General features: G+C 60.3%; 53 protein-coding genes and 4 tRNA genes (2 of these 57 running past the window's edge). 21 read left to right on the top strand and 36 right to left on the bottom strand.

Going from position 1 to position 56,291, the window contains the following annotated elements:
- Positions 1–180: the final stretch of a glutathione peroxidase gene (locus DWF74_RS07325; protein ID WP_115580682.1), read on the top strand. It extends 372 nt beyond the left edge of the window; the window shows 180 of its 552 coding nt (coding positions 373–552); the start codon falls outside the window, past its left edge; its stop codon occupies positions 178–180.
- A gap of 88 nt (positions 181–268) precedes the next feature.
- Here the strand turns inward: DWF74_RS07325 and DWF74_RS07320 are convergent, their stop codons facing one another.
- From DWF74_RS07320 to DWF74_RS07310, 3 genes are all read right to left on the bottom strand, one after another.
- Positions 269–1,555, bottom strand: a complete 1,287-nt coding sequence (locus DWF74_RS07320; protein WP_115580681.1) for an OmpP1/FadL family transporter — start codon at positions 1,553–1,555, stop codon at positions 269–271.
- A gap of 144 nt (positions 1,556–1,699) precedes the next feature.
- Positions 1,700–2,182: a hypothetical protein gene (locus DWF74_RS07315; protein WP_102860764.1), complete on the bottom strand. Its 483-nt coding sequence runs from the start codon at positions 2,180–2,182 to the stop codon at positions 1,700–1,702.
- A 272-nt stretch (positions 2,183–2,454) separates the two neighbouring features.
- Positions 2,455–2,679 carry a hypothetical protein gene (locus tag DWF74_RS07310; RefSeq protein ID WP_102860765.1) on the bottom strand — a complete coding sequence of 75 codons (225 nt, stop codon included), beginning with the start codon at positions 2,677–2,679 and terminating at the stop codon, positions 2,455–2,457.
- 880 nt (positions 2,680–3,559) lie between these two features.
- Here DWF74_RS07310 and DWF74_RS07305 point away from each other — a divergent pair.
- Positions 3,560–3,883, top strand: coding sequence for a sel1 repeat family protein (locus DWF74_RS07305; RefSeq protein WP_102880537.1), 324 nt, complete (start codon positions 3,560–3,562; stop codon positions 3,881–3,883).
- Between the two features lie 176 nt (positions 3,884–4,059).
- On the top strand, positions 4,060–5,427 hold the full coding sequence (gene rmuC, locus DWF74_RS07300) for a DNA recombination protein RmuC (protein WP_162884153.1): 1,368 nt from the start codon (positions 4,060–4,062) through the stop codon (positions 5,425–5,427).
- Positions 5,428–5,439: 12 nt separating this feature from the next.
- Here rmuC and DWF74_RS07295 read toward each other — a convergent pair whose 3' ends face one another.
- Together DWF74_RS07295 and DWF74_RS30395 are read right to left on the bottom strand one after the other, a co-directional pair.
- Entirely contained in the window at positions 5,440–8,913 is a 3,474-nt protein-coding gene (locus tag DWF74_RS07295; RefSeq protein WP_102860768.1) for a hybrid sensor histidine kinase/response regulator, read from the bottom strand.
- Positions 8,914–9,046: 133 nt separating this feature from the next.
- Positions 9,047–9,196, bottom strand: a complete 150-nt coding sequence (locus tag DWF74_RS30395) for a hypothetical protein (protein WP_162884080.1) — start codon at positions 9,194–9,196, stop codon at positions 9,047–9,049.
- A gap of 272 nt (positions 9,197–9,468) precedes the next feature.
- Between DWF74_RS30395 and DWF74_RS07290 the strand changes: the two genes are divergently transcribed.
- From DWF74_RS07290 to DWF74_RS07280, 3 genes are all read left to right on the top strand, one after another.
- Positions 9,469–9,780 carry a cupin domain-containing protein gene (locus tag DWF74_RS07290; RefSeq protein WP_102860769.1) on the top strand — a complete coding sequence of 104 codons (312 nt, stop codon included), beginning with the start codon at positions 9,469–9,471 and terminating at the stop codon, positions 9,778–9,780.
- 106 nt (positions 9,781–9,886) lie between these two features.
- The gene (locus DWF74_RS07285; RefSeq protein WP_115580679.1) at positions 9,887–11,038 is read left to right on the top strand and encodes a TDT family transporter; all 1,152 of its coding nucleotides are present in this window, start codon (positions 9,887–9,889) and stop codon (positions 11,036–11,038) included.
- Positions 11,039–11,121: 83 nt separating this feature from the next.
- Positions 11,122–12,996: an MFS transporter gene (locus tag DWF74_RS07280; protein ID WP_102860771.1), complete on the top strand. Its 1,875-nt coding sequence runs from the start codon at positions 11,122–11,124 to the stop codon at positions 12,994–12,996.
- A gap of 63 nt (positions 12,997–13,059) precedes the next feature.
- On the opposite strand, the gene sugE is transcribed toward DWF74_RS07280, so the two are convergent.
- From sugE to rdgC, 3 genes are all read right to left on the bottom strand, one after another.
- Positions 13,060–13,377 (bottom strand): quaternary ammonium compound efflux SMR transporter SugE, encoded by a 318-nt coding sequence (gene sugE / locus DWF74_RS07275; RefSeq protein ID WP_016967450.1) that lies wholly within the window; start codon positions 13,375–13,377, stop codon positions 13,060–13,062.
- A gap of 106 nt (positions 13,378–13,483) precedes the next feature.
- On the bottom strand, positions 13,484–14,461 hold the full coding sequence (locus tag DWF74_RS07270; protein ID WP_102860772.1) for a bile acid:sodium symporter family protein: 978 nt from the start codon (positions 14,459–14,461) through the stop codon (positions 13,484–13,486).
- Between the two features lie 75 nt (positions 14,462–14,536).
- Positions 14,537–15,457, bottom strand: coding sequence for a recombination-associated protein RdgC (gene rdgC, locus DWF74_RS07265; RefSeq protein ID WP_016967448.1), 921 nt, complete (start codon positions 15,455–15,457; stop codon positions 14,537–14,539).
- Positions 15,458–15,617: 160 nt separating this feature from the next.
- Between rdgC and DWF74_RS07260 the strand changes: the two genes are divergently transcribed.
- The 4 genes from DWF74_RS07260 to DWF74_RS07245 all read left to right on the top strand — a co-directional run bounded on the left by DWF74_RS07260 (position 15,618) and on the right by DWF74_RS07245 (position 16,148).
- Positions 15,618–15,693 (top strand) — tRNA-Val (locus DWF74_RS07260).
- A 19-nt stretch (positions 15,694–15,712) separates the two neighbouring features.
- A tRNA-Asp gene (locus tag DWF74_RS07255) sits at positions 15,713–15,789 on the top strand.
- Between the two features lie 187 nt (positions 15,790–15,976).
- A tRNA-Val gene (locus tag DWF74_RS07250) sits at positions 15,977–16,052 on the top strand.
- A gap of 19 nt (positions 16,053–16,071) precedes the next feature.
- Positions 16,072–16,148, top strand: a tRNA-Asp gene (locus DWF74_RS07245).
- A gap of 140 nt (positions 16,149–16,288) precedes the next feature.
- Here the strand turns inward: DWF74_RS07245 and DWF74_RS07240 are convergent.
- Both DWF74_RS07240 and DWF74_RS07235 read right to left on the bottom strand, forming a co-directional pair.
- Complete coding sequence (locus DWF74_RS07240) at positions 16,289–17,458, bottom strand: catalase family protein (RefSeq protein WP_102860773.1); 1,170 nt, start codon at positions 17,456–17,458, stop codon at positions 16,289–16,291.
- Complete coding sequence (locus tag DWF74_RS07235; protein ID WP_102860774.1) at positions 17,455–19,263, bottom strand: di-heme-cytochrome C peroxidase; 1,809 nt, start codon at positions 19,261–19,263, stop codon at positions 17,455–17,457. Before DWF74_RS07235 ends, DWF74_RS07240 begins: the two co-directional genes overlap by 4 nt.
- 267 nt (positions 19,264–19,530) lie before the next feature.
- Between DWF74_RS07235 and DWF74_RS07230 the strand changes: the two genes are divergently transcribed.
- From DWF74_RS07230 to DWF74_RS07210, 5 genes are all read left to right on the top strand, one after another.
- Positions 19,531–20,244 carry an FKBP-type peptidyl-prolyl cis-trans isomerase gene (locus DWF74_RS07230; protein WP_102860775.1) on the top strand — a complete coding sequence of 238 codons (714 nt, stop codon included), beginning with the start codon at positions 19,531–19,533 and terminating at the stop codon, positions 20,242–20,244.
- A 291-nt stretch (positions 20,245–20,535) separates the two neighbouring features.
- Positions 20,536–20,991 carry a YkvA family protein gene (locus tag DWF74_RS07225; protein ID WP_102880528.1) on the top strand — a complete coding sequence of 152 codons (456 nt, stop codon included), beginning with the start codon at positions 20,536–20,538 and terminating at the stop codon, positions 20,989–20,991.
- A 114-nt stretch (positions 20,992–21,105) separates the two neighbouring features.
- Complete coding sequence (locus DWF74_RS07220) at positions 21,106–21,447, top strand: helix-turn-helix domain-containing protein (protein ID WP_115580678.1); 342 nt, start codon at positions 21,106–21,108, stop codon at positions 21,445–21,447.
- Positions 21,444–21,815, top strand: a complete 372-nt coding sequence (locus tag DWF74_RS07215) for a hypothetical protein (RefSeq protein ID WP_003179080.1) — start codon at positions 21,444–21,446, stop codon at positions 21,813–21,815. The genes DWF74_RS07220 and DWF74_RS07215 overlap by 4 nt, the downstream gene beginning before the upstream one ends.
- On the top strand, positions 21,816–22,238 hold the full coding sequence (locus DWF74_RS07210; protein WP_115580677.1) for a sel1 repeat family protein: 423 nt from the start codon (positions 21,816–21,818) through the stop codon (positions 22,236–22,238). It begins immediately after the preceding gene.
- Here DWF74_RS07210 and DWF74_RS07205 read toward each other — a convergent pair.
- Together DWF74_RS07205 and DWF74_RS07200 are read right to left on the bottom strand one after the other, a co-directional pair.
- Positions 22,183–24,015 (bottom strand): bifunctional diguanylate cyclase/phosphodiesterase, encoded by a 1,833-nt coding sequence (locus DWF74_RS07205; protein ID WP_115580676.1) that lies wholly within the window; start codon positions 24,013–24,015, stop codon positions 22,183–22,185. The two genes, DWF74_RS07210 and DWF74_RS07205, sit on opposite strands and share 56 nt — an antisense overlap.
- Positions 24,016–24,150: 135 nt before the next feature.
- Positions 24,151–26,235: a carboxy terminal-processing peptidase gene (locus DWF74_RS07200; RefSeq protein WP_162884079.1), complete on the bottom strand. Its 2,085-nt coding sequence runs from the start codon at positions 26,233–26,235 to the stop codon at positions 24,151–24,153.
- Positions 26,236–26,373: 138 nt separating this feature from the next.
- On the opposite strand from DWF74_RS07200, the gene DWF74_RS07195 reads away from it, so the two are divergent.
- Positions 26,374–27,336, top strand: a complete 963-nt coding sequence (locus tag DWF74_RS07195; RefSeq protein ID WP_115580674.1) for a zinc-binding dehydrogenase — start codon at positions 26,374–26,376, stop codon at positions 27,334–27,336.
- Between the two features lie 122 nt (positions 27,337–27,458).
- Here DWF74_RS07195 and DWF74_RS07190 read toward each other — a convergent pair whose 3' ends face one another.
- The 6 genes from DWF74_RS07190 to DWF74_RS07165 all read right to left on the bottom strand — a co-directional run bounded on the left by DWF74_RS07190 (position 27,459) and on the right by DWF74_RS07165 (position 32,778).
- Positions 27,459–28,112, bottom strand: a complete 654-nt coding sequence (locus DWF74_RS07190; protein ID WP_102860782.1) for an HAD family hydrolase — start codon at positions 28,110–28,112, stop codon at positions 27,459–27,461.
- A 40-nt stretch (positions 28,113–28,152) separates the two neighbouring features.
- Complete coding sequence (locus DWF74_RS07185) at positions 28,153–29,142, bottom strand: ABC transporter ATP-binding protein (RefSeq protein WP_115580673.1); 990 nt, start codon at positions 29,140–29,142, stop codon at positions 28,153–28,155.
- A complete protein-coding gene (locus DWF74_RS07180; protein WP_102860784.1) occupies positions 29,139–29,939 on the bottom strand; it encodes an ABC transporter permease in 801 nt (266 codons plus the stop codon). Before DWF74_RS07180 ends, DWF74_RS07185 begins: the two co-directional genes overlap by 4 nt.
- On the bottom strand, positions 29,926–30,771 hold the full coding sequence (locus DWF74_RS07175) for an ABC transporter permease (protein ID WP_110594666.1): 846 nt from the start codon (positions 30,769–30,771) through the stop codon (positions 29,926–29,928). The genes DWF74_RS07180 and DWF74_RS07175 overlap by 14 nt, the downstream gene beginning before the upstream one ends.
- On the bottom strand, positions 30,768–31,574 hold the full coding sequence (locus DWF74_RS07170; RefSeq protein ID WP_115580672.1) for an alkaline phosphatase family protein: 807 nt from the start codon (positions 31,572–31,574) through the stop codon (positions 30,768–30,770). Before DWF74_RS07170 ends, DWF74_RS07175 begins: the two co-directional genes overlap by 4 nt.
- A gap of 136 nt (positions 31,575–31,710) precedes the next feature.
- Positions 31,711–32,778, bottom strand: coding sequence for an ABC transporter substrate-binding protein (locus DWF74_RS07165; protein WP_102860787.1), 1,068 nt, complete (start codon positions 32,776–32,778; stop codon positions 31,711–31,713).
- 363 nt (positions 32,779–33,141) lie between these two features.
- On the opposite strand from DWF74_RS07165, the gene DWF74_RS07160 reads away from it, so the two are divergent.
- A complete protein-coding gene (locus tag DWF74_RS07160) occupies positions 33,142–33,855 on the top strand; it encodes a UTRA domain-containing protein (protein WP_102860788.1) in 714 nt (237 codons plus the stop codon).
- 39 nt (positions 33,856–33,894) lie between these two features.
- On the opposite strand, the gene DWF74_RS07155 is transcribed toward DWF74_RS07160, so the two are convergent.
- The 7 genes from DWF74_RS07155 to minC form a co-directional block, all read right to left on the bottom strand.
- The gene (locus DWF74_RS07155; protein WP_102860789.1) at positions 33,895–36,051 is read right to left on the bottom strand and encodes a mechanosensitive ion channel family protein; all 2,157 of its coding nucleotides are present in this window, start codon (positions 36,049–36,051) and stop codon (positions 33,895–33,897) included.
- A 79-nt stretch (positions 36,052–36,130) separates the two neighbouring features.
- Entirely contained in the window at positions 36,131–36,337 is a 207-nt protein-coding gene (locus DWF74_RS07150) for a hypothetical protein (protein WP_102860790.1), read from the bottom strand.
- Between the two features lie 83 nt (positions 36,338–36,420).
- A complete protein-coding gene (locus DWF74_RS07145; protein WP_077934615.1) occupies positions 36,421–37,710 on the bottom strand; it encodes a M18 family aminopeptidase in 1,290 nt (429 codons plus the stop codon).
- A gap of 140 nt (positions 37,711–37,850) precedes the next feature.
- Positions 37,851–38,486, bottom strand: coding sequence for an RluA family pseudouridine synthase (locus tag DWF74_RS07140; protein WP_102860792.1), 636 nt, complete (start codon positions 38,484–38,486; stop codon positions 37,851–37,853).
- Positions 38,487–38,578: 92 nt separating this feature from the next.
- Positions 38,579–38,833, bottom strand: coding sequence for a cell division topological specificity factor MinE (gene minE / locus DWF74_RS07135; protein WP_007898843.1), 255 nt, complete (start codon positions 38,831–38,833; stop codon positions 38,579–38,581).
- Positions 38,833–39,645: a septum site-determining protein MinD gene (gene minD / locus DWF74_RS07130; protein ID WP_011062650.1), complete on the bottom strand. Its 813-nt coding sequence runs from the start codon at positions 39,643–39,645 to the stop codon at positions 38,833–38,835. The genes minE and minD overlap by 1 nt, the downstream gene beginning before the upstream one ends.
- A gap of 200 nt (positions 39,646–39,845) precedes the next feature.
- Positions 39,846–40,583: a septum site-determining protein MinC gene (gene minC / locus DWF74_RS07125; protein WP_102860793.1), complete on the bottom strand. Its 738-nt coding sequence runs from the start codon at positions 40,581–40,583 to the stop codon at positions 39,846–39,848.
- 122 nt (positions 40,584–40,705) lie between these two features.
- On the opposite strand from minC, the gene DWF74_RS07120 reads away from it, so the two are divergent.
- Positions 40,706–41,638, top strand: coding sequence for a lipid A biosynthesis lauroyl acyltransferase (locus tag DWF74_RS07120; protein WP_102860794.1), 933 nt, complete (start codon positions 40,706–40,708; stop codon positions 41,636–41,638).
- A gap of 50 nt (positions 41,639–41,688) precedes the next feature.
- Complete coding sequence (locus tag DWF74_RS07115; RefSeq protein ID WP_102860795.1) at positions 41,689–42,846, top strand: patatin-like phospholipase family protein; 1,158 nt, start codon at positions 41,689–41,691, stop codon at positions 42,844–42,846.
- A gap of 44 nt (positions 42,847–42,890) precedes the next feature.
- Here DWF74_RS07115 and denD read toward each other — a convergent pair whose 3' ends face one another.
- Both denD and DWF74_RS07105 read right to left on the bottom strand, forming a co-directional pair.
- Positions 42,891–43,865 carry a D-erythronate dehydrogenase gene (gene denD / locus DWF74_RS07110; protein ID WP_102860796.1) on the bottom strand — a complete coding sequence of 325 codons (975 nt, stop codon included), beginning with the start codon at positions 43,863–43,865 and terminating at the stop codon, positions 42,891–42,893.
- 16 nt (positions 43,866–43,881) lie between these two features.
- Entirely contained in the window at positions 43,882–45,192 is a 1,311-nt protein-coding gene (locus DWF74_RS07105) for an MFS transporter (RefSeq protein WP_115580671.1), read from the bottom strand.
- Positions 45,193–45,359: 167 nt separating this feature from the next.
- Between DWF74_RS07105 and DWF74_RS07100 the strand changes: the two genes are divergently transcribed.
- Positions 45,360–46,139 (top strand): FadR/GntR family transcriptional regulator, encoded by a 780-nt coding sequence (locus DWF74_RS07100; protein ID WP_240322034.1) that lies wholly within the window; start codon positions 45,360–45,362, stop codon positions 46,137–46,139.
- A gap of 78 nt (positions 46,140–46,217) precedes the next feature.
- Here the strand turns inward: DWF74_RS07100 and DWF74_RS07095 are convergent, their stop codons facing one another.
- The 7 genes from DWF74_RS07095 to puuE form a co-directional block, all read right to left on the bottom strand.
- A complete protein-coding gene (locus tag DWF74_RS07095) occupies positions 46,218–47,003 on the bottom strand; it encodes an outer membrane protein OmpK (protein WP_102880513.1) in 786 nt (261 codons plus the stop codon).
- 639 nt (positions 47,004–47,642) lie between these two features.
- Entirely contained in the window at positions 47,643–49,001 is a 1,359-nt protein-coding gene (locus tag DWF74_RS07090; protein WP_102860799.1) for a nucleobase:cation symporter-2 family protein, read from the bottom strand.
- 172 nt (positions 49,002–49,173) lie between these two features.
- Positions 49,174–50,487: a urate hydroxylase PuuD gene (locus tag DWF74_RS07085; protein ID WP_110594654.1), complete on the bottom strand. Its 1,314-nt coding sequence runs from the start codon at positions 50,485–50,487 to the stop codon at positions 49,174–49,176.
- Between the two features lie 51 nt (positions 50,488–50,538).
- Complete coding sequence (locus tag DWF74_RS07080; RefSeq protein ID WP_102860801.1) at positions 50,539–51,042, bottom strand: ureidoglycolate lyase; 504 nt, start codon at positions 51,040–51,042, stop codon at positions 50,539–50,541.
- Positions 51,043–51,138: 96 nt separating this feature from the next.
- Positions 51,139–52,134 (bottom strand): allantoicase, encoded by a 996-nt coding sequence (gene alc, locus DWF74_RS07075; protein ID WP_115580670.1) that lies wholly within the window; start codon positions 52,132–52,134, stop codon positions 51,139–51,141.
- Positions 52,135–52,234: 100 nt separating this feature from the next.
- Complete coding sequence (gene uraD / locus DWF74_RS07070) at positions 52,235–52,750, bottom strand: 2-oxo-4-hydroxy-4-carboxy-5-ureidoimidazoline decarboxylase (protein WP_102860803.1); 516 nt, start codon at positions 52,748–52,750, stop codon at positions 52,235–52,237.
- Entirely contained in the window at positions 52,747–53,673 is a 927-nt protein-coding gene (gene puuE / locus DWF74_RS07065; protein WP_110594650.1) for an allantoinase PuuE, read from the bottom strand. The genes uraD and puuE overlap by 4 nt, the downstream gene beginning before the upstream one ends.
- A gap of 425 nt (positions 53,674–54,098) precedes the next feature.
- On the opposite strand from puuE, the gene uraH reads away from it, so the two are divergent.
- Complete coding sequence (gene uraH / locus DWF74_RS07060) at positions 54,099–54,452, top strand: hydroxyisourate hydrolase (RefSeq protein WP_102860805.1); 354 nt, start codon at positions 54,099–54,101, stop codon at positions 54,450–54,452.
- Positions 54,453–54,598: 146 nt separating this feature from the next.
- On the opposite strand, the gene DWF74_RS07055 is transcribed toward uraH, so the two are convergent.
- On the bottom strand, positions 54,599–55,225 hold the full coding sequence (locus DWF74_RS07055; protein WP_115580669.1) for a LysE family translocator: 627 nt from the start codon (positions 55,223–55,225) through the stop codon (positions 54,599–54,601).
- 63 nt (positions 55,226–55,288) lie between these two features.
- Positions 55,289–56,291 carry the 3' portion of an NCS2 family permease gene (locus DWF74_RS07050; RefSeq protein ID WP_102860807.1) on the bottom strand. It continues 347 nt past the right edge of the window, so 1,003 of the gene's 1,350 nt are visible here — the last part of the coding sequence; the start codon falls outside the window, past its right edge — the gene reads right to left on this strand; it ends in the stop codon at positions 55,289–55,291.

Here is a 56,291-nt window from a genome sequence, read left to right as displayed (position 1 = left end):
GCCGATGCGGTGCATCTGTTCAAGGTCCTGGCGCAGCAGAGCAATGCGCCGAAGTGGAATTTCTACAAGTACGTGGTGGATCGCCAGGGCAATGTGATTGCCAGCTTTTCCAGCCTGACCAAGCCGGATAACCCGGAGTTCATTGAGGCGGTAGAGAAGGCGTTGGCGTCCAAATCCTGAGTTTTGCGGATCAGCACATGAAAAAGCCCCGCCTCTTGAGAGGCGGGGCTTTTTCTTTCGGCTCTAGAGGCACAGGCCTCTTAACGATTTAGAAGCGGTAGGTTGCACCTACGCCGAAACCGTTCGCGCTGTTGTCGTACTGGGCGTTGTAAGTCTGGCCAAGGGCATTGCTGCGGTTGACGTTGACTTTCTCTTCCTTGAGGTAGGAGTAGGCAACGTCGATGGTCAGGTCTTCGGTTGGGCTCCAGCCGGCACCCAGGCTGAAGATGGTCCGGTCGCCGGTAGGGATGCGTGGTGAACGGTCAGTGTTGTTGGTTGGCGCCTGGTCAAAGGTCAGGCCGGTACGCAAGACCCACTGTTTGTTCAACTGGTAGGACGTACCGATGGCGTAAGCCCAGGTGTCATGCCAGTTCTGCTCTTCCTTGATGCTGCCCAGTTTCAGCGTCGGGGCCAGTGCGCCACCTGTTGCAGCAGTGACACCCTCGTTGTTGACGGTGATGTCTTTCAGGCGGCTCCAGCGGGTCCAGGTGGTACCGGCATAGAGTTTCCAGGCATCGTTCAGTTCCTGAGTGACCGAGAGGTCGTAGGACTCTGGAGTGTCGATTTTCAGGGAGGCGTCGTAGCGGTTGCTTTTCAGGAAGCCTGGGTTGGTGCCGGCACCGGCGGTGACATCAGTGTGACCTTCCAGTTTGTATTTCACTTTCGAGTGGTAGGTCAGGCCCACGCGGGTGGTGTCGGTAGCCTGGACCAGCACGCCGATGTTGTAGCCATAACCAACGTCGTCACCCTTGATTTTGACTTTGCCGTCATTGGGCGATAAAGGGGTAGTCAAGGCTGATTCCAATACACCGGAAATACGGTTGATGGTCGGGCCAAAACCGATCGAAACCTTATCGTTGAAGGCGTAGCTTACGGTTGGCTGGAACGTTACGACCTTGACTTCGCTTTTGCTGCCGAAGTTACGTCCCTGGAAGCTGCTTTCATAGTCGGTGACCAAACCAAATGGAGCATAGACCCCCAGGCCGAACGCCCATTGGTCATCGATTGGTTTGACGTAGAAGCCCATAGGCACAGCAGTTAAGGGCACCATATCGCCCTTGTTGGTGCCCTGGCGGCTGCCACTGGTGTTCCTGAGGTCAGTGGACGCATCGATAGCCGCCATACCGCCAGTGACTTGCTGGCGTTTCAGGCGCGACATACCGGCAGGGTTACCAAATACAGTACTTGCATCATCGGCAGCGGAAGAGCGGCCAGCAAAGCCAGTACCCATGCCGCTGATGCTTTGTTCGTTAAGAGCAAAACCGCTGGCGAAGAGTTGGGTAGAGGCAAGTGCAACCGCGAGACTGATGGTGGATTTGAGCATGAATTTTTTCATTATTAGAACTCCTGGTGATCACCGAGGCGAAAACTACCAACATTTCGGCTACGGCGCTATAGGCTGTAACAGTTGATTTAGAGCGGTTTTGTAGGACAATCCGACCAAAATCGGGGTTTTTCTCCGATTTTGTAAAGGTCGGTGTCAGCAGGCGAGCTGGCTCAACGGTGAAACGCAGGTTTGCCAGGCGCAGGCGAAATCTCTCAAACGTCCTTGTGGTTGAAAGGTCTTTCTCCAGATACGGGCCATGCCGAGCAGATCGTCGGCTGCGGGGAGCGGGGTGTGTTGTTGTTCCACCAGCAACCAGGCGATGGCGGTGGCATAACGCAGATTGACGGTCAGTTCCAGGTGCGGTCCGGCGAGGAATGCATGTTGGCTGGCCAGTCCTCTCACCAGGCTGGCCCGTTCCGGGTCCAGCGCCAGGTAGTGATCCCAGAGGTCCTGGTGGCGCACTTCAGTGATGCGGTACAGGCCGTGGCCGCGGCGATCGTGCAGTGCCGAGCCCAGCGCTGACTGACTGGCGGCAATGCCCAGCAACAAGGCTTCAGCGGTTTTGCTATGACTGCCCAGGTACATCAGCGTCGGGCGAATGACATAGCGGCACAACTCGCTGGCGGCGATACCCATAATGCCCTCGAGGGGGGGGAGGTGGCCGGCGAAACCCGAAGGTGCTTGGCAGCAATGAAAGGATCAGGTTTGCCGGAAGCGGCGCGGGCCGCCTGACTTGAAGTGTAGTGTCATATCTATGTTGTAAAGGCCTGTTTTTAAAACATTTCCGAGCTCTTGTTATAAGCCTTATACCTATTGGTACTTTGGTTGGAGGAGTGGATTGGTAAATCACAGGCAATAAAAAGCCCCGCGATCAGGCGAGGCTCTTGGGTTTTCAGCACTCTGGCGTATCAGGCCACCAAGGCCTGGCGTGTACGCTCGATCACTGCCTGCAGCGGTTCGGCGCTGGAGTATTGATCGGGATACAGGCGTTCGCTGTGACGGGCGATGCCGTGTTCATTGACCAGGGTGAAGCTGAAGCAGCCTTTGCGAGTGGCCATGATCAGGCAGTTCAACGGCGCAAAAGCGTGGGTTAGGGTGCGAATGGCATCCTGAGTATGGATTTGAGTAGACATAATTATTAGGTGTTCCTACAAATGACACGGTTAAGAACCGTGCAACGTTAAAACGTTCCAGTAACGTCGACCACTATTGGTCAGACGAAGAACCCGACTGGAACAAAGCAGCCAGTTGCAGCGCTTTAATAAGGTTGCGCTAGGGGCTGGCAGGTAGGTACTTAGGAGGGCAGGCAACACAGCAAGGGCAAAGGTTCTGGGCCCAGGGTGGAGATCCTGATCAATTTGCAGGTTGGTTCGGTCAGAGTAAGTAACTTGGGCACTGCCTTTGATTTCGTTTCAAGGGCGGTGTCAGTTTGAGAATTACCTGGAAACCAGCGAGGTGGTCGGTCCTTGATGTTCGACGTTGTTCTCGTTAGGAGAGGTGTCGGCGGGACTTGTTCGACCAGAATTGACTTTCAGCTTGGTACTAACGGGGCGGAGTCTATCGGGTTGAAGGTAGGAATGCAAGTGTGCTAGGAAAAATGTTCCCTGGGCAACGACGTCACGGGGTGACGATTGTGTCACCTCCGACACGGCGGGGTGTACGAAAGTGGTGCATTGCCGACGTCAGTTTCCGCCCAGTTGTGCACACTTGTTGTGCCACATGTCACCGGGTTGTCACCTTCCCCAAGGCTTGCTCCATAGCCTGTCTCGAGAATTTAAGTCAATGATAAACATCGTCTTTTTTTACTGGTGAAAAAATCGTCAGTTTGACTGCAGAGCCCGTCTCATGGGGCTTTGAGAGGGTTGTAGAGGGGTTGTCCACTGACTTATCCACAGCTTCTGTGGATTGTCCCAAGCGCTTGCTCTAGGACGGGCGTGCTGGCTCTTTTTTGACTTTACCCGAGCGAAAAAAGGAGTAGAGTGGCGCGCCTTCCGATCTGCCCCACAGTGCTTTATGAAGTTTCGCTCAGTATCACCTTCTGTTACCGCCCTCCCTGACAGTGTTACCGAACCCAAGCGTTTCTCCTTGCGTGTGGCTCTGTGGTTGCTGGACAGCCCGCGCCTGGGACACAACCCTAACGTCAAGCACTTTGCCGGACGTTTACTCAAGCAGCCGGCCCGGGAAGGGGTGGTCGCGGCGCAAAGTCGCCTGGGTCAGTTGATGTGCCGCGAGTGTGGCAACGCCCGGGACCGCCGTATCGGTCACGACCTGTTGCGCCAGGCAGCCCGCGCCGGTGACCGTCGTGCTCAACTGGAGCTGGGCCGTATCGAAGACTGAGGCTGTCCAACGCCCGGTGGCTTGGTTAACCTTCGTTCCTTATTTCGCTGACAGGAATTGCTATGGCTATGGACTTGACCAGCCTGCTGCTCGGCCTGGCGGGAGCGGCGCTGCCGTTACTGGTGCTGGCCTGGCAACTGCAGCGTCGCGCCAGTTCCAGCCAGTCCGAGCTATCACTGCTGGAAGAACGTCTGGCTACGGCCCTATTGGCCCAGGAAGGACTCATGGCGCAGCTGGATGCCACTCGTGATGAAGTCAGCGACCTGAGTCAGGCCAATGCTCTGAAGCAGGCGGACCTGGCGGCTGTGCGTCGAGAGGTCGAGTTGCTGCAGATTGAGCGGGACAACGCCCGTGACGCTGCTCACGCCTGGAACCTGGAGCGTGCCGCCAAAGAGAACGAGTTGCGACGTCTGGATGCCCAGGCTGCCTCGTTACAGGCGGAACTACGAGAGCAGCAGGAAAGCCACCAGCAGCGCCTTACCGATCTGCAAGGGTCCAGGGACGAGCTTCGGGCCCAGTTCGCCGAGCTGGCGGGCAAGATCTTCGATGAGCGCGAACAGCGCTTCGCCGAGACCAGCCAGCAGCGGCTTGGGCAGTTGCTGGACCCGCTCAAGGAGCGCATCCAGTCGTTCGAAAAAAGGGTCGAAGAGAGTTATCAGGCCGAGGCCCGCGAGCGTTTTTCCCTGGCCAAGGAGCTGGAGCGTTTGCAGCAACTGAATCTGCGCTTGAGTGATGAAGCCACTAACCTGACCCGCGCCCTCAAGGGGCAGAAGACCCAGGGCAATTGGGGGGAGCTGATTCTTGAGCGGGTGCTGGAGCACGCAGGCCTGGAGAAGGGACGCGAATACCAGACCCAGGTCAGCCTCAAAGGGCCGGACGGTGAGCGCTTCCAGCCCGATGTTCTGATCATGCTGCCGGGTGACAAGCAGGTGGTGGTGGACTCCAAGGTCAGCCTCACGGCCTACCAGCAGTACGTCGGCAGCGACGATCCACAGATTGCCCAGGCGGCCCTGAAGCAACATGTGCTGTCCCTGCGCAATCACGTCAAAGGCTTGGCCGGCAAGGATTACAAACGTCTGGAAGGTTTGCACAGCCTCGACTTCGTACTGCTGTTCGTGCCCATCGAAGCCGCATTCTCGGCGGCCCTGCAAGCCGAGCCCAACCTGTTTCAGGAAGCGTTCGACCGGCATATCGTCATTGTCAGCCCAACCACCTTGCTCGCTACTTTGCGGGTAATCGACAGCCTGTGGAAGCAGGAGCGCCAGAGTCAGAATGCCCGTGAAATCGCCGAACGGGCGGGCTGGCTCTATGACAAGTTCGTGCTGTTTATCCAGGATCTGGATGAAGTCGGCAACCGCCTGCAGCAACTGGACAAGGCATATGCCGCCGCGCGCAACAAGCTCACCGAAGGTCGGGGCAATCTGGTCAGCCGCAGTGAGCAGCTCAAGTTGCTGGGGGCCCGGGCCAGCAAGAGTTTGCCGGCAGATTTGCTGGAGCGGGCCATGACCGATGCCGACGGGCGAGAGTTGGAGTTGCCGGAGTAGCCCGGCACTGGCTCAGCCCAGAGGCAGATGACGACTCAATAGGGCGCGCAAGGCTGCCGGTTTTACGGGCTTGGCCAGATAGTCCAACCCTGCCGCGTGCACCTGGGCGATCATCTCCGGACGCCCATCAGCACTGATCACCACGCCCGGCACCGGCTCCCCCAACTGAGTGCGTAGCCAGGCCATGACGTCGGTGCCGGTTTCGCCATCGTCCAGGTGGTAGTCCACCAGCGCCAATTGCGGGCGGATGCCTTCCTTGAGCAGCGCCGCGCACTCTTCGCGGTTCCGGGCAGTCCAGACTTGGCAACCCCAGCGTGTAAGCAGGCTGTTCATGCCGATCAGGATGCTGTCTTCATTGTCCACACAGAGCACCTGCCCGCCGTTGAGGGACTGCCCGTTGAGTTCCACCGCTTTGCCCGGCGCGACCACGCTACTGCGGGCCAAGGGAACGTTGACACTGAAAACGCTGCCCTTGCCGGGCCAGGAGCGTACCTGCAACGGATGGCCGAGGACCCGGCACAGGCCGTCGGCGATGGCCAGGCCCAGTCCCAGGCCTTTTTCGGCGCGGGTCTGGTGGCTGTCCAGGCGCTTGAACTCTTCGAAGATCACCTGCTGCTTGTCCCGGGGAATGCCCGGTCCCCGATCCCAGACTTCAAGGCTCAATGAGTCGCCCCGACGACGCACTCCCAGCAAGACCGGGCCCTTGGCATAGCGGAAGGCATTAGTCAGGAAATTCTGCAGCACCCGCCGCAGTAACTTGCTGTCACTGTCGACCCGCAGACGGCTACCGCGCACCCGGAATTGCAGGCCCTGCTCATGGGCCAGGGCCTTGAATTCCGCCCCCAGGGTGTCGAACAGCTCGTTGAGGGCAAAGGGTTTGCGATCGGGGGTGATCTTGCCGTTTTCCAGGCGCGAGATATCCAGCAGGTCGCTGATCAGGTCTTCGGCAGAGCGCAGTGAGCTGTCCAGGTGCTGCACCAGTTGCTGGGCTTCGACAGAGAGTCCGTCATTCTGGTGTGAAAGGGCGGCGGAGAACAGCCGTGCAGCGTTCAGGGGCTGCATCAGGTCGTGACTGACGGCCGCCAGGAAGCGCGTCTTGGATTGGTTGGCCGCTTCCGCCGTGCCCTTGGCTTCGGTCAGCGCAGCATTGAGTTGCGACAGTTCATGGGTGCGTTCCGCCACCCGTTGTTCCAGGCCCTCGTTGGCCTCGGTCAGGGCCTGCTCGGCCTCGCGGAACGGGGTGATGTCAGTGAAGCTCATGACGAAGCCGCCGCCGGGCATCGGGTTGCCGATCAGTTCGATGACTCGGCCGTTGGGGAACAGCCGCTCGGAAGTATGGGCTCGTCCCTGGCGCATCCAGTGCAGGCGTCGAGCGACGTGGACCTCCGCTTCGCCGGGGCCGCACAGGCCGCGCTCGGCGTTATGGCGAATGATGTCGGCAATCGGCCGGCCAACGCTGATCAGGCCTTCGGGGTAATTGAACAGCTCCAGATAACGACGGTTCCAGGCCACCAGTTTCAACGACTGGTCCACCACACTGATGCCCTGGGTGATGTTTTCGATTGCGCCTTGCAGCAGTGCGCGGTTGAACTGCAGCACTTCAGAGGCTTCGTCAGCGATGCGCACCACGTCTTCGAGTTGCATCTCCCGGCCTTCGATGGCGGCCTTGACCACGGCACGGGTCGAGGAGGCGCCAAGGACGCCGGCGAGCAGGCGTTCGGTATGGGCGATCCATTCGCCGTCGGCGTTCTGATTCGGGTTGAAGCCTTTGCCCTGACGATAGGCGAAGCGGATGAAGCTCTGGCGGGCGCGCTCTTCACCGACAAAGCGCGCGGCCAGTTTCAGCAGGTCGTCGATCTGCACTGCCAGCATCGAGCGTGAGCTGAGGCGACCGCTGATTTCCTGGCCGATGAAGCGTCCGGCCTGCCAGTGTTCGGAAACCCGGGTGCGCGACAGCACCGAGACCCAGGCGAACAGGGTGAAGTTACCGGCCAGTGACAGCACTACGCCCTGGGTCAGTGGCGTGATGGGCAGGTCCAGCGGGTTACCGTGCAGCCAGGCCAGGCCGGGGAAGCTGCTCAGGGACCAGCCCAGGCTGTGGGCAGCGATGGGCAGGACCAGGGTGTAAAACCAGATAAAGGTGCCGGCGGCGAGTCCGGCAAACACCCCTCGACGGTTGGCCTGTTTCCAGTACAACGCGCCAAGCATGGCCGGCGCCAGTTGAGTCACGGCGGCGAACGCAATCTGGCCGATGGTGGCCAGACTGGCGGTGGAGCCCAGCAGGCGATAGCTGACATAGGCCAGCAACAGGATGACCACGATGCTGACTCGGCGCACCGAAAGCATCCAGTGACGGAACACTTCGAAGGGGCGTTCGGCGTTTTTATGTCGCAGCAGCCAGGGCAGCAACATGTCGTTGGAGACCATGGTCGACAGTGCCACGCTGGCCACGATCACCATGCCGGTGGCGGCCGAGGCGCCACCGATGAACGCAAGCAAGGCCAGGGCGGGATGAGCCTGGGCCAAAGGCAGGCTGATAACGAAGGAGTCCGGCAATACGCTGCTGGGCAGGAGCATCTGTCCGGCCAGGGCGATGGGCACCACGAATAGTGCGGCCAGAGCCAGGTAAGCGGGGAACACCCATTTGGCCAGGCGCAGGTCCTGAGGCTCGATGTTTTCCACCACTGTGACGTGGAACTGTCGTGGCAGGCAGATGATCGCCATCATCGCCACCCCGGTTTGTACCACCATCGACGGCCAGTTGATGGTTTCCTTCCAGTACTGCTCCAGGCGGGGCGCGAGCATGGCCTGGTTGAACAGATCGTCGAAACCGTCATAGAGGCCAAACGTGACGAAGGCGCCGACGGCCAGGAAGGCAAACAGCTTGACCAGGGATTCGAAGGCAATCGCCAGCACCATGCCCCGGTGGTGCTCGGTGGCGTCGAGGTTGCGGGTGCCGAAGACAATGGTAAACAGCGCCAGGATCAGCGACACGATCAGTGCCGTGTCCTGGGCGCGGGTACCCATGGCGTCGGCTCCGGCGCCGATCAGCAGGTTCACTCCGAGCACGATGCCCTTGAGTTGCAGGGCGATGTAGGGCAGCACCCCCACCAGGCAGATCAGGGCTACGACCACCGCCAGGGACTGGGACTTGCCGTAGCGGGCGGCAATGAAGTCGGCAATGGAGGTGATGTTCTCCTGCTTGCTGATCATCACCATCTTCTGCAGCACCCAGGGGGCGAACACCAGCAGCAGGATGGGGCCCAGATAGATCGGCAGGAAAGCCCAGAGTTGTTCGGCCGCCTGGCCCACGGCGCCAAAGAAGGTCCAGCTGGTGCAATAGACAGCCAGCGACAGGCTGTACACCCAGGCCCGCACCCGCGGCGGAAGGGGCGCGCTGCGACGGTCGCCATAGAAGGCGATGGCAAACATGATGGCCATATAGGCCAGGGCAACGGCGGCAATCAGCCCGCTGGACAACGACATGGAAACTCCGAAGCAAAGACGCCGGGCACGTCAGCCCGGCCAGACAGTCTGGCACGATGTTGAGTTGGCGTCAGTGTCGACCAAGGTATCAGCGTGGCCTGATGTCGCAGGGCCGGACGGTCGTTCGGGCGGGCTAGGTTGGCAGGGCAAGCTCGATCATTTCATGGAGTTCCAGCATCACCACCGGCTCCACTTCGAACCTGATTGGCGGTGCCATGGTGGCAGTGCTGACCCTTAGTGGCGCGTTGATGTTCTTTTCCTTGCGCCAGCGTTTGGCCGACAAGGTCCTGCGCTCGGGAGGCTGAGCAGTTGCTTGATTGCGAGGCGCAGCGGTCGACGCTCATGGAAACCAAGGGCAATTCTGTCGGTTGGCGAGAGGGCCGCTCACGTTCACTATGGGCACCTGTTCCCTGCTGCCATGGAGTGCCTTATGTTTCCTGGGTCTGGTCATCGGTTGCTCGACAAGCAGTCGCGTCAGTCGTGTTTCAGCGACCATTCAGCGCTAACGGGCGGCCAGTCGGGCCGCTCAAAACCTTTTGTGTCAGGGAGGGCGGTATGAAGGTCATTCGCAGTGCTGACTTTACCGGCGAGCGGGCCTGGGCAGCCCTGGATATCGCCAACATGAACGGCATCACCACGCGCCTGCACTGGACTGACCAGCCGTACCGATGGCACGTCAATGACGGTCAGGAGGTGTTCGTGGTGCTGGGTGGCCAGGTGCAGATGCGCTATCGCGTTGAGGGGGTGGAGCAGTCGGTGCTGCTGGAAGTGGGCGACATTTTTTACGCCGATCTGGGAACCGAGCATGTGGCTCATCCCCAGGGTGTTGCCAGGGTGTTGGTGATCGAATCCGAAGGTAGTGTCTAGGTTTATATCTGTAAAATAGATAACAGATAGAGAAATTACCCGTTATATAGATATTCGATTAGGTTCTACCATGGGCTCCACCTCATCAGAGGACAGGAGACACGTCATGCCATGCACCCACAGCGTCAAAGCCGGCCGCCGGCCCTTGAGTCATCTACAGCACCCCCGTGAAGCCATTCGCCAATTCACTCCCAACTGGTTCGCCGCCACCATGGGCACCGGTGTTCTGGCCCTGGCGCTGGCCCAATGGCCGGCGCCGGTGCCAGGCCTGCATCAGGTGGCTGAAGGCTTCTGGTGGTTGACCATCGTCCTGTTCCTGCTCTTTACCGCGATGTACACCGCGCGCTGGGTGCTGTTCTTCGATGAGGCGCGGCGAATCTTTGCTCACTCAACGGTATCGATGTTTTTCGGCACCATTCCCATGGGGCTGGCGACCATCATCAACGGCTTGCTGCTGTTCGGCATTCCGCGCTGGGGCGAGGCGGCGGTGCATCTGGCGCAAGTGTTGTGGTGGCTGGACGTGGCCATGTCCCTGGCTTGCGGGGTGTTGATTCCCTACATGATGTTCACCCGGCAGGAGCACAGCATCGATCAGATGACCGCCGTCTGGTTGCTGCCGGTGGTGGCGGCTGAAGTGGCGGCGGCCAGCGGCGGCTTGCTGGCGCCGCATCTGGCGGATGCTCACGCCCAACTGGTGATGCTCAGTACCAGCTATGTGTTGTGGGCTTTTTCGCTGCCGGTGGCTTTCAGCATCCTGACGATCCTGCTGCTGCGCATGGCCTTGCACAAATTGCCCCACGAAAGCATGGCGGCCTCGAGCTGGCTGGCCTTGGGCCCGATCGGTACCGGCGCCCTGGGCATGCTGGTGCTGGGGGGCGATGCACCGGCGGTCTTTGCCGCCAATGGCCTGTCCGGCGTCGGCGAGATTGCCGCCGGCCTGGGGCTGGTGGCGGGCCTGACCTTATGGGGCTTCGGCCTGTGGTGGATGTTGATGGCGGTGCTGATCACCCGCCGTTACTTGCGCGAGGGCATTCCCTTCAACCTCGGTTGGTGGGGCTTTACCTTCCCGCTGGGTGTGTATTCGCTGGCCACCTTGAAGCTGGGTAGCACTTTGCACCTGGGATTCTTCAGCGTATTTGGTGCGGTGTTGGTAGCGGCCCTGGCGTTGATGTGGCTGATCGTGGCCAGGCGTACGGTCCAGGGGGCCTATAAAGGAGAGTTGTTTGTTTCGCCGTGCATTGCGGGCTTACGGAAATAATCGCCAAAGATAGGTAAGGTTGTGGCCTGGATCGATATTCGACATTCCAATAACAGTATCCACGCCACTCAGGGACATGGAAGATGAGTCACCCTTCGCAGTTCACTTTGCTCCGCAAGCGGCGGTTCCTGCCGTTCTTCATCACGCAATCCCTCGGCGCCTTCAACGACAACATCTTCAAGCAGTCGTTGATCCTGGCCATTCTCTACAAGCTGAGCATCGAGGGTGATCGCTCGATCTGGGTCAACCTCTGTGCCTTGCTGTTCATCCTGCCGTTCTTTCTGTTCTCGGCCCTGGCCGGGCAGTTCGGTGAGAAGTTCGCCAAGGATGCGCTGATTCGCCTGATCAAGCTGGGGGAGATCGCGATCATGGCCGTGGGAGCGGTGGGCTTCGTCTTCGACCATCTCTGGCTGATGCTGTTGGCGCTATTTGCCATGGGGACCCATTCGGCGCTGTTCGGTCCGGTGAAATATTCGATCCTGCCCCAGGCCCTGCGTGAAGAGGAACTGGTGGGCGGCAATGGCCTGGTGGAAATGGGGACTTTCCTGGCGATTCTGGCCGGGACCATCGGCGCGGGGATCATGATGTCCTCGGCTCATTACGCCTCTATTGTCTCGGTTGCCATCCTGGGCGTCGCGGTGTCGGGGTACCTGGCAAGTCGGGCCATTCCACGGGCGGCTGCTGCAACCCCGGACATGCGCCTGAACTGGAACATCTTCAGTCAGTCCTGGGCCACCTTGCGTCTGGGCTTGGGGCAGACACCGGCGGTGTCGCGGTCAATTGTCGGCAACTCCTGGTTCTGGTTTGTCGGGGCAATCTACCTGACTCAGATTCCCGCCTATGCCAAGGAGTGGATGCACGGCGACGAGACGGTGGTGACCCTGATCCTCACTGTGTTCTCGGTGGGTATCGCGGTGGGCTCGATGCTGTGCGAGAAGCTTTCGGGGCGCAAGGTTGAGATCGGCCTGGTGCCGTTTGGCTCCTTTGGCCTGACGGTATTCGGCCTGCTGCTGTGGTGGCATTCCGGTGGTATCCCGGAGAGTGTCAATGGTCATGGCTGGCTTGAAGTGCTGGGCTTCGGGCATGCCTGGTGGGTGTTGTTCGACGTGCTGGGACTGGGGGTATTCGGTGGCTTCTATATAGTGCCGCTGTATGCGCTGATCCAGTCGCGTACTCCGGAGAATGAACGGGCCCGGGTAATTGCTGCCAACAATATTCTCAATGCGCTGTTCATGGTGGTATCGGCGATTGTTTCCATCGTCATGCTGAGCATGGTCAAGCTGACCATTCCCCACCTGTTCCTGGTGGTGTCGCTGCTCAACATCGCGGTCAACGTCTATATCTTCAAAGTGGTGCCCGAGTTCAGCATGCGGTTCATGATCTGGCTGCTCAGCCATTCCATGTACCGCGTCGAGCATCGCAATCTGGAGCAGATCCCCGATGAAGGAGCGGCGTTGCTGGTGTGCAATCACGTGTCGTTCGTCGATGCCTTGTTGATTGGCGGCGCGGTGCGCCGGCCGATTCGCTTCGTGATGTACTACAAGATCTACAACCTGCCAGTGCTGAACTTTATCTTCCGCACCGCCGGTACCATTCCTATCGCTGCACGGCATGAAGATCTGGAAATCTACGAAAAGGCCTTTAAGCGTATTGCCCAGTATCTGCGTGACGGTGAGTTGGTGTGCATTTTTCCCGAGGGCAAGCTGACTGCCGATGGTGAGATTAATGAGTTCAAGGGCGGCCTGACACGGATTCTCGAAGAAACCCCGGTGCCGGTGATTCCCCTGGCGCTGCAGGGCTTGTGGGGCAGCTTCTTCAGTCGCGATCCGAACAAAGGGTTCTTCCATCGCTTCTGGTCACGAGTGACTTTGGTGGCCGGGCCAGTCGTAAGTGTGGAGGCCACCGAACCCGCGCAGTTGCAGGCGGTGGTGGGGCAGTTGCGCGGCAGTCGTCGCTAGGATTGCAGTGAATACAAAAACGCCCGCAGCATTGCGGGCGTTTTCATTTCTGTGCGGCGGCGGTCAGCTGGCGCTGACTTTCAAGCCCACCAGGCCGGCGATGATCAGCGCCACGCTGGCCAGGCGCACCAGGGCCATGGATTCGCCGAACAGGATGATCCCTGCGATCACCGTGCCAATAGCACCGACCCCGGTCCAGATGGCGTAGGCCGTGCCCAGGGGCAGCTCCTTCATGGCCAGACCGAGCAGACCCAGGCTGATGGCCATGGCGAGGATGGTCAGGGCGGTGGGCAGCGGACGGCTGAAACCGTCGGTGTACTTCAGGCCGACAGCCCAGCCCACTTCAAACAAACCGGCAAACAACAAAATGATCCAGGACATGCTGACCTCATCGGTTGATGGGGTCGTCCCCACAAATAAGTCACTCGATTGAGTCGCGAGGTCGTCCTCGCGCTGCGCAGTATACTGCTCAATGCGGCTCGGTCGATCAGTTTTCAGCTCGGTTGCCGACTCGTTGTGTTTCCAGTTTTTGCTCGCTTTTGTCCCTCATGCCGCGGAAGTAGGTCGAGAGCAAGGCCCCGGAGATGTTATGCCAGACGCTGAACAGGGCGCTGGGTACTGCCGCCAGTGGAGAGAAGTGGGCGCTGGCCAGGGCGGCCCCCAGGCCGGAGTTCTGCATGCCGACTTCCAGGGCCAGGGATTTGCGTTGTGCCAGTGGCAGTTTGAAGAGCCGGCCGGTGAAATAGCCCAACAGGTAGCCGAAGCTGTTGTGCAGCATCACCACCGCCATGATCAGCAGTCCGGACTCGGCGATTTTTGCCTGGCTGGCCGCCACCACGGCGGTGACGATGATGACGATGCTCACCACCGAAACCAGCGGCAGTACCTCTACCGCATGTTGTACCCGATGGCCCAGCAAGCGCTGGGCCAGCACGCCCAGCACGATCGGTAGCAGCACTACTTGCAGGATCGACCAGAACAGCTCCATGAAAGACACCGGCAGCCAGGCCGAAGCCAGCAGCCAGATCAGCGCAGGGGTCAAGAGTGGCGCGAGCAGGGTGGTGACTGCAGCAATGGCCACCGACAGGGCGAGGTCGCCCCGGGCCAGCCAGGTCATGACGTTGGACGAGGTGCCGCTGGGGCAGCAACCCACGAGAATCACGCCGACGGCAATTTCCGGCGGCAGATGGAAGGCCTGGCAGAGTAGCCAGGCCACCCCGGGCATGATCACGAAGTGCGCGACCACTCCCAGGGCGACGCGCCAAGGATGACGGGCCACTTCGGCGAAGTCTTCGAGTTTCAGGGTCAGGCCCATGCCGAACATCACCAGGCCCAGCAGCGGCACGATGGCGCCCTTGAGGCCGATGAACCAACCAGGTTGGAAGAATGCCAGGACGGCGAAGATCAGTACCCAGTAGGCGAAGGTGTTGCCGACAAAGCGGCTCAGTGCAGCCAGTGCTCGCATGACCTGTTCCTTATTATGTGAAAACGCCACCGAAGGCGGTGGCGTCTATAGCGGGGCGGCTATTGGAGCAAGGCGTCAGATGCCTTGCGGAATCTCCTCGCCACCCAGGGCCTCGAACAGCGCCGGCAGGAAGTCGCCGAAAGTCAGCATCATCAGGGTGAAGCTGGCGTCCTGCTGGCCGAGGGCTTCATCGCCGCCGTCCTGTTCCGCCTGATCCTGCAGCAGGTCTTCGAACTTCAGGCGCTTGACCACCATCTTGTCGTCGAGCATGAAGGACAGTTTGTCCTGCCAGGCCAGGGACAGTTGGGTGACCACCTTGCCGGTGCTCAGGTGCAGCTGGATTTCCTCGCCGGTCAGGTCCTGGCGCTTGCAGCGCACGATGCCGCCGTCTTCGTGGGTGTCGCGCAGTTCGCATTCGTCGAGCACGAAGAAGTCGTCGGCGGCTTTTTGCGTCTTGACCCAGTCGGTCATGATTGCGCTCGGGGCGATCTTCACGGTCAGTGGACGTACTGGCAGGGTGCCGAGGACTTCGCGCAGGGTGGAGAGCAGGTCTTCGGCGCGCTTGGGGCTGGCGGAGTTGACCAGAATCAGCCCTTGTTTCGGGGCGATGGCGGCGAAGGTCGAGGAGCGGCGGATAAAGGCCCGGGGCAGGAACGCCTGGATGATTTCATCCTTGATCTGGTCGCGCTCCTTCTTATAGACCTTGCGCATCTGTTCGGCTTCGATCTCTTCGACCTTTTCCTTCACCGCGTCGCGCACCACGCTGCCAGGCAGGATGCGTTCTTCTTTGCGCGCTGCCACCAGCATGAAGTCCTGGCTGACGTGCACCAGCGGGGCGTCTTCACCTTTGCCGAAAGGGGCGACGAAACCGTAAGTGGTCAACTCCTGGCTTGCACAGGGGCGCGCCAGTTTGGTCGCCAGTGCAGTTTCCAGCGCCTCAGCATCAAAAGGCAGATCTTGGGTCAGGCGATAGATCAGCAGGTTTTTGAACCACATGGGGTGAATCTCTCCTTTATACAAAGGAGGGCATTATTCTCTTCGCTGCTGCTCAGGCCAACCCTTCGCTAAGCCTTTGGAAGGCCTGAAAAAATTATTATAAAAAGTGCTTGCCAGAGTGGGGGCTGCTCCGTAGAATGCGCGCCACACCGAACGTGAAGGGTGATTAGCTCAGCTGGGAGAGCGTCTGCCTTACAAGCAGAATGTCGGCGGTTCGATCCCGTCATCACCCACCATTCGCATTCAGTGTTACGCGCAGCGGTAGTTCAGTCGGTTAGAATACCGGCCTGTCACGCCGGGGGTCGCGGGTTCGAGTCCCGTCCGCTGCGCCATATTCGGTAACCTGGAACACTGAACGCCAGGTCACCACGGAAAGCCCGCTAGCGCGGGCTTTTTGCTGTAAAGAGTTTGTGGGTAGTGCGGAATTTCATGGGAATTCAGATTTTTTTGATAAAATTATCAATTAAATCAACACTTTAAGAATTTCTGTGGCATAATGCGCCCCACAACGAAGGTAAAGGGTGATTAGCTCAGCTGGGAGAGCGTCTGCCTTACAAGCAGAATGTCGGCGGTTCGATCCCGTCATCACCCACCACTTACTTTCAACGCTACGCGCAGCGGTAGTTCAGTCGGTTAGAATACCGGCCTGTCACGCCGGGGGTCGCGGGTTCGAGTCCCGTCCGCTGCGCCATATTCGATAACCTGGAACACTGAACGCCAGGTCATCACGGAAAGCCCGCTAACGCGGGCTTTTTGCTGTCTGGGGTTTGGCTTTAGGCAAATCCGGCACCCCAAAAAGCGGCCCGCAGGCCGCTTTTCTTGTTTCAGGGCTTACTGCTCGGCGTTACGGCTGTGCCGGTAGTCACTGACAGCTTCGTAGACCGCTTTGCGCAAGCGGTTGATACCACCGATAGGGCGATGGGCCTCAATGCCGAACCAGGGATTGAAGGATTGATTGTCGCAGGCGAGGTTTTGCGCAGGAGTGTCGAAGTCCTGGGCGGGGATCGTCAATCGGGCCACGGTTTCAAACGGTGCGTCGCTTTCTTTCCACTCGATGCTGGTGTCTTCGATCGGCATGAACCGGCTCGGATCCTGGCGCTGGATCTGCAGCACGAAGCAGGCTGGCATCCGATCGGTGGAGAGCTGCTGGGTCAGTGCGCTGCGCAAGAAGTTGGGCAGGTCCTGGTTCTGCGCTGGCAAGCTGTAGGCCGGGCAGCTGTCCGGGTCTGGCATGACCCGGAACTTGGCGTTGGCGTTACCGAACTTGTAGGGCGAGACCGAAAAGTAGGTCGTCTGGGTCGGGCTGGCTGGTGCTGGTGACAACGTGGCCAAGGCGATGAACAGATGGCGGATCTGCCAGCTGCGAGGATCCCAGCCAGGGAAGAAGGCGCCGACTTTCTTGCCATCCGCTTGGGCGGCAATGTTTTGTTGATACTCCGCCACATCGCTGACGAAGAAGTTCGGATGATTGAACATCACGAAGTCCTGCTCGCGTCGCGCCGATTCCGCGGGGATCAGCTGTTGCCCAGGAACATCCAGCAGTTTGATCGCCATGCCGCGGGCATCGCGAATGCTGTCGAACTGCGGATAGGCATTGCCGTTGGACAAACGCACGGTCGCTTGCCAGGTCTGGCCGGGGTTGGCGAATACACCCTGGCGCAGTTCCGAATTCAGGTCCTTGAGCACCTGGACCTCGGCTTTCACGCAGCCATGAGCCTTGGCGTGGGCATCGCGCAGGTAGCGCGTGCCTTCGCGGTGTTGATCGACGATGCGTACGGCGGTCTGGATGATGTCCTGGGTGCGTGCGGCTTCATCGGCGGGAATCTGCTCCTGCACTGCCACCGGACCACGGTGCTGCCAGGCGAACCAGGCGCTGCCCAGGGCCCAACCCAGCAGGCCGATGCCAGCCAGCAATAACAGAGTCTTGCCCAGCAATGCACTGAGGCTTAGCCAGAGCCTGGCCAGCAGTGACGGTCGTTTTCTTGCGAGATCGAGTTTCATGGCAGTTGTGACTCCAGCGGTCCGCCTAGCACTTTCAAGTATTCCAGCAGCGCCCAGCGCTCTTCGGGTTGCAGCAGAGGGCCGATGACGCCGTTGCCACGCTGGCCGGCACGGAATTCGTGGCCGCTGTTGTGGTTGCCGCTGATGCGGGTATCGAATTCAAAGCCATTCTTGAAGGCTTCCGGGCGATAGCCCAGGTGCTTGGGATCGTATTCGAAGGTGCCTCGATAGAAGGTGGTGGAGCGTTCGGATTGGGGCGAAAGCAGTTGATACAGGTTGGGCACCGAGCCGTTGTGCAGGTAAGGCGGTGTCGCCCAGACCCCAGCCAGTGGCCGGGCCTTGTAGGCACGCAGCTCCCGTACGCCGATCGGCAGGCCATAGCCATCCAGCCGTGGCCGTTCCTCGGGAGTGACCTTGGCATCTCGGTAGGCACGTTCCTCGACGAAGGCGGTGATATAGGCCAGGCCCTTCGCGGCCGAGAGTTGGCGCAGGTCAAGTGGTTCAGTGGGCGTCGGGTGCAGTTCGACGTTGGACTTGGCCAGTTCGGCGGTGTCCCATTGCAGGGCGCTCAGGTCATAGCGCAAGTCGGCGATGTTGCTGGCGGAGTTCGGGTCGGTACCAATCACCGAAACCGGGAGCATCTTCAGTTGCTGCACTGGGCGGCCGTTGCTCTCGCTCACTGTCGGTAGGTGACAGCCGGCGCAGTGGCTGGCGAACAGGTCGCGGCCCTTGGCAGCCAGAGGTTTATCGACAGTGCCCAGCAGTGCCTCAGGCCATGTGGGAGGCTTCAGGCGCTGCAAGGTTTCTTCTATATGGTTAAGGTCGCGAACCCGCACACTGGACGGGTAGCGGGCATCGCCGGTGAGGGGCTGGCCGTTGCTGTCGAACAGATTGAGGGTGGCACCGACCCCCAGAGCCTCGCCAATGTTGCGGGCCATGGGTTGCTGTGCGGAACCGTTCCACTGCACCCAATCGAAGGTCCAGATGTCCCACAGTTGTGGGTAATCCACCGGGGCGTTGGCGATCCGATAGTTCTGCGCAGAAATGGCATCGCCGAAACTGGCGTTGGCTATGCGGCCGAAGGCATCGGTACGGCCCGGGCCTTCCTCGGTGGGATAGAGGCCACGATGGGTGTCGTTCCAGGCGACTCGGAGGAAGGTGTCCAGCGAGGCCTTGAAATCCTTGCGCAGTTGTTCATGTTGCGCGTCATAGTCTGCGCCCAGCACTTTGCGGGCGAAACGCTCGAATTTCCATGGGTTGTAATAGGTGGTGGCCAGACTGGCTACCAGCGCCTGGCCGAAGCTGCCGCCGCGCAGGGTTGGCACGCTGGAGGGCAGGACGTGTTGCGCCGATCCGCCATCGATTCGCAATGCCTGATGGTTGAAGCGCAGTTCCCCGGTGTGGCAGGCGGCGCAGGTGATGTCCAGGTACTGTTCCGGGCTGCCTGGGTTCTGGTGTCGGGCGAACCCTACTGGCAGGTTGCCGGGATTCTGCGCGGTGGCTTTCTGTCCGGGCTGAACCAGGAACCCGAAGCGTGCCAGGTACTCCGGCGCTGCAAAGGACTGCTTGGAGAAGGGCAGCTCCAGGGCGGTGAACCATTCATAGCGCAGGCCTTTGACTTGAGTGCCTTGGGGGGTGAAATAGTACGTCTGGCGATCGGCAGCGTCCCACTGGTCCAGATAGTGCACCTGCTCGACGGGCACATAGTCGGGAAGCTTGGGGTTGGCGATGTAGTACACAACCACGGCCAGGGCTATGCCGATCAACACGGCAATCAACAGCAATACACGGTAGATGAGGCGCAAGATGTACGTCCTTGTCGAATTTGCTTTCCTTATGCCTGAGCGTCTCTGACGCGGCAAGTAGCCATTACTTGCGCTATGGTTATTCGCGCTCGTTCCAGCGCCTCACCGAGCCGCCTGAGCGGGCGTTCCCCAAAGCATAAAACGTGTTTAAAGACGTGAACTTATCGGACATTTACTACTCTTACGCCGGTAGCCATTGGTCGTGGTCGCCTGATAAGCTCGCGGCTTTATTCGATTGCCCTTTAGGCGCATGAACAAGGAAATAGCATGAAACAGCATCGGTTGGCGGCGGCGGTGGCCCTGGTTAGCCTGGTACTTGCGGGGTGTGACTCGCAGACCAGCGTAGAGCTGAAAACCCCGGCGCAAAAAGCTTCCTACGGTATCGGCCTGAACATGGGCAAGAGTCTCGCCCAAGAAGGCATGGATGACCTGGATTCCAAAGCGGTAGCCCAGGGCATCGAAGATGCCGTCGGCAAGAAAGAACAGAAGCTGAAGGATGAGGAACTGGTTGAAGCCTTTGCCGCGCTGCAAAAGCGTGCCGAAGAGCGCATGGCCAAGATGAGTGAAGAGTCGGCTGCTGCCGGCAAGAAGTTCCTCGAGGAAAACGGTAAGAAAACCGGCGTGACTACCACTGCTTCCGGCCTGCAGTACGAAGTGCTGAAGAAGGCTGATGGTCCTCAGCCCAAGTCGACTGACGTGGTCACGGTTCACTACACCGGTACTTTGACCAACGGTACTGTATTCGACAGCTCGGTAGAGCGTGGCAGCCCGATCGATCTGCCTGTCAGTGGCGTCATCCCGGGTTGGGTTGAAGGTCTGCAACTGATGCACGTGGGTGAGAAGTACAAGCTGTACATCCCTAGCGATCTGGCCTACGGCGCACAAAGCCCAAGCCCGTCGATCCCGGCCAACTCGGTTCTGGTGTTCGAACTGGAGCTGCTGGGTATCAAGGATCCAGCCAAGCAGGACGCCGCCAAGTAACCTGTCTCTGCGCCTGAAGCAACGCCCCGTTTTTACGGGGCGTTGTCGTTTCTGCGGGCCACTGCTGGTAAATATTCCGAACCGGCGCCATCGTAGGTGGTCAGAACTGGGTATCGGCGGTGGGTAGTCTGTGAAGGCCGCCAAGTCAATGAAATTATGGGTTTTTTTATGTGAGTAAAAAACGCCCGATCTGAGCTAAGCCCTTATGAAACGGGGCTTTCAGCTGTGAAAAATAGCTCTGTTCACAAGGTTATCCACAATTTGTGTGGATAACATTTCAGTGGAGTGATGATGAAAGCACCCTGGAGTTTTGCTCGCTTCCTGCCCCTGGCTGGTCGGTTGCTGAGCCGCGGTCGTTTACCGACGCTGTTGTTTGCCGTGGCCAGCAAGGGGGCCAGCCAGGGTGGCCGTCTGGGCAAGGTCAAGGAGGATCTGCGCCTGCTCCAGGCACTGTGTCTGGCTTACTGGCGAGGTGAGTATCGCGCTGTCAGCCCCAAGGCTTTGCTATCGGTAGTGGCAGGGTTGATGTATTTCCTCAGCCCGGTGGACGCGATCCCCGATTTTCTCCCGGTATTCGGCATGCTCGACGACATCGCCGTGCTGGCGTGGTTGATGAAGACCCTGGATGACGAACTTGGTGCCTTCCGCGCCTGGCGCAACCGCCAGATGCCGGAAAAACTGGCAGTGGTTGAACGCCTGCCGGATACACCGGAACAGCTGCAGCTGGAGGGGCCGCGGAAAAACTGAGGCGATTGACTGGCTCTCTCAACAATCATGCTCCCCGCGACCGCCGCCGCTGTTAGGATTACACTTCAAGGGAAAAGTCCGACTCGGTAAGAGTCGTTGTCCTACGGGGTAGTAATGGATATTCAGATTATTGAACGCGATGGCGAGCCCGAATATGCGGTTCTGCCGTGGGCTCAGTATCAAGCTTTATTGATAGCCGCAGGCCTCACCAAACAACAACCACACGCCGCTGCAACCTCTCAGGCGGCACCACCAGCCCAGAGTCTTCCGGGCCTGGATCAACTACGCAATCTGCGCGAAGGGAAGGGCATCGCCATCGAGGCGCTGGCCCGCAAAGTAGGTATCAGTCCGTCTTACCTGGCCCTGATTGAAAGTGGCGAGCGTCAACCCGACGCAGCGATTCGCCGCAGCCTGGCCTGGGAGTTGACGGTGCCGGGGTGGAGGGAGCAATCGTGAGTGTAAGGATCAGTCGTCAGCACTGGGATGGGCTGTTGGGCGAATTGGATCAAGCCCGTCGCCAACGCCATCTTTTAACCTACCGGGCATTGCTGGAGCGATTGCAGCTGCCTAGCCCAGCCATGCAAACCCTGACGGCCGCGCTGGAGCATCTGGCGGCCCTGGATGCCCGGGCCGAACAGCCATTGCGCAGTTCATTGGTGATCAGCCAAGGCGCTAGCCGTTTACCTCGTACCGGGTTCTTTGAGTGTGTGGAGCGCTTGGGACGTTTTTCCGGGCCATCCGATGGCGTGGCCGCTGCGTCATGGCACGCATCGGAAGTGGTGCGCGTGTTCGAGTATGAATACCCCGAATCAGCGGAGGCTTGAATGTTCTGGCGACTCAAGGCACGACTCAGCTATTGGCTGGCGCGCCGGTTGTTTCATTGGCCGTGGTTTATCCGCGAACCTCGCAGTTGGCGGTGGATGGAGGGGCAATTCGCACGCATGGCCAATCTGGGGGATGTCGACGCGCAAAGTTTCTACGGGCACATCCTGACTTTTCGTGGACATGGGCTTGGGGCGCGGGAGGAGGGCATTCGCCTGCTGCGCCTGGCGGCTCTGGCCGGTGACGGTAAAGCCGCCTATCAATTGGGGGTGATCAGCCTCGCCGGCTCCGCCAGCAAGGCTCCTGATGCTGCCGAGGCAAGCCGTTGGTGGACGCTCTCGGCCAAGGCCGGGCATCCACTGGCGGAGCTCAAGCTGATGCAACTGAATCAGGCGGTGGATTCCGATCCCGCATCGGTTCGTTGAGCGCCTCGCTTCCCATGCGGGCTGCAGCGTCCAAACTGTCGATTACGTGGATGCTGTAGCCCTGAACATTCTTGGCATGATGCTTGGCCTGGGATGCCAGCTCTGCCAATTGGCTGGAATCCAGTAGTCCACAAGCCTGTGGATACAAGTGCACGACGCCGATGGACAGTGACAGCAAGGGGAACTCCTGACGCACTCCTTGACGGTTGGGGGCGACAAAGCAACCGGCCTCCAGGTGTTCGCTGCGGTAGAAGCGTCGGCACTGACTGTGAAAGTCGTCCAGCAACTGGTTCAGGCGCCTTTGCCAGTCTTCAGGTCCGAGCACCAGCAAGAAATCATCCCCGCCAATATGCCCGACGAAGTCACGACTCGGGTCGACCCGATCATTCAGGCATTGGGCCAGGCACAGCAGCACTTCATCGCCACGGCCATAGCCGTAGATATCGTTGAAGGGCTTGAAGCTGTCGATGTCCACGTAACAGATCACTGACTCTTGCCCTTGTTGCAGCAGGCGGGTCAGGCATTGCTGGATGGGCACGTTGCCCGGTAACAGGGTCAGGGGATTGGCATAGCGCGCCTGCTGGATTTTCAGTTCGGTGATCAGCTTGAGCACATCTATTACCCGTCCCAGTCCCAGGTAGTGACCGTTGAGGGTGATGATGAAGTCTTCCTCGATGCGTTGCCGGGCGCGACTGGTGATCAGGCGGCTCACCTGCTGCAGGGACTGGCTGAGTTCGACGGCAAGGAAGTCGTCATTCATCAGGCGGCTGATGGGTTTGCGGGCAAAAAGATCGGTAGCGAATGGCTTGAGCAGGGCATCTGAAAGCGAATGCCGGTGGACGATCCCGCAGGGGTGGCCCTGTTCGTCGAGGACTGCCAGAGAGTTGAGGTTGGCTTGCCGGCGAAAGGCTTCCAGCACGTTGGCTGTCGGGGTATTACGGGCCACGGCGGGCTGTTCGTTGAGCAGCGCGCTGAGGTCACTGCCTTCATCGTTGAGTGCCACGCTGGTTTGGTCATGCTTGGGCATCATTGCCCGGGCATCCCGAGGCGGCTGTTCCTGCGGCCGGCACAGCAAGTAGCCCTGGACTAGATCCACTCCCATTTCGCTGAGCACCACCAATTCCTCGAGCATCTCTATCCCTTCGGCTATCACTTGGGCGCGAGACGCCTTGGCGATCTGCAGAATTGAACCGACGAATTCGCGCTTTAGGGCGTCCTGATGGATACCATCGATAAAGTGCCGGTCGATCTTTACATAGTCCGGTCGCAGCTCGGACCACAGGCGCAGGCTGGAGTAACCGGCGCCGAGGTCATCCAGGGCGATGGAAAATCCCATGTCCCGGTAGTGATGCAGGGCATTGTGCAACAGCTGAAAGTCGTCGATGGGGGTCTGTTCGGTGAGTTCGATCACCACCTGGCTTGGAGGAATGCCAACGTCCTGTAGCAGTTGCAGGGTCCGGCCAGGTTGATGGGTCGCTTCCAGCAGGGATTCCGGCGATACGTTGAGGAACAGTTTGCCGGGTAATTGCTGCTCGCTGAAGCGTTTGCAGGCGCTGTGGCGGCAAGCGAACTCCAGTTCGCTCAGGCGCCCGGCCTGGCGGGCCACCGCGAACAGGGCGACCGGGGAGTGCAGGGGGCTGTTGGAAGGGCCACGGCTCAAGGCTTCGTATCCGAGGATACGTCGCTGCGAGAGAGAAATGATCGGCTGGAACAGGCTGTGCAAACCGCTTTGAGCCAGGATTGAACTCAATGCACTCAGCTGTTCGGTCGTGGTCATGGCGATCTCTGTCGTGAAATAAAGGACCGGGCGCCGCTCCTGATTCAAGAGCGGCGCCCGGTCCTTTATTTCACGACAGAATGATGACTGTTTAATGACGCTCCGAGGAGCGATCGAATTAAATTGCCATCATCTTCAGTGCTTGGCTACCGAGGTGTTGAGCTTCAGATAGTCCAGCAGAATGCGCCCTGTTTCGCTCAGGTAGGCGTCGTCTTCCGGCTTGGTCTTGTCTGGCTCGGCAGCTGCTAGTGCATCTTCGTCTTCTTTCTTCAGCTCTTTGAGCGGCTCTTCACCCTTGGCCTTGCGACGAGCATTTTCCAGAGCCAGTTGCTTGGCTTCGATGTCGGCATGCTGTGCCCGACGATCCGCTTCGTTGAGGCTGACGTTTTTTTCCGCCATCAGTTTCTGTGCCAGGGCCAACTTGTCGCGGATGAACACGAACTCCGCATCTTTCGCTGAACGGCTTTCATGTTCGGCCTTGAGCTGGGCCAGGAATGGCTTGAACGGATCCACAGCCGGTTTGATGGCCGGGCGAATGGTGTCCCAGGGCATGGCTTCAGGCAGAGCGCTTTCACCGATTTCCTTGGTGTCGATGATCGACGGGTAACCGATGTCCGGAAGAACGCCCTGATGCTGGGTGCTCTGGCCGGAAACCCGATAGAACTTGGCCAGGGTCAGTTTCAGCTCGCCATGGTTCAGTGGCTGAATGGTTTGCACCGTACCTTTACCGAAGGTCTGTCCACCAATGATCAGCGCTCGGTGGTAGTCCTGCATGGCGCCAGCGAAAATCTCCGAGGCCGAGGCCGAGAGACGGTTTACCAGCAGTGCCATCGGGCCTTTATAGAAGGCGCCGGGGTTTTCATCCTCCAGCACATCCACACGACCGTCGGCGTTGCGTACCAGTACTGTCGGCCCTTTGTCGATGAACAGGCTGGTCAGTTCGGTGGCTTCCTGGAGGGAGCCACCGCCATTGTTGCGCAGGTCGATGACCACGCCATCGACCTTGTCTTTCTGCAGCTCGGTCAGCAGTTTTTTCACATCGCGGGTGGTGCTCTTGTAGTCCGGATCACCAGCGCGGAACGCCTTGAAGTCAAGGTAGAAGGCCGGGATCTCGATCACTCCGAGCTTGTAATCCTTACCATCCTGCTTGAGGTTGAGGATCGACTTCTTCACTGCCTGGTCTTCGAGCTTCACCGCTTCGCGGGTGATAGGCACGATCTTGCTGGTCTGGTCGTTTGGCGCATTGCTGGCCGGAATCACTTCCAGGCGGACCAGGGTGCCTTTCGGACCACGGATTAGCTTGACCACTTCGTCCAGGCGCCAGCCCACTACGTCGACCATTTCCTTGTTGCCTTGGGCGACACCGATGATCTTGTCTGCGGGAGCTATCTGCTTGGTCTTGTCTGCCGGGCCTGCCGGCACCAGGCGCACGACCTTGACCTGGTCGTTGTCGCTCTGCAACACGGCGCCGATGCCTTCCAGCGACAGGCTCATGTTGATGTCGAAGTTTTCCGCGTTATCCGGCGACAGATAATTGGTGTGCGGGTCGTAAGACATGGCGAAGGTGTTGATGTAGGCCTGGAAGATGTCTTCGGCCCGGGTCTGGTCCAGGCGCGCCAGCTGATTCTTGTAGCGCTTGGTCAGCGTCTCCTGAATCTGCTTGGGCTCCTTGCCGGCGATCTTCATGCGCAGCACTTCGTCCTTGACGCGTTTGCGCCACAGGTCGTCAAGCTCTGCAGTGGTCTTGAGCCAAGGGGCATCCTTGCGGTCGATCAGCAAGGTCTCCTTGGCGTTGAAGTCGATCTTGTCGACGCCTTTGTTGAGCTCCGCCAAGGCGAAGTCCAGACGCGCTTTGACCCGGTCCAGATAACGCTTGTAGATGGTGAAGCCGGCATTCAGGTCGCCGCTCTTGAGGAAGTCGTCAAACTGGGTTTTCCATTTGTCGAATTCCGCGATATCGCTGGCCATGAAGTAGCTGCGCGATGGGTCCAACAGCTTCAGGTAGCTGTCATAGATGATCACCGAGCGCGCATCATCCAGCGGCGGTTTGCTGTAGTGGTGGCGTTTGAGCAGTTCTACAACATTGAGGCTGGCAATTACCTCATCGCGATCGGGCTGAAGTTGATCCCAGCTATTGGCTGCGAACGTATTGGTCGACATCGGCAGAAGGCCGAAACCAATGAAAAGGGCGAGGGCGGTGCTGGGGAACAAATGCTTCATGCTGATTCGACGCGGGGGCAATTGATAACGCATATTAGGCCGTCTTTGAAGTCGCCGGTTCCATAAGGACCGGTCGCATAATGCAAAAAGCCCGGTGCTACCGCTCCGGGCTCAGTCCAGACTCACTATGGAGGCACTGTGAAAGCATTGCAAGGCGTTGAAGGTCATGTGGAGTGGGTTGAAGAGCCAAGCCCTGCCTGTGATGTAGGGCAGGTTCGCATTCGGGTGGCGGCTGCGGGTCTCAATCGGGCCGACCTGTTACAGCGTGCAGGGCTCTATCCGCCCCCTCCGGGAGCCAGCCCGATCCTGGGCCTGGAGTGTTCCGGGATTATCAGCGAAGTGGGGCCGGGTTCTTCCTGGCAGATCGGTGACCGGGTGTGCGCGCTGCTGGCCGGTGGCGGCATGGCCGAGGAAGTGGTGGTTGATGCACGTCATGTGCTGCCGGTGCCCGAGGGGTTGTCCCTGGCCGAAGCTGCGGCGTTGCCCGAGGTCTACAGCACGGCCTGGCTCAATCTGTTCCAACTGGCGGCGCTCAAGCCTGGCGAGAAGGTGCTGTTGCACGCGGGAGCCAGTGGTGTCGGTTCGGCCGCGATCCAGCTGTGCAAGGCGTTTGGCAATCCATGCTGGGTGAGTGTCGGCTCCGCCGATCGCCTGGCCTATTGCGAAAGTCTCGGCGCCCAAGGCGGTGTGGTGCGGACTGAGGGGCTGGAAGCGCTGCGGGACTTCGGTCCATTTGACGTGATCCTCGATCCTGTAGGGGCCAATTACGCGGTCAGCAACCTCAAGCTGCTGGCCGTTGATGGGCGCTGGGTGCTGATTGGTCTGATGGGCGGGCGTGAAGCGCAACTGGACCTGGCTCAGGTGCTGGCCAAGCGTATCCAGCTGTTGGGCTCGACCCTGCGTAGCCGCGACGAACAGTTCAAGGCTGACCTTTTCCGTGACCTCGGGCAGAACGTCTGGCCGCTGTTCACTGAAGGACGCCTGAGCCCACAGTTGGCCAAAACCTTTGCGATCAGGGACGCCGAAGCGGCATTTGCCGAGCTGGCGACCAATCAGGTCTCGGGCAAGCTGGTGCTGGTGATCGACTCCAGCCTGACGTGATTGCTGGCGTAGGAGCCGGCTGGCCGGCGAAAGGGTGTTGCAATCCGCTTGGCTGGCAAGTTGGCTCCTACACCAGCCAGCTTCTATAGAAGCTGGCTGTCCGGGCATTTCAGGGCCAAGGGTTACTTCCAGTGGTGGATCGGCCAACCGGACTTCTCTGCATGTTCGCGCAGTATCGGGTCCGGGTTCACCACCTGGGGATGGTCTACCCGCAGTAGCAGCGGCAGGTCATTGCGCGAGTCGGAGTAGAACGTCGCGCCTTCCAGGTTTTCTTCCTCGGCGTCCAGCCATTCCAGCAGGCGGGTGATCTTGCCTTCGCGGTAGGTCAGAGTGCCAAGGGTATTGCCGCTATATACGCCGTGCAGTACTTCCAGCTCAATGCCCAGCACTTCGTCGATGCCCAGGCGGGCGGCAATCGGCTTCACCAGATGGGTGCCCGAGGCGGAAATCACCAGGATCCGGTCGCCGGCCTGGCGGTGAGCGGCGATAGTCTTGCAGGCGTCGCTGAAAATGATCGGCTCGATCACCTCTTCCACCCAAGGCTCCACCAGGTGCGCCACCTCCTCCGGGGTACGCCCTGCCATGGGTTCCAGGCTGAAGCTCATGAACTCTTCCATGGCCAGCTTGCCGTGACTGTAAGCGTCCATCAGTTCGTTGTTGCGACGCATGAACGACTCGCTGTCGACCCAGCCAAGGCGGCCCATCTGTGCGCTCCAGAGGGTGGCGCAGTCGCCGTGGATCAGGGTCTCGTCCAGATCAAAAATTGCCAAGGCCATCAGTACAGCTCTCTCTTCAGGATCAATTGCGTGAAAGCCATCAGGCTACCTCACACAGGGCGGCAGGATCGATGGTCAGCGCCAGACGTTGGCCGTCAGCGTGCAGGTCATCGGCCGAACGGTTGAGAACATCCACCACCAGCTCCACGCCGCGAGCCTCGACCCGGTAGCGAATCACATTGCCCAGCAGGCTGTGGCTGCGGACCAGCGCATCAAGCTGGCCCTCTCTGCCGAGTTCGATGGCTTCCGGGCGAATGGCGATACGCCCGCTGACCGGGCGCTGCAGCAGCTTGCTGGCGCTTTCGGCGTCCAGCAGGTTGTAGTTGCCGATAAAACCCGCCGCGAATACATCCACCGGTGCGGTGTAGAGCGTTTCAGCATCGCCGCTCTGGACGATCCTGCCCTGGTTCATCAGGAAGATCCGGTCGGACATGGTCAGCGCTTCTTCCTGGTCGTGGGTGACGAAGATGGTAGTCAGGTCCAGTTCCCGCTGGATGTTGCGGATCTGTTCACGCAGGTGCTTGCGGATACGTGCATCCAGGGCCGACAACGGCTCGTCCAGCAACAGCAAGCGCGGCCGGGTCACCAGGGAGCGGGCCAGAGCCACCCGCTGGCACTGGCCGCCGGACAGTTGGTGTGGATAACGACTGGCAAAGTCATTGAGCTCCACCAGTTGCAAGGCTTCAAGGACCCGCTTGCGGCTGTCGTCGGCGTTGACCTTCTGCATACGCAGGCCGAAGGCGACGTTCTGTTCCACGGTCATGTTGGGAAACAACGCATAGCTCTGGAACACCATGCCGATCCCGCGTTTCTGCGGGCTCAAGGGCACGATGTCCTGGCCATCGAGAAGGATCTTGCCACCGTCCACGGGGGTCAGTCCGGCGATGCAGCGCAGCAGGGTGGACTTGCCGCAGCCGGACGGGCCCAGCAGGGTGACGAACTCGCCTTTCTGGATTTCGCAATTGATATCGCTGAACACCGTGGTGCCTGCGTAGTTCTTTTGCAGGTGTTGGACGCTGACGAAGCTCATTGGCTTTTGTCCTTGTTCAAGATGTTGGCGGCCCAGGTCAGAACCAGCACAAAGAAGAAGTAGGAGATCACCAGGGCGCTGGTGAAGTGGCCGCTGCTGTTGCGCATGTTGTTCAGGTAGACCTGCAGGGTTTCATAGCGGGTGCCCACCAGGATGTTGGCGAACACGAACTCGCCGAACAGGAACGAGAAGGACAGCAGCAACGCCACCATCAGGCCTTTGCGCAGGTTGGGCAGGACCACCAGGAAGGCTGCCTGCCAGGTGCTGGCGCCGAGCAGTTGGGCGGCGTCCATCAGGTCGCGCAGGTTGATCGCTTGCAGGTTGTTGGTGATGGCCCGGTACATGAACGGCAGCGCCACGGTGAAGTAGCAGCCGATGAGGATCCAGGGCGTGCCAACCATGGCGAAGGGCCCTGAGCCATAGAGCTGCAGCAGGCCCACCGAGGACACCACTGGCGGCACCGCGAAGGGCAGCAGGATCAGGATGTTCATCAAGGCGTCGAGCTTGGGAAAGTGGTAGTGCACCACAAACAGCAGCGGCAGGATCAGCACCACCGACAGCACCAGCGCGCCGACGCAGACCAGCAGCGACTGGCCGAAAGCATTGAGGAAGCGCGGGTCGCTCCACAGCTGCAGGTACCACTTGAAGGTGAAACCGCTGGGCAGGATGGTGGCCGACCAACTGCTGGCGATGGAGTAGACAAGGGTCCCCAGCAGCGGCAGCAACAGGATGGCGAACAGCAGGTAGACCACCACCCGGTGGTACAGGGCGGCGGAGCCGGGTTCAGCGCGAGACATGGTAGCTCCTCTTCAACAGCAACTGATGGACGATGGTGACCAGGGTCATCAGGGCCACCAGCACCACCGCCAGGGCGCTGGCCATGTTCGGGTCCAGGGAGATGTCCCCGGAAACCATGGCGGCAATGCGGATCGGCAGCACGTTGAAGTTGCCGGTGGTCAGGGCGTAGACCGTGGCATAGGCGCCCAGGGCATTGGCCAGCAGGATGACGAAGGTGCCCAGCAATGCCGGGGTCAGCACGGGCAGCCCGATGTGGCGCCAGAACTGCCAGCCGTTGGCGCCCAGCAGCGCGGCGGATTCACGCCAGTCTTCGCGCAGGGCGTCGAAGGCCGGGTACAGCAACAGCACCCCCAGGGGAATCTGGAAGTAGGTGTAGAGAATGATCAGCCCGGTCTTGGAGTACAGGTTGAAGTCCTGAATGATCCCCGACTGCTTGAGCATGATGGTGATGGTGCCGTTGAAGCCCAGGAGGATGATGAAGGCAAAGGCCAGGGGCACGCCGGAGAAATTGCTGGTCATGTTGGCGAAGGCGTTGACGAAGTTGCGCAGTTTGGAGTCCACCCTGCGCAAGGAGTAACTGCCCAGCACCGCAATGATGATGCCGAACACGCTGGACCAGAAACTGATCTCCAGGCTGTGCTGGATGGCCTGCAGGTAGAACTTCGAGCTGAAGATCTTGCTGAAGTTGGCCAGGCCCCAGCCGAACTCTTCCGACTGCAGGCTGTTGATCAGCACCCACACCAGCGGGGCAATTTGGAACACGATGAAGAACAGGGCAAAAGGCACCAGACAGAGTGCCGCCAGCCATTTGCCGCGGGTGACTGAATTCACTGCAACAGCTCCCGGCAGAAGGGTTTGTCATGGGCCACGCCCAGTAGTTGGCAGATGGTGCCGCACAGTTCGGTCTGCTTTGGCGTGGCACCTGGGTCGAGACTGAAGGCATTGCCGAGAACGAACAACGGAACTTCCCGCTCCTCGGCCAAGAGACCGTTGTGGGAGCGGTCGTTGTTCATGCCGTGGTCGGCGGTCACCAACACCTGGTAGCCAGCATCGAGCCAGCCTTGCAGATAGTCGGCGAGGATGATGTCTGCCGAACGCGCGCTGTTGCGGTACTGGGTGCTGTCGAGGCCGTGCTTGTGCCCGGCGTCATCGATGTTCATCGGGTGCACCAGGAGAAAATCCGGTTGGTGCCGCAGGCGCAGGCTCTCCGCATCGGCGAAGAGATGGGAGTCGGGATAGTGATCGTTCCAATAGAAATGGCCGTACTGGATCGGCAGCTCGGGATTGGCGGTGTGCCGGTCCCGTGGTGCATTGAAGGGACTGCGGTTGTACAGCTCGCTGACCCAATGATAGGCCGCGGCGGCAGTGGAGCGGCCGGCCTCGCGGGCGTAGTGGAAAATGCTGCGCTGGGTGGACAGGCGCGAGACCTGGTTGTGGACGATACCGCTGTCGATCGGCGCGACACCGGTGAGGATGCACTCGTACAGCGGCCGGGACAGGGCCGGCAATTCGCATTGCAGCTTGTACAGGGCGCTGCGGCCTGCGCCGACGTAGGCTTGCAGGTGGCCCATGGCGTGTCGGGCAACTTCGTGGTTGAGGCCGTCGAGCACCACAAGGATGACGTTGTGCTTCATGAACGGGGGAACTCCGGGATCAGGCAACGCATGGAACCTGTAGGAGCGGCCGGACGGCATTGCCCTTGCCGGCGAAGGTGCCTGCACGCTCGTACAGGCCTTCGCCGGCAAGCCGACTCCTACGACTGATGCAGTATTACGGCATGTTGATGATCACTTCTTCCTGCCACTTCTGCGGCAGGGACTTGGAGGTTTTCTCCCAGGCATCGGCGTCCTTGATCGGGGTTACGTGCTTGTATTGCTCGTTGGGCAGCAGGTTGGCCTGGACGTCCGCCGGCAGAGTCAGATGCTCGGCCCGGATCGGGCGCGCATTGCCGCGAGCCAGGTTGGTCTGGCCGGCATCGCTGAAGATGTACTCGCGGGTCAGCTTGGCGGCGTTGGGATGCTTGGCGTATTTGTTGATGATGGTGGTGTAGCCGGAGATGACCGAGCCGTCGGATGGGATCAGCACTTCGTAGTCATCCTTGTTGACCATCTTGTTGCGGTAGCTCAGGCCGTTGAAATCCCAGACCACGCCCACTTCCACTTCACCTTTCTCCATGGTGGCGATGGTCGGGTTGGCCAGGGACAGGCGCCCCTGCTTGGCGATCTCGGCGAACATCAGCAGCGCCGGCTGGATGTTCTTTTCGTCGCCGCCCTTGGCGATGGCCGCGGCCAGCACGCCGTTGGCGGCTTGGGCTGCGGTGCTCACGTCACCGATGGAGACTTTGTACTTGCCTTTCTCCAGATCTGCCCAGCTCTTCGGCGCCTCAGACCCGTGCAGCAGCTTTTTATTGATGATGAAGGCGATGGTGCCGGTATAGGCCAGCGCCCAGTTGCCGTCTTTGTCCTTGGCCCAGTCCGGGACCTGGGCCCAGGTGCTGGGTTTGTAGGGTTGGGCCACACCCTGCTTGACTGCGATGGGGCCGAAGGCGGCGCCGACGTCGCCGATGTCGGCGCTGGCGTTGTCTTTTTCCGCAGCGAACTTGGCGATCTCCTGGGCCGAACTCATGTCGGTGTCGATGTGCTTGAGGCCATAGATTTTCGCCAGGTCCTCCCAGGTGCCTTTCCAGTTGGCCCAGTCGTCGGGCATGCCGACGCTGTTCACCGCGCCTTCTGCTTTCGCAGCGGCTTCCAGGGTTTTCAAATCGTTGTCAGCAGCCATGGCGGCGGTGCACAGGGCAATGGTCGAACCTAACAGTGATGCCAGGAAAAGCTGTTTCATCCGAAGCTCCTTTGGGCGTGTTCAACGCTGCGTTGTTATCGACGGTCTTGCGGTGGGTTGGTCTAGGTCAGCAATACCTGAGCCAATTTAGGCGTGTTGGATGACACTTTGATGTCGGTGCCAACGGTCGGCGCATGGATTCGGGCGCAGGTTCGGCGCTGCGAAATAAGCGTAGACCATGCCCAAACACCCGTTCTGCAAGGTTCTGGCGGGCAATTTGCAGGTTCACCAGAGGCTCGCTCAGCGGCGTTGTCATCTATCAGTCATATGCATTGCCTAGGCTTTGGACACGGCTGCAGAGCGCTGTCCCGACCACTGCGCTGCCCTGAATCAGTGCTGGTCTAGTCCAGATAGGTAACGTTGATGCGTATTGATGCAACCAAAGCGGTGACAGCCATCGGCCAGGTCCTGCAGGAGCAGATCGCCCATGGTCTGTTGGCACCCGGCAGCAAGCTGCCGGCCGAGCGCAAGCTCAGCGAGTTGTTCGCCACCACCCGCATCACCGTGCGTGAGGCCCTGCTGCAATTGGAGGCCCAGGGGCAGATCTACCGCGAGGAGCGCCGGGGCTGGTTCGTTTCGCCGCCGCGGCTGGCCTACAACCTGATGCAGCGCAGTCACTTCCACGCCATGGTCAGCGCCCAGGGGCGAGTGCCTTCCACTGAGGTGATCTCGGCGCGCCTGCAACCGGCGTCGGCGGCGGTCTGCGCCTGGCTGCAATTACCGGCACTGTCCAGCGTGATCCAGATCTGTCGAGCGCGGCGCATCGATGACCGGCTGGTGCTGTATGTGGAGCACTACCTGAACCCCAAGTACTTTCCACACATTCTCGACCTGGATTTGAACCAGTCGATCACCGAGCTCTATGCCCGGCATTACGACCTGCATTACGGGCGGGTGCGCTTCGAGATTGTGCCCACCTCATTGCAGCCGGAAGCGGCGGCGGCCTTGAAGGTGTCGGTGGGCAGCCCCGGGTTGCGCATCGCCCGGGTCAACTATGACCAGCACGAGCGGCTGATCGACTGTGATCTGGAATTCTGGCGGCATGACGCAATTCACGTGGGCGTTGACGTTCTTTAGACGCCAGTGCCGTTGGCCGGCAAGACGGCGCCTACGGGGTCATTGCTTTTCCGGGGCGCTGCCGGGGGTGATCACCTGGATGCTCATGCGCGGGGTGGCCAGGTCCAGTCCGGCTTCGTCCAGGTGACGCTTGAGGGACAGGTTGAACGCCCGGGACACTTCCCATTGCTTGATCGGCGCGGTCTTGAAGCGGGCCCGTAGGATGGCGCTGCCGGACTCGAAACTCTCCACTCCCTGGATCTCCAGAGGCGACCAGATGTTGCGTCGTTGCAAGGGATCGGTACGCATCTTCTGGCCCACATCGCGCATCAGCTTGATTGCGTCGTCGATCTCCATGTTGTAGGGAATCGCCACGCGAAAGATCGCGTAGCCGAACTCCCGGGAGTAGTTCTTGATGCTCTTGATTTCGCTGAACGGGATGGTGTGCACGATGCCGTCGATGTCCCGCAGGCGCACGGTGCGGATGGTCAGGCCCTCGACGGTGCCCAGGTGACCGCCGACATCCACGTAATCGTCGATGGCCAGGGAGTCCTCGATGATGATGAACAGACCGGTAATCAAGTCTGCCACCAGCGACTGGGCGCCGAAACCGATGGCCAGACCGATGACACCGGCACCGGCCAGCAGCGGTGTGACGTTCATGCCCATGTTGGCCAGGGCGACGATGGTGGCGATGATGAAAATCGCCACGAACAGCACGTTGCGGATCAACGGCATCATGGTCTGTGCGCGGGCGTTGGCCAGGCCCTTGCGCGAGCGGGTCAGGGCGTGATGCACCGCGGTGTCGCTCAAGATCCAGATCAGCCAGGCAAAGATCAGGGTGCCTGCGAGGCTGAACAGCTTGACGCTGACTTCATGGCCGTCGCCTTCGGTGAAGCGGATCAGCGACATGCCCCACACCCGCAGGCCCAGTTCGATGAACGCCAGCCACACCGCCAGATGGGCCAGGGTATAGAAGAAGCTTTTCAACCGTTCGGAATACAGCGCATGGCGCTTGTGCCCACGCTGGGGCTTGAGGGCGTGGCGCCGCACCAGGCCGTTGATCACCATGCACAGCACCAGCAGCACCGTGCACAACAGTGACTGGCGCAGGGCCGTGCTGGTGTCGCCGGCGGAAACGAAGGTGGCGAACAGCGAAATGCCCACCAGCACCAGGGCGGGGAGATACCAGAAGGTGCCAATGATTTCGATGGTGTCGCTCAAGGCGCGGCGGGTCAGGCGCCGGGACAACGGTTGGTTGCGGATCAGGTGCGCGATCGGCCGGCGAAAGCGCAGGATGAATACCCCGGTGGACAGCGCCGCCATGACATTGGCGAAAGTCGCTGCGGTATGGGCCAGGTGTTGGCCGAGGCTGGCCACCATCCGAGGGTCGCTCAGGGCCTCGCCGAACGCGGCGAAGCTGCCGATCCACCACAGTGGTCGGAACGCCTGGCGGCGCAGGATATACAGGGCACGATGACGATGCGGACCATCGAGGACGGAAAACGCCACCACACAGATCGCCGAAAAACAGGTGCCCACCACCAGGGCGTAGGCCAGGACCATGGCCAGGTCCTTGCCCAATGACGAGGGCAGGGAGTAGGTCATGTAGACGGTGATCAGCAGAGCGATCAGCCAGGGGCCGAGCTTGCGCAGGGCGAAGCGCAGCAAGTCCCAGGTCTTGGGGTGCTGGGGCAGTTCTTCGGTGAGACCGAAACGCAGGCGCACCCGGTGGCTGAGCCAGATCAGCGCCGCCGCCAGCAGACTCCAGACCATGAGAATCAGGGCAAAGGCAAAAATGATCGGTAGCCATTGGCTGGCTGGCAGCATCAACGCCGACAGTTCTTCCTGGGCTTGATCGAACTCGTCGGTCCAGCGGTTCAAGGGGCTATCAGCGCCGGAGAACTGTTTCTCCAGGCTCGACAGAGTGCCGCCGATCAGGCCGAGCACGCCTTCTTCAGTGGCGGGCTGGGCTTTTTTCGTGGCGTCCCGGAGCTTTTTCAGATCAGCCAGCAGCTTGGCGCGTTGCTGGTCGTTTTCCAGTGACTTGATCACCTCGTCCAAAGACTGCCCCAGGGGCTCTTCGGCCTGTGGTTGCGGTTTGCTCTGGTTGCCCAGCAGGCCCGGCAGGCCAACCGCCTGCGCACTGCTCAGGGGCAGGAGGGTCAGCAGGCAGACAAGCGCAAAGCAGGGCAGGGCGAAAAGACGAGCGAACACTGGGCGGTCAACCTCGGAGAAAATCGGATCAACCGAGTGTACGAGGCCGCCAAATTCAATGCGAGGGCGAGCGCGGCATTTATTCCGCCAGTTTGGCGAGGATCTTGTAAACCACAGTGCCGAGAATCAGCAGCATGCCGATCCACATGCTGAACACACCGAGGTTCTTGTCCCGGAAGTTGAAGCCGATGGCCAGGAGAATCATGCCCGTGAGAATCGGGATGAGCATGGAGTGGAACGCAGACATCGAGATCATGGCGACGGCCTTGTCAGGAAGAGTACTCATAAGTCTAGGTCGCTTTACCGCGCCCCGGGTTGATGTGTATCAGAAACCGGCGGGGCCCCCTGAGGGGCGCCCGCGGTGACAACTCAGGGCAGTTCGTGGCTGGCGTAGAAGGCGCTCAGCACCTTTACCAGGTGGGCCAGGTCATGGCTGCCACAGAGTTCACGGATCGAGTGCATGGCGAAGGTCGGCAAGCCGATGTCGACAGTGCGCACGCCCAGGTGGCTGGCGGTGATCGGGCCGATGGTCGAGCCGCAACCCATGTCGCTACGCACCACGAAGCTCTGCACCGGGACTTCCTCGGCCATGCACAGATGGCGGAAGAAACCGGCGGTTTCGCTGTTGGTGGCGTAGCGCTGGTTGCTGTTGACCTTGATCACCGGGCCGGCATTGAGTTTCGGGCCGTGATTGGCGTCGTGCTTGTCAGCGTAGTTGGGGTGCACGCCGTGAGCGTTGTCTGCGGAAATCAGCAGCGATTTCTGGATGGTACGGACGAACTCGTCGCCTTCGGGCAGCAGGCGGCGCAGGGTCTGTTCGAGCATCGGGCCATCGGCGCCGCAAGCCGAGCAGGAGCCGACTTCTTCATGGTCGTTGCACACCAGTACGCAGGTTTCCTCGCTGTCGGCTGTCAACAGGGCCTGCAGCCCGGCGTAGCAGGACAGCAGGTTGTCCAGGCGTGCGCCGGCAATGAAGTCACCGTGCAGGCCGATCACCGCCGCGCTCTGGGTGTCGTAGAAACTCAGCTCGTAGTCCAGCACCACATCGGCGTTCAGACCGTGTTCGCGGGCCAGTTGGTCGGTCAGGACCGCGCGGAAATCCACACGTTCGTCACCGGCAAACTGGGCAAGGATCGGCGGCAATTCGTTCTGCGCGTTGATCGCCCAGCCCTGATTGGCTTCACGATTGAGGTGGATGGCCAGGTTGGGAATGATCGCGATGGGGGCCTTGAAGTCGATCAGTTGGCTTTCCACCTTGCCATCGCGGCGGAAGGTTACGCGGCCGGCCAGTGACAGGTCACGGTCGAACCAGGGAGCCAGCAGTGCGCCGCCATAGACTTCCACACCCAGTTGCCAGAAACCCTGGCGCTGCAGTTCAGGCTGAGGCTTGACCCGCAGGCAGGGGCTGTCGGTGTGGGCGCCCACCAGGCGGATGCCGCCTTGCAGGGGCGAATGTCGGCCCAGCTTGAAGGCGACGATGGAGGAGTCGTTGCGGGTGACGTAGTAGCGGCCGTTGGCTTCGGTGGTCCACGGCTCGCGCTCGTCGAGGCGCTGGTAACCTGCCGCTTCCAGACGTTGAACAAGGCTGGCAGTGGCATGGAAAGGGGTAGGGGAGGCCTTGAGGAAGTCGATCAGGCCTTGGTTCAACTCTTCGCGCATAAGTAGCTCCAGACAGCAGTGGCGCGAGTTTAACGTATAGCAGGGCACTGTAGGAGCCGGCTTGCCGGCGAAGCGGTTGTCGACCTGGGGGATGGTCGTCAGGGGGCCTTCGCCGGAAAACCCGCTCCTGCAGAACGCTGTCAGAAGGGCGCGGGGCAATCGAAGCGCAGGCGCTCACCGGTCTGGGGATGAGTGAAGCTGAGCATGCTGGCATGCAGGCACAGCCTTGGCCAGGCGGCTAAGGCCTGCGGGTGGGCGTAGAGGCCATCGCCCAGTAGTGGGTGCCCGATGGACAGCATGTGTACCCGCAACTGATGAGAGCGGCCGGTGATTGGGGTCAGCTCGACCCGGCACCAGTCGCCGCAGCGCTCCAGCACTCGCCAGAAGGTCAGGGCGTGCTTGCCGAATTCGTGGTCCACCACATGCCGGGGTTTGGTTGGCGGGTCATAGCGCAAGGGCAGATCGATGCTGCCGCTGTCCAGTTCCGGCTGGCCCCAGCACAGGGCGGTGTAGGCTTTTTCGGTTTCGCGGTCATGAAACTGTCGCGACAGTTCGCGATGGGTGTCTGCGTCCCGGGCCAGGAGAATGATCCCTGAGGTTTCCCAATCCAGTCGGTGGACGATACGGGCTTCGGGGTAGCCGTTTTCTTGCAGGCGAGTGATCAGGCAGTCCTTGTTGTCGTCGGCGCGACCGGGGACTGAAAGCAGCAGGGTGGGTTTGTTCACCACCAGGACGGCGGGGTCCTGATGCAGGATGTGGATATTCGACAACGGCATTAAAACAGCCTCGTAACAAACGCCAACGGCGGCTCGCCGACCTCAATGCTATGCATGAAGTCAGCGAGCCGCCGTGGCTCCCGTCGGATCAATCAGCGATCAGGCAGGGTGATATTGAGTTCCAGGATCGAGCAACTGCCCTGGTTTTCCAGAGCGACGTGCACGTCGTCGGACCCGATATTGACGTACTTGCGGATCACTTCCACCAGTTCCTTCTGCAAGGCGGGCAAGTAATCAGGGGTGCTGCGCTGGCCGCGTTCATGCGCCACGATGATCTGTAGACGCTCTTTCGCTACCGACGCGGTGCTGACCTTTTTGCTGGCACGAAAGAAGTCAAAAAGATTCATTATCTACCTCCAAACAGGCGCTCGAAGAATCCCTTCTTCTCGACATCAAGGAACCGGTGTTCCACGGTTTTGCCCAGCAAACGATCGACCGCGTCGCTGTAGGCCTGGCCCGCATCGCTCTGGTCGTCGAGAATCACCGGCACGCCCTGGTTGGAAGCCTTGAGCACGGCCTGGGATTCCGGAATCACGCCCAGCAGGGTCACTGCGAGAATTTCTTTGACGTCTTCAACGCCAAGCATTTCGCCATTGCTGACGCGCTCCGGGTTGTAACGGGTCAACAGCAGGTGCTCCTTGATCGCGTCTTCGCCTTTTTCGGCGCGGCGGGACTTGCTGGCCAGCAGGCCGAGCATACGGTCGGAGTCGCGGACCGAGGAGACTTCAGGGTTGGTCACGACAATCGCTTCGTCGGCGAAGTACATGGCCAAGTGGGCGCCTTTCTCGATACCGGCTGGGGAGTCGCAGACCACGAACTCGAAAGTTTCCTTGAGTTCCATCAGGACTTTTTCCACGCCTTCCAGGGTCAGCGCGTCTTTGTCGCGGGTCTGGCTGGCGGCCAGTACGTAGAGGTTTTCCAGGCGCTTGTCTTTGATCAGGGCTTGCTGCAGGTTGGCTTCGCCATTGACCACGTTGACGAAGTCATACACCACGCGACGCTCGCAACCCATGATCAGGTCGAGGTTACGCAGGCCGACGTCGAAGTCGACGATAACTGTTTTGTGACCACGCAGAGCGAGGCCGGTACCGATAGCGGCGCTGGTGGTGGTTTTACCCACACCACCCTTGCCGGATGTAACCACGAGAATCTTGGCCAAGGTGTTTCACCCCTAAGGAAAAAGGACTTTTAGCCCCTGAAAAACATCTCTTGAAAACTACTGCAGTCGGACAGCCTTGGCTGGAGCTCGGTCAGCGGCAGGGTTTATCGTCGATAAACTCTGCTGATTGCCAATTTCCTACTTCGTTTGAGCCGTAATCGCTACGTTTTAGAGATGCTTGGAAAATGCGGCAGTATCCGTTAAAGACGTGTGATGTTCAACACGTCACCCGACAGGCTGACCTGGACTCCAGAGCCCCACAAAGGGTCGCGCCGCAGGTCTTCGGAAACCTTGTACTGACCGGCGATGGAGATCAGTTCAGCGCTCAATTGCTGACAGAAAATCCGTGCCTTGGTGTCACCTTTGACGCCAGCCAGCGCCCGACCACGCATTGGGCCGTATACATGGATATTGCCATCGGCGAGAAGTTCCGCGCCGGGGCTGACCGAGGACACCACCACCAGATCGCCACCTTGGGCATAGATCTGCTGTCCGCCGCGTACTGGCGAAGTGATGATGCGGGTCGGTTTGACGGTTGGTTCAGGCGGCTTTTCCGGTACTTTCTTGACCTCGCTTTCCGGCGGATCGAGTGGGCGCTCCCGAGCACCGGAAGGTGGCAGTACTGGCAGATCGACGGCGATGGCTGCTGCAATGTCTTCAATCCGGCTGGCGCGGATTGCCAGGGTACGCAGACCGTGCTGGCGGCAGACACGCATGAGCCCGGGCAGATCCACCGAGCCCTCGGCAGCAGGCAGCTTGTCCAGCGCCAGTACCAGTGGCGCGTTGCTGAAGAAGTTTGGCGCCTGGGCGACCTTCGCGGCCAGTTGGCGATCGAGGCCTTCAAGGTCGTTGCGGGCCAGTTCCAGCACCGTGATGGCGAGCATGCTGCCCTTTAACTGGAACACAGGATCTTGGTCTAGCGATTCGGTTTGGCTCATGGTCTGCAGAAGGCGGCTTGTCACTAAAAGTGCCGAGACTTATAACGAGATCGCCCGCGCCCCGCAAGCCAGGTCGAACCGATGTAGAATGCGCGACCTTGTTGTCTGTCCCGGAATCTGTAATGGATCGCCCGCGTTTTCGAGCTGCATTCTTGTCTCCACGTTTCTGGCCGCTGTGGCTGGGACTTGGCGTGTTATGGCTGATCGTCCAGCTGCCTTATCCCGTGCTCCTGCAAATCGGTCGCGCCCTGGGGGCGTTGATGTACCGAGTAGCTGGCGATCGACGGTCTATCGCCCGACGCAATCTGGAACTGTGTTTCCCGGAAAAAACCGCCGCAGAGCGCAAGCGCCTGCTCAAGGAAAACTTCGCCTCCACCGGGATCGCCTTCTTCGAAATGGCCATGAGCTGGTGGTGGTCCAGGCAGCGTCTGGCGCGCCTGGCCCATGTCGAAGGCCTGGAACACCTCAAGCAGGCCCAGCGCGAAGGTCACGGGGTGATTCTCATGGCCCTGCACTTCACCACCCTGGAAATTGGCGCGGCGCTGCTGGGGCAGCAGCACACCATCGATGGCATGTACCGCGAGCACAAGAACCCGCTGTTCGATTTCATTCAGCGTCGTGGCCGCGAGCGACACAACCTGGATTCCCTGGCCGTGGAACGAGAGGACGTGCGCGGCATGCTCAAGCTGCTGCGTTCCGGTCGGGCCATCTGGTATGCACCGGACCAGGACTATGGCGCCAAGCAGAGCCTGTTCGTGCCGTTGTTCGGCATCCAGGCGGCTACCGTGACCGCCACCAGCAAGTTCGCCCGCCTGGGCAAGGCGCTGGTCGTGCCTTTCACCCAGGAGCGCCTGGCCGATGGCAGCGGCTATCGCCTGGTGATTCATGCACCCCTGACGGATTTTCCCGGTGCCACTGAAGAAGAGGATTGCCTGCGGATCAATCAGTGGGTGGAAAGTGCGTTGCGCGCCTGTCCCGAGCAGTACCTCTGGGCCCATCGACGCTTCAAGAGCCGGCCGCCGGGCGAGCCCAAGCTTTACAAGAAGCGCGGTTGACCACCTGGCATTGATTGCCGGACCTTGTGCGCCACGGATGGAGTGAGTTGATGAGTGTTGCGCAACCGATCACAGGTTTGATTCTTTCCGGCGGTGGTGCCCGGGCCGCCTATCAGGTGGGCGTGCTGGCGGCGATTGCCGAGCTGTTGGGGCCTGGGGCGCGCAATCCGTTTCCGGTGATCGTTGGTACCTCTGCCGGGGCTATCAATGCGGTCAGCCTGGCCAGTGGGGCCACGGATTTTCCCGCGGCAATCGAACGCCTCACGGCATTCTGGCGCAGCTTTCGCAGCGATCAGGTGATGCGCAGCGATTGGCCGGGAGTGATTCGCCAAGCCAGTCGTTTTGTCGGCCATAGCCTGTTGGGGCTCGGTGCACAGGTGCCGGTGGCGCTGATCAACAACTCGCCGCTGCGTGACCTGCTCAATCAGCACATGCATCTTTCGGGCATCAACCAGGCCATTTCCCAAGGCCAACTGCATGCGGTAGCGGTGACGGCTTTCGGCTACGAATCCGGACAGGCGGTGACTTTTTATCAAGGTGGTGGGGTCATCGATCCCTGGTTGCGTCATCGGCGCATCGGCGTTCCCACGCAGCTGACGGTGGACCACCTGCTGGCCAGCGCGGCGATCCCCTTGCTGTTCGCGCCAGTGAAGCTTGACCAGGAGTATTTCGGCGACGGTGCCGTGCGCCAGTCGGCGCCCATCAGCCCGGCGTTGCACCTGGGGGCCAGCCGCGTGCTGGTGGTGGGGGTCAGTGGCAACCCGCGGGGCAATGATCCAGACGCCACCCGGCAGCGTTCTTACACCGGGCAGCAGCCGACTCTGGCGCAGATTGGTGGCCATATGCTCAACAGCACCTTCATTGACAGCCTGGAAAGCGATATCGAACTGCTGGAGCGGCTCAATCATTTCAGTCGACTGTTACCTGGCAGTGCGGCGGATCGCGGCTTGGGTATTGCGCCGGTGGAAGTGCTGGTGATTGCCCCGAGTCAGCCGATCGACGAAATAGCGGCGCGGCACCGGCAGGAGTTGCCAGCGGCACTGCGCTTGTTCCTGCGCGGACCGGGGGCAACCCGGACCAGTGGTGCCGGGGTCCTGAGCTATTTGCTGTTCGAGGCGTCGTATTGCAGCGAGTTGATCGAACTGGGGCGCAGTGACGCCCTGGCCAAGGGCGAGGAGTTGGCGCGGTTTCTGGGCCTTAAGGGTTGAAGCCCGGGCTCAGCCGATGAGCCCGGGATTTTCCCAGCCTGAGGTCAGTGAGGCAGGTAGTCCTGGATGAACTGGCGGATTACACCGATAAAATCCTCGTCCGCGGTAAAACCCAGCTCGCTGGCATATCTGGCACTGAAGGCTCCCGGCCAGGAGCCGACGATGCGTTCGATCCTGGCGTCCGGGCGTAGCTGAATACGCTGGGCAACTTCGTCTCCGGCCACTTCCCGCAGCGCGTCGATCATCTGCGCCACGGTCAGCGACAGACCGGGCATGTTGATCACTCGGCCCTGACTCAAGCGCTCTGCGGCCAGCTCATGACCATGGATCAGGTTGGCAATGGCCCGGGCTGGAGACATCAACCAGAGTCGGGTATCCGGGGCCACCGGGCAGACACTGGCCTGGCCATTGAGGGGTTCGCGGATGATACCGCTGGCGAAGCTGGACGCCGCCAGGTTCGGTTTGCCTGGCCGCACCACGATGGTGGGCATGCGCAGGCTGCGACCATCGACGAAGCCGCGTCGGCTGTAATCGGCGAGCAGCAGGTCATTCATGGCTTTCTGGGTCCCGTAGGAGCTTTGCGGAGCCCAGACCTGATCATCGTCGACGTTCTCCGGCAGTTGCCCACCGAAGACGGCCACAGAACTGGTCATCACCCACTTTGGGCAGGAGCCCAGCTGACGCACCCGTTCCAGCAGACCTTGGGTCGCACTGAAGTTGACCCGCATGCCCAGTTCGAAATCGCCTTCCGCCTGGCTGGAGACCACGGCGGCCAGGTGAAAGATGCTATCGGTGTCGGCGTCGATCAGTTTGGCCAGCACCTGTTCATCGCTAATGTCTCCTTCCTTGACCTGCACCCGTGGGTCATCGAGGCCCTGCACGGGCTCGCGGTCAAATGCGGTAATGCGCTTGATGGGCTGCAATTGGCCGTGACGGTCGGTGAGTGTGCCCCGTTGCAGCAAGGCTTCGATCAACCGCCGTCCGAGAAAGCCGGCCGCGCCGGTGACAAGAATATTCATGAGTGGCTCCAAGTGTTCAGCGATTGACGAGTTTTCCGGGAATCTTGAAGACCAGCAGGGCGCCGATGAACAACGCGCTGGCCATGACGTACATGCCGATGGTGGTGCTTTGGGTCAGGTCTTTGAGAAAGCCCATCAGGTAGGGCGAGACAAAGCCGGCGAGGTTGCCCCAGGAGTTGATCAGGGCAATGCCGGCGGCGGCCGCGGTGCCGCCGAGAAAGGCCGTGGGCAGGCTCCAGAACAGCGGCAGGGTGCTGAAGGCGCCCATGGCCCCCAGGGTCAGGCCGATCATCGATACCGTGAAGTTGTCACTCCAGGTGGCGGAAATCATCAGGCCGATACCGCCAAGCACGGCGGTCAGCGCCAGATGCCAACGGCGTTCGCGCAAGCGGTCGGCGCTGCGGGAGATCAGCACCATGGTCAGCGCTGCCGCGGCATAGGGAATCGCCGTGAGCATGCCGACCTCGAACACGTCGCTGACGCCGGCCTGGCGAATCAGCGAGGGCAGCCAGAAGCCAACGGTGTAGAAGCCGGCGATCATGCAGAAATAGATGGCGGTCAGCAGCCAGATCCGGGGTTGCCCGAACACTTGCCTGACGCTGTGAACCTGATGGCCGTCGGCCTCGGCCTCGATTCGGGCCTGCAGCAGGTTTTTTTCTTGGCGGGTCAACCAGCCCGCGTCGGCGATACGGTCGCTGAGGCAGTAGATCACCAGGCCGCCCACCAGGATCGACGGCAAGCCTTCGAGGAAGAACATCCATTGCCAGCCTGCAAAGCCCTGGTGGCCATTGAGGGCACTCATGATCCAGCCGGACAGCGGCGCGCCAATCAACCCCGAAAGCGGTACTGCGGTAGCGAACAGGGCGTACATCTTGCCGCGGCGGTTGGAAGGGAACCAGTACGACAGATAGAGGATGACCCCCGGATAGAACCCGGCCTCGGCGATGCCCAACAGAAAGCGCATCACATAGAAAGAGGTAGGGGTGCTGACGAAAGCCATGCACGAGGAAATGATGCCCCAACTGATCATGATGCGAGCGATCCACAGGCGCGCACCGACCCGATGCAGGATCAGGTTGCTGGGAATTTCCACCAGAAAGTAGGCGATGAAGAAAATCCCCGCGCCCAGCCCGTAGACCGCTTCGGAAAATTGCAGGTCTTCGGACATCTGCAACTTGGCGAAGCCGACGTTGACTCGATCCAGGTAGGCCACCAGGTAGCACAGCAGCAGCAACGGCAGGATGCGCCAGGCGACTTTGCGATAGGCCAGGTCTTCAAAGGAAACGGTGGGGGAGCGGGCGGCAGTTTGCGACAGTGATTCAGTCATGTCTTTACCCATCCTTTTTTCTTGTATTTGGGTGATTTTGTTTTTATCGGACTTGCTGAGGCGTCTTAGATATCATAATACATCATACGAATTCAACGGCCGGATACCGAGCGGGACGGCGTGCATGAAATGCAGTACCGTTAGCCACTTTGAATACAGAGATACCCATGTCCAAGCCTGACAACTCTTCCCTCGCCGTCGACTCCCTGGCGACGCTCAAGGATGCGGCCAAGGGCACCCTGGCGGATCAAGTGACTGCGGCACTCAAGGCGCATATCGCCAGTGGCGAGGCCCTGCCGGGTTCGCGGCTGCCCACCGAGCCGGTTATGTGCGAGCGTTTCGGGGTCAGCCGTACGGTCATCCGCGAGGCGATTTCGCGCTTGAAGTCGGCCGGGCTGGTGGAGGTGCGCCAAGGTAGCGGCACCGTGGTCAGCGAGGGCGCGCATATCAAGGCCTTCACTATCGATCTGGATGTACGCGGGTCGATCGAGGCGGTTCTGCGGGTGACTGAACTGCGACGTGGTATCGAGGGCGAGGCGGCAGCGCTGGCGGCGCAGCGGCACACCCCCGAGCAACTGCAGGCGATCCATCAGGCATTGCTGGCCATCGATGTGGCCGAGCAGGCCGGCCAGGACGGCGTGGAGCAGGACCTGGCGTTTCACTTGTCGATTTCCCAGGCCACCGGCAATCCGCTGTATCCCTCATTGCATGAGTTCATTGCCCAGTTCATCAAGGAGGCGATCCGCATTACCCGTTCCAATGAGGAGCGGCGCCGGGATCTGGCGCACTCGGTGCGCGATGAGCATTTCGCGGTCTATGGGGCCATCGCCGCGCGTGATGTCGACGGGGCGCGGCAAGCAGCGCTGAGCCACATCCACAATGCGGTGGAGCGGCTCAAGAGTGCCGATCCGGGATTCTGGCGGGACTCCGGATCACGTCTTGCCTGATAGGCAGCGTCGCGCTGGCCCATCAGTCTGAGTGGCCGGCTCTCATCGGAACATGAGGGCCGGCCGTCTCAGGGGGTATCAGAAGTGGTATTTGACCAACAGGCTGGCGGTGTCCTGGTTGGTCTCGAAGTTACGCGAATCCTTGATGCCGTATTTGTTCTTCCAGTAGTCGTACTCGAAACCGACGTACAGCTGCTTGGCGCCCCAGTTCAGTGCCTTGCCCAGGTCATATTTGATCTGTGGGTTGAAGTGCAGGTTGGCGTGGTAGGTGCCTTTGGCGTTCTGGTCGTTGTCCACCACCCAGTCCATGAAACCGTCGATCAGGATGTCCGAGCGGCCCACGGGAATGGTGTAGGACCACACCGGAGTGATCTGCCAGACGTTGTCACCCGCGCGGCTGCCTTCGGTGTGGCGCTGGTAGAAGTTCAGCTGGAAGTAGTCGAAGCCCGGTACTGCCAGGTCGAAGCCCGGGCCGATCAGGTAGGACTCATTGTCGCCTTCGCCGAATTCGTAAGTGAACGCCAGGAGCACGTCCTTGATCGGGCCGAATTCCAGTTTCTGGTCGAAGATCTTGCCGAACGACAAGCGTGGCGAGAACTCGCCGTAGTAGGTGTCCGGGCCGACATTGCCGTCTTCCTTGCCGTTGTAGAAGATGCGGTCGAGGAAAAAGAAGTTGTCCCCGTACTTCCAGGCGTCGGCGTGTTCGAAGGTGACCGTCTGTTGAATCTGCGGGTTGACTTCGAAGTTCTTGCCATACAAGTAAGTCAGGCTGTTGTTCTGCCATTGCAACAGGTCGCCAGCCACGGCCTGCCCCCCGGCCAGCAGACTGGTGGCCAACATCAGGCTCTTGCACATCGATTTCATTCGGTTGCTCCCAAGTAGGTAGTTCCACGTTTTTTTTGGCTTGACGCTCTGGTGTGGCGCCTTTTTTCTTTGCTGTAAAAAACCATCTGATCGGTCAGCTTTGTTGCTTTTAGCAAGAGCTGAGCCAAGGCCGAAAAAAAGCAAAAAACTCCCGTCCAGCTGTAGCGATACAGCCGGGCGAGAGTGTTTTCGCGATATTTTCGGGCGCCTTGTTACCTGTCCAGGCCGGGATAAGTTGGCTCTTGGGTCAGGTTTTTCATCCGGGCTTTTTTTTAGACCAGATTTGCGCGGCCGCGGAGAATACTGGCTCTCACGGCAGGGCTCAAGTGCGCCGCAACGGCGCACTTGCAACCACTTTGGGGCAGGCCGGCCGGCCATATCAGGCAGGTATCCGTAATGAAGGGCAATAGCCGGGCAATGATCGCTGGCCATCGGGGCGATGGGCCGGCGCCAATGGCCATGGAGCGGCCACCGCCAGAGGGGCCTGGGCAGGCTGCATAGGAGTGCTCCCTGTTTGTTTTTATTGTCAAGGCGCGGCGTCTGTGGGCGGCGCTCGGTCCTGGGGGCCGAGCGCTGCATTCAAGCGTGAACGGTGTAGCGGCCCCCGGGCGCTGAACCGGCGCCCGGGGGGGGGGCGACTCAATGCTGATGAGCGTGGTGGGCGCTGTTGGCCGCGCGCTCGCTGCCGCCGAGGATGTTGAACAGCAGGTTCAGCACCAGGGCACTCAAGGTCGCCATGGCAATGCCGCTGTGGGTGATGGGGCTCATCCACAGCGGCAGGTGGGCAAAGAACTCCGGGCGGACCACGGGAATTAGGCCCATTCCGATGCTCACAGCCACCAGCAACTGATTGCGGCGGTCAGCGATGTCGGCTTCCTGGAGGATCTTGATCCCGGTGGCGGCCACCATGCCGAACATGGCGATGGCTGCGCCGCCCAGTACCGCTGGAGGAATCGAGGCCACCAGGAACGCTGCTTTGGGCAGCAGGCTGAGGATGATCAGCAGGCCACCGGCGACGATGGTCACGGAACGGCAGCGCACCCCGGTCATCTGCACCAGGCCGATGTTCTGGGCGAAGGAAGAGTGGGTGAAGGTGTTGAGGAAACCGGCGAAGAACGACGCCCCGGCATCACACAGCAGGCCGCGGCGCAGCATGCGCGGGGTGACCTCCTGGCCGGTGATCTTGCCCAGGGCCAGGAACATCCCGGTGGACTCGACGAAGATGATCACCACCACCAGGCACATGGACAGGATGGGGGCAAGATGGAACTGCGGCATGCCGAAGTGCAGCGGCGTGACCACCTGCAGCCAGGGCGCCTGGGCCATGCCACTGAGGTCAACCATGCCGATCAGGCCGCAGAGGATGTAGCCCAGGCCCATGCCGATCAGCACGGAAATATTGACCCAGAAGCCACGCATGAAGCGATGGATCAACAGGATAGTGCCCAGCACCAGCGCGGCGATAGCCAGGTAGATGGGTGACCCGAATTGCGCGGCAGCGCTGCCGCCGCCGGCCCAGTTCACCGCCACTGGAAACAGTGACAAACCGATCGAGGTGATGACCGTCCCAGTGACCAGGGGCGGGAAGAACCGCACCACCTTGGACATGAACGGCGCAATCAGCATGCCGAAGAACCCTGCGGCGATGGTCGCACCGAAAATCCCCTGCATGCCGATCCCAGGCATGCCGGCCATGGCCACCATGCTGCCGACGGCGGCGAAGCTGGCCCCCATCATCACCGGCATGCGAATGCCCATGGGGCCGATGCCCAGTGACTGGACGATGGTGGCGATCCCCGCTACCAGCAGGTCGGCATTGATCAGGAAGGCGATTTCTTCACGACTCAGGCCCGCGGCCTGTCCGATGATCAGCGGCACCGCAATTGCACCGCCGTACATCAGCAGAACGTGTTGCAGACCGACCAGGATCAGTTGCAAGAAGGGCAGACGCTGAATGGCGGGCGCATCGGGGACGCACTGTTCGGATGAATCGGACATGCAACACCTCGGATCTTTTTATTCTTGTGATTTAACCGCTGCGTCTTTACGCGCAGCGTGTCTGCAACGGGTGAAGCTTGAGCGGCTGATGGCAATCAAGCCCGCCCCTACAGATGAGTCCGGTTCTGTAGGGGCGAGCTTGCTCGCGAATCGGCCCGGCGACAGGCGCTGATCAGTTGGTCTGGGCGCCCTGGGCAATCCAGGCACCGATCAGTTCACGTTCCTGTTGGGTCATCTGAGTGATGTTGCCCAATGGCATGATCTGACTGGCGACGGACTGGGCCTGGATACGTGCGGCTTGCAGGCGGATCTGTTCCGGGGTATCGAACATCACCCCGGCCGGTGCCGTGCTGAACAGGGGGCTGGTGGGCTTGGCCGAATGGCAAACCGTGCAGCGCTCCTGGATCACGTTATGTACCTTGTCAAAGGATGGCCCGGCACTGGATGCCTGTGCCGGACTTGCCGCTGGAGCCGCCGGGGCTTCTGCGCTGGCTGGCGCCGCGGGTTTGGCACCACCGCCCAGTGCAGTTTCCGGCAGGGGCTGGTACTCGATCTGGCCGGCGGCCTTGGCTACTTCGGGGGCGCTGGGAGCTGGCGTCGGACCAGTCACGTAAGCCAGGCAGATCATGCCCAGTGCAGCAACGGGCAGGGTCCAGGCGAACTTGTGGCTGTCATGCCGGGTGTTGAAGTAGTGACGTACCAGCACCGCCAGGACCGCGATCCCGGCCAGGATCAACCAGTTGTACTGGCTACCGTAGGTGCTCGGGAAGTGGTTGCTGATCATGATGAACAGCACAGGCAGGGTGAAGTAGTTGTTGTGACGCGAACGCAGCAGGCCCTTGGCCGGCAGGGTCGGGTCAGGTGTGCGGTTTTCCGCGATCGCCGCCACCAGTGCGCGCTGGGCCGGCATGATGATGCGGAATACGTTGCCCACCATGATGGTGCCGATGATGGCGCCCACATGCAGGTATGCGCCACGGCCGCTGAACACTTTGCTGAAGCCGTAAGCGGCGGCAATCAGCAGAACGAACAGGATGAAGCCGAGCAGGGCAGGTTTCTTGCCCAATGGCGAATCGCAGAGGAAGTCGTAGACGAACCAGCCGGCAATCAACGCGCCGATACCGATGGCCACGCCTTCAGGGCCGGTCAGGCCGCTGCCGGGGGCAACTAGGTAGAGCATCGGGTTGTAGTAGAACACCAGGCACAGCAGGGCAATCCCCGACAGCCAGGTGAAGTAGGCTTCCCACTTGAACCAGTGCAGGTTCTCCGGCATCGAGGGCGGGGCCAGTTTGTATTTTTCCAGGTGATAGATACCGCCACCGTGAATCGCCCAGAGGTCGCCGGACAGGCCGTCCTTGGGGTTGACGCGATTGAGGTTGTTCTCCAGCCAGACGAAATAGAACGATGCGCCGATCCAGGCCACACCAGTGATCATATGTACCCAACGCACGCTCAGGTTGAGCCATTCCAACAGATGTGCTTCCACAGTCTTTACCTCTTGCCTGTCACCCTTGTTGTCGGGTGATCAGACCTTCTCTTATTGGTGGGGGGCGAGGATCAAACACTCATCCTCTTTGAAGAAATGCTCATCGCAGTTATTGCCTTTGCCACTGCGATCAACCACCAGGAAGTCATCCCGCTTTTCGATCGTCAGCACCGGGTGGTGCCAGACGCCGCGATGGTAATTGATGCCCTGCCTGCCATTACTGACGAAGGCGCGGACCAAGCCTGATACAGGTTCATCGCCAAGTGGCGCGACCACGATCAGAAAGGGGTTGCCGAGCAGCGGAATGAAGGCCTGGCTGCCCAGCGGATGGCGTTCCAGCATGCGGACGGTCAACGGCATTTCCAGCGCGTCGGCGCGGAAGATGCTGATGATCGCCTGGTCCTCCGGCTGGGCGGTTTCAACCGTTGCCAGGCGGTGGAAGCGCATGGTCGAACCATTGTTGATCATGAAGTGATCACTGCCGTCGGTTTCGATCACGTCACCGAAAGGGGCGAAGGCTTCTTTGCTCAGGGGTTCAATCATCAATGTGCGCATGCTGTTCTTCTTATCTTGAGTGTGTTTTGTCTGTTTTGCGGTCATCGCGAGCCAGCTTGCTCCAACAGGTGCGGGCTGGCCTGCGATGGGGGACGTCTATTTCGCGACCTTGCCCAGGAGACGCAAGCGGCTGACGCCACCGTCCGGAAACACGTTCAGGCGGATATGGGTGATCGGCCCCAGGGCTTTGATCTGCTCGACAAAGCTGTGCTCGGCATGCATTTCCAGCTTTTGGCTGGGTAGCAGTTCACGCCAGAACAGGCTCTGGGTTTCGATCTGGCTGTCGGTGCCACCCTTGACGAATGCGCCCTGGATCGAGCAGCTGTCCGGGTAGTTGCCCTTGAAGTGCAGGGTGTCGACGATGATCTTCTCGATTTCGCCGGCATGGCCCAGGGCGACGATCACCCAGTCATTGCCGGGAGTGCGACGGCGGGCCGTTTCCCAGCCGTCGCCCATGTTGATGCCGCGGCCCGGGTTGAGGAGGTTGCCCATGCGTCCGAAGTGTTCGTCGGAACAGGCCAGGGCACGACCGCCGTTTAGGGCCGCAGCCAGGTCGACTTGTTCGTTGTCAGCGATGGCCGACCAGTCGCGGTACGGCGTACCGTAGACCCGCAGGCGCGCTACACCGCCATCCGGATAGATATTGAAGCGCAGGTGACTGAAGGGCTGATGGTTGTTGATCTCGTGGTAGTGATGGCTGTTGCCTTGCAGCTCGACAGCAGACAGCACTTCGACCCACTGGGTGTCTTCGCCAGGTTCGCCTTCGCTGAGGAAGCAGGCTTCCAGGGACGCCGATGGCGGGAAGTTGCCGGTGAAGAACGAGGTGTCGATGTCCACGCCCTTGATCGAGCCTGGCACGCCCAGGCGGATCACTGCGCTGTCGTAGCCTTCGAAGCGCTTGCGACGGGATTCCCAGCCATCCATCCACTTGCCGTTGTCATCGAACACGCCTTCCTTCCAGACAGCCGGGGTTGGCTGGAACAGCCGGTTCGCGTCAGCGAACCAGTCATCGGTGACCGAGATGATCTTGGTGCCCAGGCGCGCGTCGGCCAGGTTGACGAACTTCTCGAAAGGGGCGGCGTAAGCTTTCATTCTTCTTGTCTGCCTTGAAATAGGTGGCTTGGGATGCACGTAGAACCGGGAGTGGCGTGGGGGCATCCAGGTTCTCGGGGCTATCCTCAGGAGCGGGTCGCTACAGGGTCAGCAATCTGAACAATGCAATCTTGTTGATCTCCGCCAGTGCGCACTTGAACTCAGTGTCCACTGAGTTGTGGATGCGGGTTTCGAACGCGGCGAGAATCTGGTGCCGGTTGCTGCCTTTCACCGCCATGATGAAGGGAAACTTGAACTTGGCCTTGTAGGCATCGTTCAGCTCGGTGAACCGTTGGAACTCTTCGGCTGTGCATTGGTGAATACCGGCGCCAGCCTGTTCGTTGGTGCTGGCTTCGGTCAACTGGCCCTGGACGGCGGCTTTGCCGGCCAGATCCGGGTGAGCGTTGATCAGTGCCAACTGGCTGGCGTGATCGGCGCTCAGCAGGATATCGCTCATGCGCTGGTGCAGGCCTTCAATCTGGTCGACGGAGGCGTCAACACCCAGGTCGTAGGCTCTTTCAGCCACCCATGGCGAATGTTCATAGATATCGGCGAAAGCCTCGACGAAGGCTTCACGGCTCAGGGTCGATGGCTTGAGGCTCTGGAAAGCAGTCATTTCGCCGCTCCCTGGTAAGGATGGGTCTGTTGCCAGTGGCGGGCGATATCGACACGACGGGTGAACCACACCTGTTCATGGCCTTTGACGTATTCGATGAAGCGCTTGAGGGATGCCAGGCGGGCCGGGCGACCGATCAGTCGACAGTGCAGGCCGATGGACAGCATCTTCGGGGCTTCGGCACCTTCGGCGTAGAGCACATCGAAGGCATCTTTGAGGTAATGGAAGAAGTCGTCGCCCTTGTTGAAGCCCTGGACCTGAGTGAAACGCATGTCGTTGGTATCCAGGGTGTAGGGGATGACCAGATGCGCCTTGCCGGTGGGGTTGTTGGGTTCCCAGTAGGGCAGGTCGTCGTCGTAGGTATCGCAGTCATAGAGGAAGCCGCCTTCCTCCATTACCAGGCGTCGGGTGTTCGGGCCGGTACGGCCGGTATACCAGCCCAGTGGGCGTTCACCGGTGATCTCGGTAAGGATGCGGATCGCCTCGAGCATGTGCTCGCGTTCCTGGGCTTCGTCCATGTACTGGTAGTCGATCCAGCGGTAGCCGTGGCTGCAGATCTCATGGCCGGCCTCGACCATGGCGCGGATCACGTCCGGATGGCGCTGAGCAGCCATGGCTACGGCAAAGATGGTCAGCGGAATGTCGAATTCCTTGAACAGCTTGAGGATCCGCCAGACGCCGGCGCGGCTGCCATATTCGTACAGCGACTCCATGCTCATGTTGCGCTCGCCCTGCAGCGGCTGCGCCGAAACCATTTCCGAGAGGAAAGCTTCCGATTCCTTATCGCCATGAAGGATGTTGCGTTCGCCGCCTTCTTCGTAATTGAGCACGAAGGACAGGGCGACACGAGCATTGCCTGGCCAGTGAGGATGAGGGGGGGTAGAGCCATAACCGATCAGGTCGCGAGGGTAGTCAGCGCTCACTGCAGTCTTCCTTCTTATTCGTGATAACGGTGGCGTGGCGGAACCTGAAGCCGGAAAGCCAGGTGAGCGTCACTGCGATGGACTGATTGTATACAAGTTTATATTCACTTTGTAAGCCTGATTTTTTGCATTTTTCTGCTTTTATCGCTATGGCCTGCACCTGCAAGAAACTTGCCTATATGGTCAGCTAATGGATCGCAAGTCGTCTGCTGCTGTGGTGTTGAGGTCAATCCACAGGCTTGTGGGTACAGCGCTGCCGGAGTGAATATTTGTGATTATTATTGTGTACAATTTTTTTGAAAAGTGTCTTAATCGTGGCCTCGCCGCAGCTTTTCACCCGCCGAAATGCTGTGGCCCCCTTTCAATCACTGACTCCGGGAGGCGCGAGGCCTGGGCGCACCAGTTGTGACAGGCACGCAGAATCAATGGGACGTTTGACTACACACGTTTTGGACGCCGCACATGGCTGCCCTGGCAGCGCTATCAAGGTTGAGCTGTATCGGGTTGACGGGGCGCAGATGGAATTGGTCGCCAGCACCCTGACCAACAGCGATGGCCGTTGCGATGCGCCGCTGCTGCAGGGCGATGACTACCGTTCCGGGGTTTACCAACTGCATTTCCACGCTGGCGATTACTACCGCGCCCGGGGTGTACAACTGCCACAGCCGGCGTTCCTTGATGTAGTCGTGCTGCGGTTCGGTATCAGTGCCGAGCAGGAGCATTACCACGTGCCGCTGCTGATCTCGCCGTACAGCTATTCGACCTACAGAGGAAGCTAGGACTTTCCCCCCAAGAATCCTGCGCAAATAGCTTCTTTGGTCCTTGCCCGCTCACACTGCGGGCTTTTTTTCGCCGGTTATAAAGTCGTCGCTGGCAAGTCGGTTCCTGGCTGAGTGCTGCAGGAGCCGGCTTGTCGGCGAAGCGCTTAACGGCTCAACAGGGATGCGGCTCCAGCCCCTGTGAACAGCCCGGCACTGATGCGATTGAACCAGCTTTGGCCCTTGCCGCTGCGCAAGTAACGCGCGGCGCCATGGGCACTGAAGCCGTAGGCCAACTTGCAGCTCAGGTCCAGCAGGGTCCAGGTAGCGATCATGGTCAGCAGTTGGGGCAGGAAAGGCTGCTGGGTATTGAGAAACTGCGGCAGGAACGCGGCGAAGAACAGAATGTCCTTCGGGTTGCTGGCCCCCAGGACAAAAGCGCGTCCGAACAGTGCACGAAAGCGCGGTTTCAGTGCGACTTCCGGTACCACCGCGCCGTGGGAAAGCTGCCGGGATTGCTGCCAGCTCTGCCAGGCGAGGTAGAACAGATAGAGGACGCCGACGATCTTCAGGGCGCTGAACAGTTGCTCCGAAGCCAGTAGCAGTGCGCCCAGGCCCAGCGCGGATGCGCTCAACAGGCAGATCGAGGCCAGGACCCCGCCGAGAAAGGCCGGGTATGAGCGGCGCAGGCCATAGTTCAGGCTGTTGCTGATCATCAGCAACGACAAGGGACCCGGAATCAGGATCACTACCAAGGTAGCGCCACTGAACAGCAGCCAGGTTTCCAGACTCATTGCATTCTCCCAATACACAAAAACCCCATCCGAAGGGATGGGGCGGGTGAGAGCAGGTGTGGCTTACAAGAAAATGAACTTGGCGATGAAGATCGCGCACAGCACATACAGGCTGATGGAAATTTCCTTGTGCTTGCCCGTTCCTGCCTTCAGTACCACGTAGGTGATGAAACCCAGGGCAATGCCATCGGCGACGGAAAAGGTCAGGGGCATCATGATTGCCGTGACAATCGCCGGAATGCTGTCGGTGGCTTCGTCCCAGTTGATATGGGCCATGCCGCCCATCATCAGCATCGCAACATAGATCAAGGCACCTGCTGTGGCGTAAGCAGGGATCATGCCTGCCAGCGGCGCAAAAAACATGGCGGCAACAAATAGCACACCTACGGTGACGGCGGTAAGGCCAGTCCGCCCGCCCGCGGCCACACCGGCGGCACTTTCCACGTAGCTGGTCACCGGCGGCACCCCGACTACTGCGCCGAAGACGCTTGAAGCACTGTCGGCCTTGAGGGCGCGCGAGAGATTCTCGATCTTGCCGTCGGCCTTCACCAGGCCGGCACGCTGGGCCACGCCCATCAGGGTGCCGGCAGTGTCGAACATGTGCACGAAGAGGAAGGCCAGTACCACGCTGATCATGCTGATGTTGAACACCCCGGCAACATCCATGGCCATCCAGGTGGGCGCCAGGCTCGGCGGGGTGGACAGGATGCCGTTGTAGTGCACCAGCCCCAGGCCCCAGCCGGCCAGGGTCACGGCGATGATGCTGATGAGGATTGCGCCGAACACTCGGTGGTAGCTGAGCACCGCGATCATCAGAAAGCAGATGGCCGCCAGCAGCGGACCCGGTTCACGTAGGGAGCCGAGCTTGAGCAGGGTGGCCGGGCTGTCGACGATGATGCCCGCCGTTTTCAATCCGATCAGTCCGAGAAACAGCCCGACACCCGCTCCCATGGCGAAGCGCAAGCTCACCGGAATGCTGTTGAGCAGCCATTCACGAATCCGCGACAAGGTCAGGATCATGAACAGCACACCTGAGATGAATACCGCGCCGAGGGCGGTTTCCCAG

It is taken from the genome of Pseudomonas protegens (assembly GCF_003363755.1).
Taxonomy (GTDB): Bacteria; Pseudomonadota; Gammaproteobacteria; order Pseudomonadales; family Pseudomonadaceae; genus Aquipseudomonas; species Aquipseudomonas danubii.
This window is presented reverse-complemented; position numbering and strand designations above follow the sequence as displayed.

Coding starts and splice junctions, on each gene's coding strand:
- DWF74_RS07320 (WP_115580681.1), bottom strand. CDS start 1,555: ATGAAAAAATTCATGCTCAAATCCACCATCAGTCTCGCGGTTGCACTT.
- DWF74_RS07315 (WP_102860764.1), bottom strand. CDS start 2,182: ATGGGTATCGCCGCCAGCGAGTTGTGCCGCTATGTCATTCGCCCGACG.
- DWF74_RS07310 (WP_102860765.1), bottom strand. CDS start 2,679: ATGTCTACTCAAATCCATACTCAGGATGCCATTCGCACCCTAACCCAC.
- DWF74_RS07305 (WP_102880537.1), top strand. CDS start 3,560: ATGAAGTTTCGCTCAGTATCACCTTCTGTTACCGCCCTCCCTGACAGT.
- DWF74_RS07295 (WP_102860768.1), bottom strand. CDS start 8,913: ATGTCGTTGTCCAGCGGGCTGATTGCCGCCGTTGCCCTGGCCTATATG.
- DWF74_RS07290 (WP_102860769.1), top strand. CDS start 9,469: ATGAAGGTCATTCGCAGTGCTGACTTTACCGGCGAGCGGGCCTGGGCA.
- DWF74_RS07285 (WP_115580679.1), top strand. CDS start 9,887: ATGCCATGCACCCACAGCGTCAAAGCCGGCCGCCGGCCCTTGAGTCAT.
- DWF74_RS07280 (WP_102860771.1), top strand. CDS start 11,122: ATGAGTCACCCTTCGCAGTTCACTTTGCTCCGCAAGCGGCGGTTCCTG.
- sugE (WP_016967450.1), bottom strand. CDS start 13,377: ATGTCCTGGATCATTTTGTTGTTTGCCGGTTTGTTTGAAGTGGGCTGG.
- DWF74_RS07270 (WP_102860772.1), bottom strand. CDS start 14,461: ATGCGAGCACTGGCTGCACTGAGCCGCTTTGTCGGCAACACCTTCGCC.
- rdgC (WP_016967448.1), bottom strand. CDS start 15,457: ATGTGGTTCAAAAACCTGCTGATCTATCGCCTGACCCAAGATCTGCCT.
- DWF74_RS07240 (WP_102860773.1), bottom strand. CDS start 17,458: ATGAAACTCGATCTCGCAAGAAAACGACCGTCACTGCTGGCCAGGCTC.
- DWF74_RS07230 (WP_102860775.1), top strand. CDS start 19,531: ATGAAACAGCATCGGTTGGCGGCGGCGGTGGCCCTGGTTAGCCTGGTA.
- DWF74_RS07225 (WP_102880528.1), top strand. CDS start 20,536: ATGAAAGCACCCTGGAGTTTTGCTCGCTTCCTGCCCCTGGCTGGTCGG.
- DWF74_RS07220 (WP_115580678.1), top strand. CDS start 21,106: ATGGATATTCAGATTATTGAACGCGATGGCGAGCCCGAATATGCGGTT.
- DWF74_RS07210 (WP_115580677.1), top strand. CDS start 21,816: ATGTTCTGGCGACTCAAGGCACGACTCAGCTATTGGCTGGCGCGCCGG.
- DWF74_RS07205 (WP_115580676.1), bottom strand. CDS start 24,015: ATGACCACGACCGAACAGCTGAGTGCATTGAGTTCAATCCTGGCTCAA.
- DWF74_RS07200 (WP_162884079.1), bottom strand. CDS start 26,235: ATGAAGCATTTGTTCCCCAGCACCGCCCTCGCCCTTTTCATTGGTTTC.
- DWF74_RS07190 (WP_102860782.1), bottom strand. CDS start 28,112: ATGGCCTTGGCAATTTTTGATCTGGACGAGACCCTGATCCACGGCGAC.
- DWF74_RS07185 (WP_115580673.1), bottom strand. CDS start 29,142: ATGAGCTTCGTCAGCGTCCAACACCTGCAAAAGAACTACGCAGGCACC.
- DWF74_RS07180 (WP_102860784.1), bottom strand. CDS start 29,939: ATGTCTCGCGCTGAACCCGGCTCCGCCGCCCTGTACCACCGGGTGGTG.
- DWF74_RS07170 (WP_115580672.1), bottom strand. CDS start 31,574: ATGAAGCACAACGTCATCCTTGTGGTGCTCGACGGCCTCAACCACGAA.
- DWF74_RS07165 (WP_102860787.1), bottom strand. CDS start 32,778: ATGAAACAGCTTTTCCTGGCATCACTGTTAGGTTCGACCATTGCCCTG.
- DWF74_RS07160 (WP_102860788.1), top strand. CDS start 33,142: ATGCGTATTGATGCAACCAAAGCGGTGACAGCCATCGGCCAGGTCCTG.
- DWF74_RS07150 (WP_102860790.1), bottom strand. CDS start 36,337: ATGAGTACTCTTCCTGACAAGGCCGTCGCCATGATCTCGATGTCTGCG.
- DWF74_RS07145 (WP_077934615.1), bottom strand. CDS start 37,710: ATGCGCGAAGAGTTGAACCAAGGCCTGATCGACTTCCTCAAGGCCTCC.
- DWF74_RS07140 (WP_102860792.1), bottom strand. CDS start 38,486: ATGCCGTTGTCGAATATCCACATCCTGCATCAGGACCCCGCCGTCCTG.
- minE (WP_007898843.1), bottom strand. CDS start 38,833: ATGAATCTTTTTGACTTCTTTCGTGCCAGCAAAAAGGTCAGCACCGCG.
- minC (WP_102860793.1), bottom strand. CDS start 40,583: ATGAGCCAAACCGAATCGCTAGACCAAGATCCTGTGTTCCAGTTAAAG.
- DWF74_RS07120 (WP_102860794.1), top strand. CDS start 40,706: ATGGATCGCCCGCGTTTTCGAGCTGCATTCTTGTCTCCACGTTTCTGG.
- DWF74_RS07115 (WP_102860795.1), top strand. CDS start 41,689: ATGAGTGTTGCGCAACCGATCACAGGTTTGATTCTTTCCGGCGGTGGT.
- denD (WP_102860796.1), bottom strand. CDS start 43,865: ATGAATATTCTTGTCACCGGCGCGGCCGGCTTTCTCGGACGGCGGTTG.
- DWF74_RS07105 (WP_115580671.1), bottom strand. CDS start 45,192: ATGACTGAATCACTGTCGCAAACTGCCGCCCGCTCCCCCACCGTTTCC.
- DWF74_RS07100 (WP_240322034.1), top strand. CDS start 45,360: ATGTCCAAGCCTGACAACTCTTCCCTCGCCGTCGACTCCCTGGCGACG.
- DWF74_RS07095 (WP_102880513.1), bottom strand. CDS start 47,003: ATGAAATCGATGTGCAAGAGCCTGATGTTGGCCACCAGTCTGCTGGCC.
- DWF74_RS07090 (WP_102860799.1), bottom strand. CDS start 49,001: ATGTCCGATTCATCCGAACAGTGCGTCCCCGATGCGCCCGCCATTCAG.
- DWF74_RS07080 (WP_102860801.1), bottom strand. CDS start 51,042: ATGCGCACATTGATGATTGAACCCCTGAGCAAAGAAGCCTTCGCCCCT.
- alc (WP_115580670.1), bottom strand. CDS start 52,134: ATGAAAGCTTACGCCGCCCCTTTCGAGAAGTTCGTCAACCTGGCCGAC.
- uraD (WP_102860803.1), bottom strand. CDS start 52,750: ATGACTGCTTTCCAGAGCCTCAAGCCATCGACCCTGAGCCGTGAAGCC.
- uraH (WP_102860805.1), top strand. CDS start 54,099: ATGGGACGTTTGACTACACACGTTTTGGACGCCGCACATGGCTGCCCT.
- DWF74_RS07055 (WP_115580669.1), bottom strand. CDS start 55,225: ATGAGTCTGGAAACCTGGCTGCTGTTCAGTGGCGCTACCTTGGTAGTG.